The organism is Pseudarthrobacter humi (assembly GCF_024294965.1).
In the GTDB taxonomy this organism is placed as follows: domain Bacteria; phylum Actinomycetota; class Actinomycetes; order Actinomycetales; family Micrococcaceae; genus Arthrobacter; species Arthrobacter humi.
This window is the reverse complement of the sequence record NZ_JANCLV010000015.1, coordinates 57031-110935: the sequence shown is the minus strand read 5'-3', so window position 1 is coordinate 110935 and position 53905 is coordinate 57031. Positions and strand designations below refer to the sequence as shown.

At 65.6% G+C, this 53905-nt stretch carries 57 protein-coding genes and 1 pseudogene (1 of these 58 cut by a window edge); 36 read left to right on the top strand and 22 right to left on the bottom strand.

Annotated features, from left to right (window positions below; genetic code table 11):
• Positions 1-398: 398 nt before the first annotated feature.
• Together pucL and NFC73_RS17805 are read left to right on the top strand one after the other, a co-directional pair.
• On the top strand, positions 399-1313 hold the full coding sequence (pucL, locus tag NFC73_RS17810) for a factor-independent urate hydroxylase (protein WP_254752358.1): 915 nt from the start codon (positions 399-401) through the stop codon (positions 1311-1313).
• Positions 1314-1503: 190 nt separating this feature from the next.
• Positions 1504-2997 carry a nucleobase:cation symporter-2 family protein gene (locus tag NFC73_RS17805; RefSeq protein WP_254752356.1) on the top strand — a complete coding sequence of 498 codons (1494 nt, stop codon included), beginning with the start codon at positions 1504-1506 and terminating at the stop codon, positions 2995-2997.
• Positions 2998-3124: 127 nt separating this feature from the next.
• Here the strand turns inward: NFC73_RS17805 and NFC73_RS17800 are convergent, their stop codons facing one another.
• Complete coding sequence (locus tag NFC73_RS17800; protein ID WP_254752354.1) at positions 3125-3880, bottom strand: IclR family transcriptional regulator; 756 nt, start codon at positions 3878-3880, stop codon at positions 3125-3127.
• Positions 3881-4101: 221 nt separating this feature from the next.
• Here NFC73_RS17800 and NFC73_RS17795 point away from each other — a divergent pair, with 221 nt between their 5' ends.
• From NFC73_RS17795 to NFC73_RS17780, 4 genes are read left to right on the top strand one after another with little or no spacing between them, the layout of a single operon-like run.
• Positions 4102-5496, top strand: a complete 1395-nt coding sequence (locus tag NFC73_RS17795) for an NAD-dependent malic enzyme (protein WP_254752352.1) — start codon at positions 4102-4104, stop codon at positions 5494-5496.
• A 16-nt stretch (positions 5497-5512) separates the two neighbouring features.
• Complete coding sequence (gene aceB, locus NFC73_RS17790; RefSeq protein ID WP_254752350.1) at positions 5513-7111, top strand: malate synthase A; 1599 nt, start codon at positions 5513-5515, stop codon at positions 7109-7111.
• A 3-nt stretch (positions 7112-7114) separates the two neighbouring features.
• A complete protein-coding gene (locus NFC73_RS17785) occupies positions 7115-8407 on the top strand; it encodes a DUF6986 family protein (protein ID WP_254752348.1) in 1293 nt (430 codons plus the stop codon).
• Positions 8408-8417: 10 nt separating this feature from the next.
• The gene (locus tag NFC73_RS17780; protein WP_056341567.1) at positions 8418-9230 is read left to right on the top strand and encodes a bifunctional allantoicase/(S)-ureidoglycine aminohydrolase; all 813 of its coding nucleotides are present in this window, start codon (positions 8418-8420) and stop codon (positions 9228-9230) included.
• A gap of 87 nt (positions 9231-9317) precedes the next feature.
• On the opposite strand, the gene NFC73_RS17775 is transcribed toward NFC73_RS17780, so the two are convergent.
• A complete protein-coding gene (locus NFC73_RS17775) occupies positions 9318-9728 on the bottom strand; it encodes a winged helix-turn-helix transcriptional regulator (RefSeq protein WP_254752346.1) in 411 nt (136 codons plus the stop codon).
• Positions 9729-9934: 206 nt separating this feature from the next.
• Between NFC73_RS17775 and NFC73_RS17770 the strand changes: the two genes are divergently transcribed.
• From NFC73_RS17770 to NFC73_RS17750, 5 genes are all read left to right on the top strand, one after another.
• Positions 9935-10612, top strand: coding sequence for an FMN-dependent NADH-azoreductase (locus NFC73_RS17770; RefSeq protein ID WP_254752344.1), 678 nt, complete (start codon positions 9935-9937; stop codon positions 10610-10612).
• Between the two features lie 204 nt (positions 10613-10816).
• Positions 10817-11572, top strand: coding sequence for an IclR family transcriptional regulator (locus NFC73_RS17765; RefSeq protein WP_254752342.1), 756 nt, complete (start codon positions 10817-10819; stop codon positions 11570-11572).
• Positions 11569-12519 carry a formimidoylglutamase gene (gene hutG / locus NFC73_RS17760; RefSeq protein ID WP_254752340.1) on the top strand — a complete coding sequence of 317 codons (951 nt, stop codon included), beginning with the start codon at positions 11569-11571 and terminating at the stop codon, positions 12517-12519. Before NFC73_RS17765 ends, hutG begins: the two co-directional genes overlap by 4 nt.
• 36 nt (positions 12520-12555) lie before the next feature.
• A complete protein-coding gene (locus NFC73_RS17755) occupies positions 12556-14061 on the top strand; it encodes an ABC transporter substrate-binding protein/permease (RefSeq protein WP_254752338.1) in 1506 nt (501 codons plus the stop codon).
• Complete coding sequence (locus tag NFC73_RS17750; protein WP_254752336.1) at positions 14061-14792, top strand: amino acid ABC transporter ATP-binding protein; 732 nt, start codon at positions 14061-14063, stop codon at positions 14790-14792. Before NFC73_RS17755 ends, NFC73_RS17750 begins: the two co-directional genes overlap by 1 nt.
• Positions 14793-14910: 118 nt before the next feature.
• On the opposite strand, the gene NFC73_RS17745 is transcribed toward NFC73_RS17750, so the two are convergent.
• Positions 14911-15120, bottom strand: coding sequence for a hypothetical protein (locus NFC73_RS17745; RefSeq protein ID WP_254752334.1), 210 nt, complete (start codon positions 15118-15120; stop codon positions 14911-14913).
• A 99-nt stretch (positions 15121-15219) separates the two neighbouring features.
• Complete coding sequence (locus NFC73_RS17740; RefSeq protein WP_254752366.1) at positions 15220-16065, bottom strand: aldo/keto reductase; 846 nt, start codon at positions 16063-16065, stop codon at positions 15220-15222.
• Positions 16066-16247: 182 nt separating this feature from the next.
• Here NFC73_RS17740 and NFC73_RS17735 point away from each other — a divergent pair, with 182 nt between their 5' ends.
• The gene (locus tag NFC73_RS17735; RefSeq protein ID WP_254752332.1) at positions 16248-17153 is read left to right on the top strand and encodes a helix-turn-helix transcriptional regulator; all 906 of its coding nucleotides are present in this window, start codon (positions 16248-16250) and stop codon (positions 17151-17153) included.
• A 130-nt stretch (positions 17154-17283) separates the two neighbouring features.
• Complete coding sequence (locus NFC73_RS17730) at positions 17284-18093, top strand: carbonic anhydrase (protein ID WP_254752330.1); 810 nt, start codon at positions 17284-17286, stop codon at positions 18091-18093.
• Positions 18094-18097: 4 nt separating this feature from the next.
• On the opposite strand, the gene NFC73_RS17725 is transcribed toward NFC73_RS17730, so the two are convergent.
• Together NFC73_RS17725 and NFC73_RS17720 are read right to left on the bottom strand one after the other, a co-directional pair.
• The gene (locus NFC73_RS17725) at positions 18098-19030 is read right to left on the bottom strand and encodes a threonine/serine dehydratase (protein WP_254752327.1); all 933 of its coding nucleotides are present in this window, start codon (positions 19028-19030) and stop codon (positions 18098-18100) included.
• A gap of 199 nt (positions 19031-19229) precedes the next feature.
• Entirely contained in the window at positions 19230-19829 is a 600-nt protein-coding gene (locus NFC73_RS17720; protein WP_254752325.1) for a hypothetical protein, read from the bottom strand.
• Positions 19830-20167: 338 nt separating this feature from the next.
• Between NFC73_RS17720 and NFC73_RS17715 the strand changes: the two genes are divergently transcribed.
• The 10 genes from NFC73_RS17715 (at position 20168) to bcp (ending at position 30060) form a co-directional block, all read left to right on the top strand.
• Positions 20168-20809 carry an NADPH-dependent F420 reductase gene (locus NFC73_RS17715; protein ID WP_254752323.1) on the top strand — a complete coding sequence of 214 codons (642 nt, stop codon included), beginning with the start codon at positions 20168-20170 and terminating at the stop codon, positions 20807-20809.
• A gap of 152 nt (positions 20810-20961) precedes the next feature.
• Positions 20962-21906, top strand: coding sequence for a hypothetical protein (locus NFC73_RS17710; protein WP_254752321.1), 945 nt, complete (start codon positions 20962-20964; stop codon positions 21904-21906).
• Between the two features lie 167 nt (positions 21907-22073).
• Complete coding sequence (locus tag NFC73_RS17705) at positions 22074-22250, top strand: CsbD family protein (protein WP_104063490.1); 177 nt, start codon at positions 22074-22076, stop codon at positions 22248-22250.
• A 226-nt stretch (positions 22251-22476) separates the two neighbouring features.
• Positions 22477-23277 carry a hydroxypyruvate isomerase family protein gene (locus NFC73_RS17700; RefSeq protein ID WP_254752319.1) on the top strand — a complete coding sequence of 267 codons (801 nt, stop codon included), beginning with the start codon at positions 22477-22479 and terminating at the stop codon, positions 23275-23277.
• A gap of 122 nt (positions 23278-23399) precedes the next feature.
• On the top strand, positions 23400-24278 hold the full coding sequence (locus NFC73_RS17695) for a 2-hydroxy-3-oxopropionate reductase (RefSeq protein WP_254752317.1): 879 nt from the start codon (positions 23400-23402) through the stop codon (positions 24276-24278).
• 162 nt (positions 24279-24440) lie between these two features.
• Entirely contained in the window at positions 24441-26219 is a 1779-nt protein-coding gene (gcl, locus tag NFC73_RS17690) for a glyoxylate carboligase (RefSeq protein ID WP_254752315.1), read from the top strand.
• Between the two features lie 26 nt (positions 26220-26245).
• The gene (locus tag NFC73_RS17685; RefSeq protein WP_254752313.1) at positions 26246-27433 is read left to right on the top strand and encodes a glycerate kinase; all 1188 of its coding nucleotides are present in this window, start codon (positions 26246-26248) and stop codon (positions 27431-27433) included.
• The gene (allB, locus tag NFC73_RS17680; RefSeq protein WP_254752311.1) at positions 27426-28787 is read left to right on the top strand and encodes an allantoinase AllB; all 1362 of its coding nucleotides are present in this window, start codon (positions 27426-27428) and stop codon (positions 28785-28787) included. Before NFC73_RS17685 ends, allB begins: the two co-directional genes overlap by 8 nt.
• 12 nt (positions 28788-28799) lie before the next feature.
• Positions 28800-29510: a winged helix-turn-helix domain-containing protein gene (locus NFC73_RS17675; RefSeq protein ID WP_254752309.1), complete on the top strand. Its 711-nt coding sequence runs from the start codon at positions 28800-28802 to the stop codon at positions 29508-29510.
• 82 nt (positions 29511-29592) lie between these two features.
• Positions 29593-30060, top strand: coding sequence for a thioredoxin-dependent thiol peroxidase (gene bcp / locus NFC73_RS17670; RefSeq protein WP_254752307.1), 468 nt, complete (start codon positions 29593-29595; stop codon positions 30058-30060).
• Positions 30061-30148: 88 nt separating this feature from the next.
• Here the strand turns inward: bcp and NFC73_RS17665 are convergent, their stop codons facing one another.
• Complete coding sequence (locus NFC73_RS17665; protein WP_254752305.1) at positions 30149-31249, bottom strand: D-TA family PLP-dependent enzyme; 1101 nt, start codon at positions 31247-31249, stop codon at positions 30149-30151.
• A gap of 77 nt (positions 31250-31326) precedes the next feature.
• Between NFC73_RS17665 and NFC73_RS17660 the strand changes: the two genes are divergently transcribed.
• Positions 31327-31704: a cupin domain-containing protein gene (locus NFC73_RS17660; RefSeq protein ID WP_254752303.1), complete on the top strand. Its 378-nt coding sequence runs from the start codon at positions 31327-31329 to the stop codon at positions 31702-31704.
• 79 nt (positions 31705-31783) lie between these two features.
• Here the strand turns inward: NFC73_RS17660 and NFC73_RS17655 are convergent, their stop codons facing one another.
• The 5 genes from NFC73_RS17655 to NFC73_RS17635 are packed head-to-tail and all read right to left on the bottom strand — an operon-like array spanning position 31784 to position 36863.
• Positions 31784-32479, bottom strand: a complete 696-nt coding sequence (locus NFC73_RS17655; protein ID WP_254752301.1) for a PfkB family carbohydrate kinase — start codon at positions 32477-32479, stop codon at positions 31784-31786.
• Between the two features lie 2 nt (positions 32480-32481).
• Positions 32482-33543 (bottom strand): NAD(P)-dependent alcohol dehydrogenase, encoded by a 1062-nt coding sequence (locus tag NFC73_RS17650; RefSeq protein WP_254752299.1) that lies wholly within the window; start codon positions 33541-33543, stop codon positions 32482-32484.
• 52 nt (positions 33544-33595) lie between these two features.
• On the bottom strand, positions 33596-34525 hold the full coding sequence (locus NFC73_RS17645; protein WP_141141708.1) for a carbohydrate ABC transporter permease: 930 nt from the start codon (positions 34523-34525) through the stop codon (positions 33596-33598).
• Positions 34522-35490, bottom strand: coding sequence for a carbohydrate ABC transporter permease (locus tag NFC73_RS17640; RefSeq protein WP_141141709.1), 969 nt, complete (start codon positions 35488-35490; stop codon positions 34522-34524). Before NFC73_RS17640 ends, NFC73_RS17645 begins: the two co-directional genes overlap by 4 nt.
• 26 nt (positions 35491-35516) lie before the next feature.
• Positions 35517-36863 carry an ABC transporter substrate-binding protein gene (locus tag NFC73_RS17635; protein ID WP_254752297.1) on the bottom strand — a complete coding sequence of 449 codons (1347 nt, stop codon included), beginning with the start codon at positions 36861-36863 and terminating at the stop codon, positions 35517-35519.
• Between the two features lie 273 nt (positions 36864-37136).
• Here NFC73_RS17635 and NFC73_RS17630 point away from each other — a divergent pair, with 273 nt between their 5' ends.
• Both NFC73_RS17630 and NFC73_RS17625 read left to right on the top strand, forming a co-directional pair.
• Entirely contained in the window at positions 37137-38060 is a 924-nt protein-coding gene (locus NFC73_RS17630; RefSeq protein WP_254752295.1) for an AraC family transcriptional regulator, read from the top strand.
• 37 nt (positions 38061-38097) lie between these two features.
• Positions 38098-38247, top strand: a complete 150-nt coding sequence (locus NFC73_RS17625) for a hypothetical protein (protein WP_254752293.1) — start codon at positions 38098-38100, stop codon at positions 38245-38247.
• A gap of 126 nt (positions 38248-38373) precedes the next feature.
• Here NFC73_RS17625 and NFC73_RS17620 read toward each other — a convergent pair whose 3' ends face one another.
• Both NFC73_RS17620 and NFC73_RS17615 read right to left on the bottom strand, forming a co-directional pair.
• Entirely contained in the window at positions 38374-39150 is a 777-nt protein-coding gene (locus NFC73_RS17620) for an alpha/beta fold hydrolase (RefSeq protein ID WP_254752291.1), read from the bottom strand.
• A gap of 94 nt (positions 39151-39244) precedes the next feature.
• Complete coding sequence (locus NFC73_RS17615) at positions 39245-39913, bottom strand: metal-dependent transcriptional regulator (protein ID WP_254752289.1); 669 nt, start codon at positions 39911-39913, stop codon at positions 39245-39247.
• Between the two features lie 103 nt (positions 39914-40016).
• Here NFC73_RS17615 and NFC73_RS17610 point away from each other — a divergent pair, with 103 nt between their 5' ends.
• From NFC73_RS17610 to NFC73_RS17595, 4 genes are all read left to right on the top strand, one after another.
• Entirely contained in the window at positions 40017-41117 is a 1101-nt protein-coding gene (locus NFC73_RS17610) for a multicopper oxidase domain-containing protein (RefSeq protein ID WP_254752287.1), read from the top strand.
• On the top strand, positions 41114-42361 hold the full coding sequence (locus NFC73_RS17605) for a ZIP family metal transporter (RefSeq protein ID WP_254752285.1): 1248 nt from the start codon (positions 41114-41116) through the stop codon (positions 42359-42361). The genes NFC73_RS17610 and NFC73_RS17605 overlap by 4 nt, the downstream gene beginning before the upstream one ends.
• A gap of 316 nt (positions 42362-42677) precedes the next feature.
• Complete coding sequence (locus NFC73_RS17600) at positions 42678-42902, top strand: hypothetical protein (protein ID WP_141141716.1); 225 nt, start codon at positions 42678-42680, stop codon at positions 42900-42902.
• Between the two features lie 117 nt (positions 42903-43019).
• The gene (locus NFC73_RS17595) at positions 43020-43592 is read left to right on the top strand and encodes an MOSC domain-containing protein (RefSeq protein WP_254752283.1); all 573 of its coding nucleotides are present in this window, start codon (positions 43020-43022) and stop codon (positions 43590-43592) included.
• 34 nt (positions 43593-43626) lie between these two features.
• On the opposite strand, the gene NFC73_RS17590 is transcribed toward NFC73_RS17595, so the two are convergent.
• Both NFC73_RS17590 and NFC73_RS17585 read right to left on the bottom strand, forming a co-directional pair.
• A complete protein-coding gene (locus NFC73_RS17590) occupies positions 43627-43998 on the bottom strand; it encodes a VOC family protein (protein ID WP_254752281.1) in 372 nt (123 codons plus the stop codon).
• A gap of 14 nt (positions 43999-44012) precedes the next feature.
• The gene (locus tag NFC73_RS17585) at positions 44013-44735 is read right to left on the bottom strand and encodes a TetR/AcrR family transcriptional regulator (protein WP_254752280.1); all 723 of its coding nucleotides are present in this window, start codon (positions 44733-44735) and stop codon (positions 44013-44015) included.
• Between the two features lie 122 nt (positions 44736-44857).
• On the opposite strand from NFC73_RS17585, the gene NFC73_RS17580 reads away from it, so the two are divergent.
• Positions 44858-45883: an NAD(P)-dependent alcohol dehydrogenase gene (locus NFC73_RS17580; RefSeq protein ID WP_254752278.1), complete on the top strand. Its 1026-nt coding sequence runs from the start codon at positions 44858-44860 to the stop codon at positions 45881-45883.
• Between the two features lie 97 nt (positions 45884-45980).
• Positions 45981-46313 (top strand): hypothetical protein, encoded by a 333-nt coding sequence (locus NFC73_RS17575; protein WP_254752277.1) that lies wholly within the window; start codon positions 45981-45983, stop codon positions 46311-46313.
• Positions 46314-46367: 54 nt separating this feature from the next.
• On the opposite strand, the gene NFC73_RS17570 is transcribed toward NFC73_RS17575, so the two are convergent.
• From NFC73_RS17570 to NFC73_RS17555, 4 genes are all read right to left on the bottom strand, one after another.
• Positions 46368-47867 (bottom strand): HNH endonuclease signature motif containing protein, encoded by a 1500-nt coding sequence (locus NFC73_RS17570; RefSeq protein WP_254752275.1) that lies wholly within the window; start codon positions 47865-47867, stop codon positions 46368-46370.
• 366 nt (positions 47868-48233) lie between these two features.
• Positions 48234-48545: a thioredoxin family protein gene (locus NFC73_RS17565; protein ID WP_254752273.1), complete on the bottom strand. Its 312-nt coding sequence runs from the start codon at positions 48543-48545 to the stop codon at positions 48234-48236.
• A 185-nt stretch (positions 48546-48730) separates the two neighbouring features.
• Positions 48731-49207: a GNAT family N-acetyltransferase gene (locus tag NFC73_RS17560; RefSeq protein WP_254752271.1), complete on the bottom strand. Its 477-nt coding sequence runs from the start codon at positions 49205-49207 to the stop codon at positions 48731-48733.
• 32 nt (positions 49208-49239) lie between these two features.
• Entirely contained in the window at positions 49240-49680 is a 441-nt protein-coding gene (locus tag NFC73_RS17555) for a GNAT family N-acetyltransferase (protein ID WP_254752269.1), read from the bottom strand.
• A gap of 30 nt (positions 49681-49710) precedes the next feature.
• Here NFC73_RS17555 and NFC73_RS17550 point away from each other — a divergent pair, with 30 nt between their 5' ends.
• The 3 genes from NFC73_RS17550 to NFC73_RS17540 all read left to right on the top strand — a co-directional run bounded on the left by NFC73_RS17550 (position 49711) and on the right by NFC73_RS17540 (position 51896).
• Positions 49711-50109: a GNAT family N-acetyltransferase gene (locus NFC73_RS17550; RefSeq protein WP_254752267.1), complete on the top strand. Its 399-nt coding sequence runs from the start codon at positions 49711-49713 to the stop codon at positions 50107-50109.
• A gap of 57 nt (positions 50110-50166) precedes the next feature.
• Positions 50167-50649, top strand: a complete 483-nt coding sequence (locus NFC73_RS17545) for a hypothetical protein (RefSeq protein WP_254752265.1) — start codon at positions 50167-50169, stop codon at positions 50647-50649.
• Between the two features lie 140 nt (positions 50650-50789).
• The gene (locus tag NFC73_RS17540; protein WP_254752263.1) at positions 50790-51896 is read left to right on the top strand and encodes a type I restriction endonuclease; all 1107 of its coding nucleotides are present in this window, start codon (positions 50790-50792) and stop codon (positions 51894-51896) included.
• A 50-nt stretch (positions 51897-51946) separates the two neighbouring features.
• On the opposite strand, the pseudogene NFC73_RS17535 reads toward NFC73_RS17540, so the two are convergent.
• Positions 51947-52135: pseudogene (locus NFC73_RS17535) on the bottom strand (peptidase C56); the annotation flags it as partial.
• A gap of 27 nt (positions 52136-52162) precedes the next feature.
• On the bottom strand, positions 52163-53506 hold the full coding sequence (locus tag NFC73_RS17530; RefSeq protein ID WP_254752259.1) for a phosphoribosyltransferase family protein: 1344 nt from the start codon (positions 53504-53506) through the stop codon (positions 52163-52165).
• Between the two features lie 261 nt (positions 53507-53767).
• On the opposite strand from NFC73_RS17530, the gene NFC73_RS17525 reads away from it, so the two are divergent.
• Positions 53768-53905 carry the start of a CapA family protein gene (locus NFC73_RS17525; protein WP_254752257.1) on the top strand. It continues 858 nt past the right edge of the window, so only the first 138 of its 996 coding nucleotides appear in the window; its start codon is at positions 53768-53770; its stop codon lies beyond the right edge, outside the window.

The following is a 53905-nucleotide window of genomic DNA, read 5'->3' as shown; positions in this document are numbered from 1 at the left end:
TGCACCGACCTGCTCACCCTCACCACGGCCAAGCAAGGCCCCAAGAACCAACCATCAATCCGGGCAAAATCAAATGATTCCACGATGAAAGCTACGCGGGCATCTTGACATGATTCCTCGGGGACCTCGTCCGCAGGGACGCACGCCGGCCGGTCACAATCGGAAAGTACATAACAATTCCCGGGAGGTGATGTACACCACCGGCAGGTGTGGGCTACGCTTTTTTCACTTCGTGGCGCAGGTCACGTAACCTGGGAGCAGCAGGCAGGGTCGTAATGAGCTGGCATCAATGGATGCCGGCTCTTTTTTGTTGGGTCGGCTCCACCAGAAACGCGTTGGAAATACGCGCTTAATTTCGTTGGTGGACCGTAAAGGTTCCACCTCGTAGAAGTTGGGATATGACCATGAGCAACAAAATCGTCCTCGGCGACAACCAGTACGGCAAGGCGGAAGTCCGCGTCGTCAAAGTCACCCGCGACACCGACCGCCACCAGATCGAAGACCTGAACGTCACGTCGCAGCTGCGCGGCGATTTCGAGGCTGCGCACCTCAAAGGCGACAACGCCCACGTCGTCGCCACGGACACCCAGAAGAACACCATCTACGCCTTCGCCAGGGCGGGCGTTGGCTCCCCCGAAGCCTTCCTGCTTCGCCTCAGCGAGCACTTCACGTCAGGCTTCGACTGGGTTACGGGCGGCCGCTGGGAAGCCGAGTCCTACACCTGGGACCGCATCCAGTCGCACGGCTCCGAACACGACCACAGCTTTGTCCGGAACGGGCAGGACGTCCGTACCGCCGTTGTGGTCCGGGACGGCAACACCACGCACGTGATCTCCGGGCTCAAGGACCTGACCGTCCTGAAGACCACCCAGTCCGGCTTTGTCGGCTACCCGCGAGACAAGTACACCACCCTGCCCGAGACCACGGACCGCATCCTGGCCACGGATGTTTCCGCCCGCTGGCGCTACAGCACGGGCCTGGACCACACGGCCACCGATTTCAACAAGAGCTACGAGGACATCAAGGCCCTGCTGCTCGAGGGCTTCACGGAGAACTACTCCCACGCCCTGCAGCAGACCCTGTTCGACATGGGCAAGAAGGTCCTGGAAGCACACGGCGAAGTGGACGAGATCAAGTTCTCGATGCCCAACAAGCACCACTTCCTGGTTGACCTCAGCCCGTTCGGGCTCGACAACCCCAACGAAGTCTTCTTCGCCGCGGACCGCCCCTACGGCCTGATCGAGGCCACGGTCCAGCGCGAAAACTCAGGCACGGCCCCCGCCGCCTGGAACGGCATCGCCGGCTTCTGCTGATCTGCCACCGGGTTCGACGGGCTCGGCCACCGGACCACCCCCGGTGGTTGGGCCCGTCCCCGGTGGTTGGGCCGTCCCCGGTGATTGAGCTTGTCGAAATCCACCCGGTCACGCTCCCCAAAGCCCCAAATTGTTAGCCAGACATTGTTAGCCAGACGAAGGCGTCTGCCATGAACCAAGAAAGTCTGCCATGAACAGCAAGAAGAATTCCCGGCCCGCGTCGACTAATTCCGCGGCCCGCCCCGAGGACAAGCGCCTCTCCATCGGAAGCACGTTCGCGTACGGCTTCCAGCACGTTTTGACCATGTATGGCGGCATCATCGCCCCGCCGCTCATCATCGGAGCCGCAGCCGGCATGTCCGCCACGGACATCGGCCTGCTCATCGCGGCCTGCCTGTTTGTCGGCGGCCTCGCCACCATCCTGCAGACCGTGGGCATCCCGTTCTTCGGATCGCAGCTGCCGCTGGTCCAGGGCGTCTCCTTCGCCGGCGTCTCCACCATGGTGGCGATCGTCCAGGGCGGCGGCGGCATCCAGGCCGTCTTCGGTTCGGTCATTGTGGCGTCCCTGATCGGCCTGGCCATCACGCCGCTCTTCTCCAGAATCATCAAGTTCTTCCCGCCCGTGGTCACCGGCACCGTCATCACCACGATCGGCCTGACCCTCATGCCGGTCGCCGCCAACTGGGCCATGGGCGGCAACGCCAAGGCCGAGAACTACGGGAGCGTGGCCAACATCGGCCTCGCGGCCGCCACCATGGGCATCGTCCTGCTGCTGAGCAAGGTGGGCAACGCCGCCATCTCCCGGCTGTCCATCCTGCTTGCCATGGTGATCGGCACCGTGATTGCACTGTTCACGGGCATGGCGGACTTCTCCAAAGTGGGCCAGGGCGACGTTGTCGCCTTCCCCACGCCGTTCGCCTTTGGCCTGCCGACCTTTGAGATCGCGGCGATCATTTCGATGCTGATTGTCATCCTGGTGACGCTCACCGAGACCTCGGCGGACATCATCGCCGTCGGCGAGATCGTGGACACCAAGGTGGACTCACGCCGCATCGGCGACGGCCTGCGGGCCGACATGCTCTCAAGCGCCATCTCGCCCCTGTTCAACTCCTTCACCCAGAGCGCCTTCGCCCAGAACGTCGGCCTCGTGGCCATCACGGGCATCAAGAGCCGCTTCGTGGTGAGCGCCGGCGGACTCATCCTGGTGATCCTGGGCCTGCTGCCCATCCTCGGCCGTGTGGTCGCAGCGGTTCCGACACCCGTCCTGGGCGGCGCCGGCGTCGTACTCTTTGGAACGGTGGCCGCCAGCGGCATCCGCACGCTCGCCAAGGTGGAGTACAAAAACAACATGAACCTGGTCATCGTGGCAGCATCCATCGGCTTTGGCATGATCCCGATTGCGGCCCCGAAGTTCTACGACCAGTTCCCGTCCTGGTTCGCCACGATCTTCCACTCGGGCATCAGCTCGGCCGCCGTCATGGCAATCCTGCTGAACCTGCTCTTCAACCACCTCAAGGCCGGCAACTCGGAGAACCAGTCAGTGTTTGTGGCCGGCACCGCCCGCGTGGTCACAGAAGCCGACTTGAAGATCCTGGCCGACGGCGACCGCTACGAGGGCGGCAAGCTCATCGACGCCGAGGGCAAGGAAGTCCCGGTGGAGTCGTCGTCGAAGTCTGACCACTAGGGCAAGCCGACCACCAGCAAACCACAGCGCGAACTGGCAGCAAATGCCCTCAAATGTGGAATTTGAGGGCATTATCTGCCAGTTCGCGCTGGTCGTGGGGCGGGGGATGGACGACGGCGCCGCGCCGTCAGTTCTGGTTGAGCTCCGCCGAGATCGCCAGCGCGGCCTGGCGCAGCAGCGGCACGGCGCGGTCGGCGAAGCTCTGGTCCACGCGGCTGATCGGCCCGGAGACCGAGATGGCGGCAGGTGTGGGCGCGTTGGGCACGGCCATCGCGAAGCAGCGCACGCCAAGCTCCTGCTCTTCCTCGTCGATGGAGTAGCCGCGTTCACGGATCAGCTTGAGGTCGGCCAGGAGGGAGTCGATGTCGCCGATACTCTTGGCCGTGGGGGTGGGCATGCCGGTGCGGGCCACGATGCCGCGCACCACGTCGTCGTCCAGCTGGGCCAGGATCGCCTTGCCGACGCCGGTGTCGTGCGTGTGGGCGCGGCGGCCCACCTCGGTGAACATGCGCATGGAGTGCATGGAGGGCACCTGGGCCACGTAGATGACCATGTCCGAATCCAGCACGGCCATGTTGGAGGTTTCGCCGAGGCGCTCCACGAGGTTCTTCAGCTGCGGGCGGGCCACGGCTCCGAGCTGCTTGCTGGCGCCTTCGCCGAGCCGGATCAGCCGGGGGCCCAGTGCGTAGCGGCGGTTGGGCAGCTGGCGGATATAGCCAAGCGAGACCAGTGTGCGCAGCAGGCGGTGGATGGTGGGCAGGGGCAGGTCCGTGGAGGAGGAGAGCTCGCTGAGCGTCACGTCTCCGCCGGCGTCCGTGATGAGTTCCAGCAGTTCGAAGACGCGCTCGACGGACTGCACGCCTCCGGAGGCTTTTTCAGCCATTCCGTTGCCTCCTTGGGGCTCAGATTCTGACAACTCTTATCCACATCGTGAAAAGAGTTGCTTAGAACACTCAACATACAGCACCACAGGGCCGGACGCGATGCCCCCAAACATGACCGTCAGGGGGTTGCATTTCCACTTTGCAGATAATAATATCCATAATACGAAAACATTTGGTTGCACAAGCGGTCCTGAAACGGACCCCACGAGGAGGAAATTCAATGGCGAACCCGAGCCCCGGAAATTCGATCACCCTGCGCGTCGCGGCGCCGTCCAGCTTCACCGCCACGAGTGAACTCGCTGCCGCCGTCGGCGCAGCCGGTGCGGCCATCACGGCGCTTGACGTCACGGAATCCCACCACGACACCCTGGTTGTGGACGTCACCTGCAACACCACCGACGACGACCACGCCGCCCGCGTCAAGGACGCCCTGAACGCGCTCGACGGCGTCACGGTCCAGCACGTCTCGGACCGCACCTTCCTCATGCACCTCGGCGGCAAGCTCGAGGTGGTCCCCAAGGTAGCCCTGCGCAACCGCGACGACCTCTCCCGTGCCTACACCCCCGGCGTCGCCCGCGTCTGCCTCGCAATCGCCGAAGACCCGGCAGCGGCCCGCAACCTGACCGTCAAGCGCAACACCATCGCCGTCCTCACCGACGGTTCGGCCGTCCTGGGCCTGGGCAACATCGGCCCGGCCGCGGCGCTGCCCGTTATGGAAGGCAAAGCCGCCCTGTTCAAACAGTTCGCCAACGTCGACGCCTGGCCGGTCTGCCTGGACACCCAGGACACCGAGGAAATCATCATGATCGCCAAGGCCATGGCGCCTGTCTACGGCGGCATCAACCTCGAGGACATCGCGGCGCCGCGCTGCTTTGAAATTGAGAAGCGCCTGCGCGACGAACTCGACATCCCCGTCTTCCACGACGACCAGCACGGCACCGCCATCGTCACCCTGGCAGCCCTCCACAACGCCCTTCGCGTGGTGGACAAGAAGCTCCCCGAGGTCCGCATTGTTGTCTCGGGCGTCGGCGCCGCCGGTTCGGCCATCATCCAGCTCCTCAAGGCCCAGGGCGCGCAGCACATCGTTGCCGCCGGCCGCTCCGGAGCCATCCACTCGGGCGAGCAGTACGACGACGAGCACCGCGCCTGGATTGCCGCGAACACCAACGAGGAAGGCTTCTCCGGGACCCTGCACGAGGCCATGGCCGGTGCCGATGTCTTCATCGGCGTCAGCGCCCCGCACGTGATCGGCGAGGAGCAGGTCGCCGCCATGGCCGAGAATGCGATCGTCTTCGCGATGGCCAACCCGACCCCGGAGATCGACCCTGTCATCGCGTCCAAGCACGCGGCCGTGGTAGCCACGGGCCGCAGCGATTTCCCCAACCAGATCAACAACGTGCTGGCCTTCCCGGGCTTCTTCCGGGGGCTGCTCGACGCCGGCGCGAGCGACATCACGCCGGAGATGCTGGTGGCCGCCGCAGACGCCATTGCCAACCGGGTGGCTGACGACGAGCTCAACGCGAGCTACATTATCCCCAGCGTCTTCGATCCTCATGTAGCCGCCGATGTGGCTGCCGCAGTGGCAGGCGCCGCTCACGCCGCCCGCGCTCTCTAGAAAAGGACTTACGAATATGGCTATCACTGTTACTGACCGCCAGCCGGTCGCCCGCGCCGAGGAGATCCTCACCCCCAAGGCCCTGGCCTTCATCGAGGAGCTGCACCGCCGCTTCGCCGGCACGCGCAACGAGCTGCTCGAGGCCCGCCAGGCCAAGCGCGACGGCGTCGCCCGCACCAGCCGCCTGGACTTCCTCCCGGAGACGCAGGAAATCCGCGACGGCGACTGGAAGGTCGCCGAGGCGCCCGCCGCGCTGCAGGACCGTCGCGTCGAAATGACCGGCCCGGCCACCCCGGCCAAGATGGCCATCAACGCCCTGAACTCCGGCGCCAAGGTATGGCTGGCGGACCTGGAGGACGCCAGCACGCCCACATGGCCCAACGTCATCGACGCCATCCTGAACCTTCGCGACGCCGCAACCGGCACCCTGGCCTACACCTCGCCCGAAGGCAAGGAATACACACTCCGCACCGACGCGCCGCTGGCTGTTGTGGTGGCCCGCCCCCGCGGCTGGCACATGCCGGAAAGGCACCTGCTGATCGACGGCGAACCCGCCGTGGGTGCGCTGGTGGACTTCGGCCTGCACTTCTTCCACACCGCCAAGCAGCTGCTGCTCAACGGCCACGGCCCGTACTACTACCTGCCCAAGATGGAATCGCACCTCGAGGCCCGCCTCTGGAACGAGGTGTTCGTCTTCGCCCAGGACTTCCTCGGCATCCCGCAGGGCAGCGTCCGCGCCACCATGCTGATCGAAACCATCCCGGCCGCCTTCGAGATGGACGAGTTCCTTTACGAACTCCGGGACCACGCCTCGGGCCTGAACGCCGGCCGCTGGGACTACCTTTTCAGCATCATCAAGTACTTCCGCGATGCTGGCGAGGAGTTTGTGCTCCCGGACCGCGCCTCGGTGGTCATGACTGCTCCGTTCATGCGGGCCTACACCGAGCTGCTGGTGCAGACCTGCCACAAGCGCGGCGCCTTCGCCATGGGCGGCATGGCCGCCGTCATCCCCAACCGCAGGCACCCCGAAGTCACCGAAGCAGCCTTCGCCAAGGTCCGCGCGGACAAGACCCGCGAGGCCAACGACGGGTTCGACGGCTCCTGGGTGGCCCACCCGGACCTGGTCCCCACCTGCCGCGAGGTGTTCGACGCCGTCCTCGGCGAGCGCCCCAACCAGCTGGACAAGCAGCGCCCCGAGGTTTCGGTTACCGCTGACCAGCTGATCGACATCGCCTCGGCCGACGGCCGGGTCACCGAAGGCGGGCTGCGCCTGAACCTGTATGTCGCCGTCGCCTATACCGCCGTCTGGCTCTCCGGCAACGGCGCCGTGGCCATCCACAACCTGATGGAGGACGCCGCCACCGCCGAGATCTCCCGCTCGCAGGTATGGCAGCAGATCCGCAACAAGTCAGTCCTCGCCGACACCGGAAACACCGTCACCCGCGAACTGGTCGAAAAGATCCTGGGCGAAGAAACGGAACGGCTCCGCACCGAGTTCGGGGACGAGGCCTTCCGCCTGTACTACCAGCCGGCCAGCAAGCTGATCGCCGAGATCTGCCTGTCCGAGGACTACACGGACTTCCTCACCACTCCGGCCTACGAACTGGTGGGCTGAGTCATGGCGGTCTCCCCCACGCCGTCGCTCTCCGCGGCGGACCTTGCCGCCATCGACGCACAGCTGGCCGCCACCGACCAGCTGCTGGAGCACAACTACCCGGGTGACGACGGCACCCGCCAGCCCGTGCACACCGTGTACGTGCCGGCGGACCGTTTCACGCCGTCGTTCGCTGCCGACTGGGGTGCCCATGCGCTTACGACGGCGGAGGCTCACGGCGGGCTCGAGAAGCTCGGCGCGCTGCTGGGCCAGGAGCCGGAGCTGGCTGCCGCCGTCGCCGGACGTGTCGCCGCCAAGCTGCGCACGGAACCGATCGAGGACCTGCGCCTGGACTTCGAGGATGGCTACGGCGACCGCGGCGACGAGGCGGAAGACGCCGACGCCGTTGCTGCCGCCAACGTGGTGGCCGCGGCAGTTGCCGCCGGCACCGCACCGCCATTCATCGGCATCCGCTTCAAGTGCTTCGAGGCGCCCACCCGGGTCCGCGGCCTGCGCACCCTGGACCTCTTCGTCTCCACCCTGGCCAAAGCCGGAGACCTTCCAGCCGGGCTCATCCTCACCCTGCCCAAGGTCACCACCGTGGCGCAGGTCCAGGCCATGGACTTCGCGGTGTCCCGGCTGGAGGAAGTCCACGGGCTTCCCGCCGGCCGGCTCCGCTTCGAGGTCCAGGTGGAAACGCCGCAGCTCATCCTCGGACCGGACGGCACCTCCCCGGTGGCGCAGTTGCCGCACGTGGTTCCGGGTCGCATCAGCGCCCTGCACTACGGCACCTACGACTACTCCGCGTCGCTGCAGATCTCGGCCGAGTACCAGTCCATGGAGCACCCGGTGGCGGACTTCGCCAAGGAAGTCATGCAGCTGGCCGTCGCCGGCACGGGCATCCGGCTCTCCGACGGTTCCACCAACATCATCCCGGTGGGCGACGCCGTCGAGGATGCCTGGAAGCTGCACGGACGGCTCGTCCGCCGCTCGCTGGAACGCGGCTACTATCAGGGCTGGGACCTGCACGCCGCCCAGCTGCCCAGCCGTTTCGCCGCCACGTATGCGTTCTACCGCGAAGGGCTTCCGGCCGCCGCGGGACGCCTGCGCACCTACGTGGAACGAGACAACGCAGACGGTACGGAAGGCGGGGTCATGGACGAACCCGCCACCGCCCGGGCCCTGGCCGCCTTCGTCCTGCGCGGCGTCCAGTGCGGCGCGGTGGGGACCGAAGAGGTCCAGGCGCTCGCCGGCGTCGAACTTTCCCAGCTGACCGCACTGGCGCACCCGCGGCTGGCACACTCCACTTCAAAGTAAGGATCCAATGATGGGCAAGTACTACTACCCCCAGGGCGGACTGCCGCCGCAGACGCACCTCACCACGGAGCGGGCCATCGTCACGGAGGCCTACACGGTCATCCCCAAGGGCGTTATGACCGACATCGTGACCAGCACGCTGCCGGGTTTCTCCAACACCCGCTCGTGGATCCTGGCCCGCCCGATCTCCGGGTTTGCCACCACGTTCTCGCAGCTGATCGTGGAGATCGGCCCCGGCGGCGGCGCTCCGAAGGCCGAGTTTGAGCCCGGCGTTGAGGGCGTTGTCTTTGTCACCAAGGGCAAGGTCAACCTGACCCTCGACGGCGAACTGCACCAGCTGGAGGAAGGCGGCTACGCCTACCTGGCCGCCGGATCCACCTGGGGCCTGGAAAACGTCTCGGATGACATTGTCTCCTTCCAATGGATCCGCAAGGCCTATGAGCGGCTCGAAGGTTACGAGGCCAAGTCCTTCGTCACCAGTGATGCCGAGGTGGAACCCACGGCGATGCCGGATACCAACGGCGCCTGGAAGACCACCCGCTTCACGGATTCGTCCGACCTGGCCCACGACATGCAGGTGAACATCGTGACGTTCCAGCCGGGCGGGGTCATCCCCTTCCCGGAGACCCACGTCATGGAGCACGGCCTGTACGTCCTGGAGGGCAAGGCCATGTACCTGCTCAACAACGACTGGGTTGAGGTGGAGGCAGGCGACTTCATGTGGCTGCGCGCCTTCTGCCCGCAGGCCTGCTACGCCGGTGGCCCCGGCGAGTTCCGCTACCTGCTCTACAAGGACATGAACCGCCAGATCAAGCTGACCTAGGCCGTCTTACACCGGCCGCCGCTGACCCGGCTGGCTCGTACCGGCTGGCCGCCGAAATCGCCGGAACACTGTTCCGGCGATTTCGCGTTAAGCTCCGGCGGTGAAGCGGCCGTGGTGGTGCTCCAGGCGGGAGTGGGCTACTTCGTCCATGTTGGCCTCGGCCCAGTCCTTCATCTCATGGATCACGCAGAGCAGGGAGTGGCCCAGGGTGGTGAGCTCGTAGTCCGTCCGGGCCGGCACGGTGGGTGTCACGGTCCGCGAGACCAGGCCGTCCCGTTCCAGGGAACGCAGCGTGGAAGTCAGCATCTTCTGGCTAGCGCCCGGGATCTGCCGCCGGAGCTCACTGTGCCGTTGTTGCCCCTCGGATAACGCGAGCATCACCAGGCTCACCCATTTGCTGCTTATGGCCTCCAGCAGCTGCCGTGCCGGGCATCCGGGCAGTGCGGCGTTGTACTCGAGCCGAGTTTCGTGCCGCTTCTGGCTGGCTGTCAGGGTCATGTCCACCCACGCTTTCCATCAGGATCTGAAGTGCGCCGCCAAGCCTACGGAGGCAAGGTTTCCGGGAGGGAAACTCCCGCAACATTCGGTCATACGGGCACCCCGGCGTGCCCGGGGCACTTTGAGGTGCCTCCTGTTGCGGTCCCCTGATGCGGGCAAGGATCGTGAGGGCGGCCGGACCGGCCGCCTCCAAGGAAAGGACCTTCATGCCCACGCTCCTGCACATCAACGCCTCTCCCCGCGACGCCCACAGCGGCTCGCTCCAGTTGGCCCGCCACTTCATCGACGCCGTGCAGGATGCGGGCGGGGAGCCCGTCACGGTTGAGGTCTTGAACCTGTTCGACGCCGGCGCCCTCCCCGATTTCGGCCGCCACGCTGCCGCCGCCAAGATGGCCGTCTTCTCTGGCCAGGAGCAGAGCCCGGAGCAGGTGCACGCCTGGCAGGCCGCCCGGGCCGTGTTCGAGCAGTTCGCGGCCGCCGACGCCTACGTCTTCAACATCCCCATGTGGAACGCCGGAGTCCCGTACGTGCTCAAGCAGTGGATCGACATCGTGACCCAGCCGGGCTGGACCTTCGGTTTCGACCCCGCCACTGGCTACCGAGGCCTCCTGGAAGGCAAGCACGCCCTGGCCATCCACAGCAGCGGCGTCTACGCGCCGGGGGTTCCCGCGGCCTTCGGACAGGACTTCAGCAGCACCTTCTTCGCGGACTGGCTGGATTTCGTCGGCATCGAAGACGCCGTGCACGTGCGGTTCGCACCCACCGTGCTGAACGGCGACGTCGGCAGCACCCGAAGCAAGGTGGAGGCGGAACTGCTCGACGCCGTCGCCGCCTTTGCCGGCAAGCTCCGCGGCGCCGGTGTTCTTGAGCCCGCCAGCGTCTGAAAAGGCGGCCCGACGACGGCACACGGGTGCCGCCGTTGGGCCCCTCTGGGTGGTGAGTCGCCCCCTACGGCGCGCAGGAGACAACCGCGAGCAGCCGCTGAGCGACTCCTGAAGCGCGATCATTCCCACCCGGCGGAAAATAAATTCCCACGTCGTGGGAACTTTTTAATGCCGTCTGTGATTCCAGCCACTAACGTCGCTCTTATGCATACCGATCCGAGCCAGTCCGTGATAGCGGAAGGCAACGCCTCGCGGTTCGTCGACATCCTGCTCGAATTCGCGCGGCACCGGACCCTGACTGCAGCCCAGATCAGCAAAACAACGGGCATCCCCGCGAGCGCCGTGTACCGGCATTTGGCACTGCTGGTACAGTCCGGGCTGGTGGCGCAGACCAGGCGCCGCGGACAGTACAGCGCCGGCCCGGAAACGCTGCGCCTCGCCGCCAACTTCCACCAGGAAGCCATGGTCAAGGGCCGGATCTCGGAGCAGCTACAGCTGCTCTCCGATGAAACCCAGGAACTCGCCGCCTACCTGGTGGTCCGGGGCGCGGAAGCATTGTGCGTGGATGCCATTGAAGGCCCCCAGATGCTGCGCTGCAGCTACTCGCCGGGCCGCTCGCTCCCCCTGCTGAAAGGCGCCAGCGCAATGGCCCTGCTGGCGCACCTGGACCCCCAGGAGCAAAGCAGGATCGTTGCCGGGCTCGGACTGAGCGCGGAAGACGCTGACAACCTGAACCACGAGCTCCAGCTCGTCCAGGGCCGCGGCTTCGGCCTCAGCTACGGGGCGGTGGATGCGGGCGTCTGGGGCGTCAGTTTCCCCGTCTTCGACGACGGCGGCCGGCTTTTGGGTGCCGTCAGCACCATGGCTCCGGCGGACCGGGCGGTCCGGCGCGAAAAGCAACTCATAGCAAGCACCCGTGACGCCGCCTTGGCGCTCGGACACGGAGAAGGATCCCGATGACCAACCCCACTATCCAGCACACGTGGACGGGCCGCGACGACGGCCCCGGGCACGAACACCGGCGCTGGCACCACGCAGTAAACACGGCCCAGGCCGGCACCCCGGGAATCGCCATCCTTGGATTCCGCAGCGATGAAGGCGTCCGCCGGAACAAAGGCCGGGTCGGCGCCGTCGACGGTCCCGCAAGCATCCGCTCCGCCCTGGCACCCATGGCGGCGCCGGCGGAACTCCTGGTCCACGACCTTGGCGACACCACCGTAGTGGACGGAAACCTTGAGGACGGCCAGGAGCGCCTCGGTGCGGTCGTCCGCCAGGCCCTGGACGCAGGCCACCTGCCCGTCATCCTGGGCGGCGGCCACGAAACCGCCTTTGGCACCTACACGGGCCTCCGCGCCAGCCAGGTCACCGATGAACGCCGGATCGGCATCATCAACCTGGACGCGCATTTCGACCTCCGCGCCGAGGAAATCCCGTCCTCAGGAACACCGTTCCGGCAGGTGGCCGAGACCGAGCGCGCCCTGGGCCACGGGTTCAACTACACAGTGGTGGGCATCAGCCAGCCCGGTAACACCGAGGCCCTGTTCCAGACGGCGCGGGACCTTGGCGTCAAGTACCTCCTGGACGAGGAATGCACCGAGTCCAAGACTGAGCAGGTCCGGCAATTCACGCAGGACTTCATCGACTCCGTGGACGTCGTCTACCTGACCATCGACCTCGACGTCCTCCCCGCGTACGTCGCCCCCGGTGTCAGCGCACCGGCGTCGTACGGGGTTCCGCTCTCCGTGGTGCTGGAAGTCTGCCGCCAGCTCGCCCGCTCCCCCAAGCTCGCCGTCGTCGACGTGGTCGAACTGAACCCAAGGTTCGACGTCGACTCCCGCACGGCACGCACGGCCTCACGCCTCATCCACACGATCGCCACAGAGCGATCCGGGCACCGGCATGCGTAGCCGGAAGCCCGCCTCCCCCCCCAGAAACGAGCACACATGAAGAACCGATTCTCGCGATTCGGGTGGGCTGCCACGACGGCCGCCCTCCTGGCCGCGCTGGTGGGGCTGGCCGCACCGGCAGCCCAGGCCGAGACCACGCCCGCAACCCCGTCGGCCGGCAAGATGGCGGACCTCCGCTCCGGCAAGACCACCCTCAAAGTGGGCACGGACGCCTCCTTCCCGCCGTTCGAATTCACCGATGCCAACGGCACCAAGATCGGTTTCGACATCGATGTTGTGCGGGATCTCGCCGCCAAGGCGGGCATCAAGAACGTCGAGTTCGTGCAGATGCCGTTCGGCAACATCGTCCCGGCACTGCAGGCGAACCAGATCGACGTCGGCGCTTCCGCCATCTACATCAGCCCCGAGCGCGCCAAGGTGGTGGACTTCTCCGAGATCTACTACCCCGGCGGCCTGGGCATGTTCGTCTCCACGTCCAACGACACCGTCAAGTCGCTGGCCGACCTCGCCGGCAAGAAGGTCGCCGTGCAGGTGGGCACCAAGTCCGTTGAGTGGCTGCGCCAGAACCAGCCCCAGGCCGAGCTGGTGCAGGTCCAGACCAACGACCAGATGTTCTCCTCGGTCAAGCTCGGCCAGGCGGACGCCGTGGTCACCGGGCAGCCCGGCGGCCGGTACTTCATCCACGAGCAGGGCGGCCTGAAGCAGGTGGGCGACCGCCTGACGAACGAGAACTACGGTTTCGCGTTCCAGAAGACCGACTCGGACATCCGCGAGGCGTTCAACACGGCGCTGAAGGGCATGCAGGATTCGGGCGACTTCACCAAGGCATCCACCAAGTGGTTCGGCGACGAAACCAGCACCGCCACCGGTCCCGCCAAGGAACGCAGCATCTTCAACGTCGCCTCGATCACCAATTCCTGGGGCCCGCTGATGCAGGGCCTGGGGACCACGCTGCAGATCATCGCCCTGTCACTTGCCCTGAGCCTGCTGTTCGGCATGCTGGGCGGCTTCGCCAAGCTCTCGCATATCCGGCCCATCCGCTGGATCGGCAAGGTGTACGTGTCCGTGGTCCGCGGTACGCCGTTCATCGTGCAGCTGTTCTTCATCTACTTCGGCCTGCCGCAGCTGGGCATCCAGCTCTCGCCGATGGTGGCCGGCATCCTTGCCCTGGGCCTGTACAGCGGCTCGTACGTCACGGAAATCGTCCGTGGCGCCATCCAGTCCGTGGACAAGGGCCAGATGGAAGCCGCCCGGTCCTGCGGCATGAGCTCCGCCTCCGCGCTGCGCCACGTGATCATCCCGCAGGCCTTCCTGCGCATGCTCCCGCCGCTCGGCAACGAGTTTGTGTCCCTGACCAAGAACTCCGCCCTGGTGTCCTTCGTGACCATCAGCGAACTGTTCCTGGTGGGCCAGACCATCATTTCCCGCACCTTCGATGCACTGACCGTGTACGTCTTCATCGGCCTGGTGTACTACGTCCTCACCAACATCATCGGCCTGGCCGCAAACGCAATCGAGAAGAAGATGGCGGTTTACATCTAATGGCACTCCTGGAAACGAAAGAGATCACCAAGTCCTACGGTGACCACCACGTCCTTAAGGGCATCGACTTCACCATCGAGCCCGGCGAAGTTGTCGCCGTCATCGGCCCCAGCGGCGGCGGCAAGTCCACCTTCCTGCGCTGCCTGAACCTCCTCGAGACACCCACGTCCGGCCACGTGGTGTTCGACGGCGAGGACCTCCTGGCGCCAAAGGTGGACCTGGACCGCCTGCGCTCCCGCATGGGCATGGTGTTCCAGCAGTTCAACCTGTTCCCCAACATGACGGCCCTGAAAAACGTCATGCTGCCGCAGATGGATGTGCTGAAGGTCAGCAAGAAGGACGCGGAAGCACGCGCCATGGAACTGCTCGAAAAGGTCAACATGACCCATCGGGCCCACGTCTACCCGAACCGGCTCTCGGGTGGCCAGAAACAGCGCATCGCCATCGCCCGCGCCGTGGCCATGAACCCCAAGGTGATGCTCTTCGACGAGCCCACCAGCGCCCTGGACCCCGAAGTGGTCCATGACGTCCTGGACGTCATGGCCGGCCTCGCCGCCGACGGTATGACCATGGTGGTGGTCACCCACGAAATGGGCTTTGCCCGCAAGGTGGCCGACCGCGTGGTGTTCATCGACGGCGGCAAGATCGCCGCCGACCTGCCGCCGGAAGAGTTCTTCTCCGAAAGCAACACCAACCCGCGCATCCGGTCGTTCCTGGAGAAGGTTCTGTAACGCCCAGACCGTCCACTGAACACTCCCCAAAAGATAAGGGCGGTGGCACCGACTTCCGGTGCCACCGCCCTTCGGGTTTGTCGTCGAAGTGTGCGCCAGTGCGAGGCGTGCCTCACGGTCAGGGCTCGGTAACCGTCCGCGGTGCAGGTTCAATTGCCCACGCGGCTTCGTGCAGGAAACTGGCCAGCCGCCGCTGGAAGCCGGCCAGCCTCCTGCGTGTGCGCCCGGCCTGTCGTGGCGCCACAACGGGTGCATCCGGCAAGGCGCTGCGGCTGTCGTTGTTTATAAGGTGGACGACTACCCAAGCCATCATCATCGAATTATCCATGGTTCTCTTCTTGTCATTGGTGGCGGGCACGGAACTTGTGCGCGCGGTTGTTCGGTGGTGCGCAGGCTTTCGGGTTTGCACTTTCCCGGTGCGGATTGGCTACATCTGGCTGTGCGCGGCGACGGCGGGATCTCCGCCGGTGCGGGCGCCCGACTCCAGTTCCGTGATTTCGGCTACCTCCGCGGCCGTCAGCGACACGGCGGCAGCGCCCAGGTTCTCCCGCATGCGTGCGGCCTGGACCGACTTCGGGATGACGATGGTGCCCTGGCTGAGATGCCACGCGAGCACAACCTGGGCAGGTGTGGCACCGCACTTCGCGGCCACGGACTTCACGGTGGCCGCTGCCAGATCGGCGCCCTGCCCCAACGGGCTGTACGCCTCCACCGCAATGCCCAGGGAGCGGCTCTTGGCCGCCAGTTCCTGTTGCTGGAAGGCGGGGTGGATTTCGATCTGGTTGACGGCCGGGTCAACGTCCGCCACCGCCAGGAGTGTGTCCAGGTGGTCAGCCAGGAAGTTCGAAACTCCGATGGCGCGGATCTGGTTGTTGGCGTACAGCTTTTCCATGTCCTTCCAGGCCTCCGTGAAAAGTCCCTGTGCGGGCACGGGCCAATGGATCAGGTAGAGGTCCAGGTAATCCAGGCCCAGGGCTTGGAGGCTGTCCTGGAAGGCGTGGTGGGCCATTCCTTGTTCACCGTTGCGCAGCTTGGTGGTGATGAAGAGTTCCCCGCGGGGTATGCCCGAAGCGGCAATGGCTGCCCCGACGCCGGCCTCGTTCCGGTACGCCGCGGCGGTGTCGATGTGACGGTAGCCGGCTTCGAGGGCATCCTCGACGATGCGCTGCGTTTCTTCCGGCGGGACCTGGAATACGCCGAAGCCGAGTTGCGGGATCTGGACGCCGTTGTTGAGGGTCACGGTGGGGATGGTAATTTCCTGTGGCTGGGACATCATCAGTTCTTCCGGTGGTTGTGTTGTTTGCTCGAACAGCCCTACACGGGCAGGTTATGCACTCAACGCTAGGCACCCCGGCAGTCCGTGTCAGCAGATATGCCATTCCCTCCTTTTCCTAGGACTGGCAGTCCTACCTTGGTCACTGGAAAGCGGGGACGCCGGCTTGGACAATGGAACACATGGGTCAGAGCGCGGAGTTTGGAAAGTTCCTGAAGGCAATGCGGTCACGGCTGACGCCGGAGCAGGCCGGGATAGCCGCGACCACAGGCGGCAGGCGTGTCCCCGGGCTGCGACGCGAGGAAATCGCGCGCCTTGCGGATGTGAGCACCGACTACTACACCCGGCTCGAACAAGGCCGGAACATCCACCCGTCCCGGGCGGTGATGGATTCAGTGGCGAGGGCCCTGCGCCTGGATCCTGGCGAGCAGGCGCACATGTTCGACCTTCTGGAGAACTGCGCGAAGTCCCAGCATTCACCCATTCCGGAACAGGTTGTTCGGCCGGCTCTCCGCCAACTCCTGGACGCCGTGGGCAACGTTCCCGCCCTGATCCTGGGCCGCCGCACAGATGTTCTGGCCGGCAACCGCCTGGCGTTCCTTCTGCTTGCGGAATTCCCGGCCATGCCGGCGGCGGAGCGGAACCTCACCCGCTGGATCTTCCTCGATCCGCGTTCCCACGATCTCTTCCGGGACTGGGAGACCGTGGCGGCCGAAGCCGTCGGGACCCTGCGCGCGGACATCGGCCGGCACCCCAACGACCCCCAGGCCAATCAACTCGTCGGCGAACTCGCAGTGCACAGCGAACGCTTCCGCCAATGGTGGGCCGGACACCGGCTGGCCACAGGGTCCGCAGGCAGTGTCCGGCTGCACCATCCCGTCGTCGGGGACCTGGAACTGAACTTCGAAGACCTGACGATTCCCGACGATCCAGACCAGGTGCTGCGGGTGTATTCAGCGAAGCCGGGCTCGCCGTCGGCCGATTCCCTGACCCTGCTCGGCAGCTTCGGCGCCGAAGTGCTGGCCGCCGCGGCAGCCCCTCGGGCCACAGAAGACACGGACGCGTCCGGCGCCGGCAAGGCGCCCTGACTTCCTGAAGGACAGCGGGTCACATCCTGCGCGTAGCCTCTGTGACAAGACCTGCCACCGGCCCCCGTGGTAATCGTCGTAGGTCCGCCCGGGCCCTCCGGTGCGGATCTACACGACCCGAAGGATGGAAATGCGCAGCGCCACACTAATGACCAGGAAGTCTTTGCTAGTTGGATCCGGCCTGGGGCTGCTGGCACTAATCACCGGCTGCAGCAGGTCCGCTGCCGGGGCCGCGGCACCCTCGCCGGCCGCCTCCGCAGCGCCCCACGCCTGGTCCTACGACGGCGCCGAGGGTCCCGAACACTGGGGCGCCCTGAGTTCCGATTTCGGCTCCTGCTCGTCCGGCACCGCCCAGTCCCCCATCGACGTCGGGGGTGGGTCGGACCTTTCCCCTGCGCCGCTCGCCGTCGACTATTCCGCCTCGGAAGGCGAGATCACCGATAACGGCCATACCACCGAGCTGCGTGCACTGACGGCCCAGGGCATCACGGTTGGCGGCAAGGAGTACGCGTTCAAGCAGATGCACTTCCATGCCCCGTCCGAGCACACGCTGGGTGGAGTCCGCTACGATGCCGAGTTCCACTTCGTCCACCAGGCCGACGACGGCGGGCTGGCCGTCGTCGGGATCCTCGCCACGGTGGGGGCTGACAATGCGGCGTGGGCACCGTACACGGACGGCGTGCCAGCCGCCGCCGATGGGCAGAAGGTGGCGGCCGGCGTCGTGGACTTCCCGGGACTGTTCCCGGCGTCGCTGGACCATTTTGCGTATGACGGCAGCCTGACCACTCCGCCCTGCTCGGAAGGCGTACGCTGGCTTCTTCTCGAGACCCCCGTCGAGCTGGGAGCCGGACAGCTCGCCGCACTGCGCGCGGCGCACGCGGGCAACAGCCGGCCGGTCCAGCCGCTCAACGGGAGGGACGTCGTCGCGGCGGACCAGTAGAACCTCAGACCGTGGCGGGGTCCGTGTTGGCGCCGCAGAGGATCACGGCCACGCGTTCGCCGTCCACCGGGATGTAGGCGCCGGAGAGCAGGGCGGCGAAAGCAGTGGCCGCGCCGTGCTCCACGATGATGCGGTACTGCTCCCACAGCAGGGAGCGGGCGGCCACGATGTCGTCGTCGGAGACCAGCACGGCGCGGACGCCGGTCCGGACGGCCACGTCGAAGCCGATCCGGCCGATCTGCCGGGCCCCCAGGGAGTCCGCGGCGACCCCGGAGACGGCCACGTCCACGGGGATCCCGGCCGCGAGCGCGGCGTGCAGGGTGGGCGTTGAGTGGGACTCAACGCCCACCACTTTGGCCCGGCCTTCCACGGCGGCTGCGACGCCCGCCATGAGCCCGCCGCCACCCACGGCCACCACCACGGTGTCCACGTCGCCCAGCTGCTCCAGCAGCTCGGTTCCGATGGTACCGGCGCCGGCTGCGATCTCAGGCTGGTCGTAGGCGTGGCAGTAGACCGCGCCCGTTTCGGCGGCGTAGGCCATCGCGGCGTCGTAGGCCTGGGAGTATTCGGTCCCGCGCTGGACCACGTTGGCGCCGATATCCCAGAGCTTCTTGACCTTCACGGCCGGGGCGGTTTCGGGCACGAACACCGTGGCCGGGACCCCCACTTCCGTGGCCGCGTAGGCGTTGGCGAGCCCGGCGTTGCCGCCGGAGGCCACCACAATGCCGACGTCGTCCTTGAGTTCGCCGCGCTCCCGGCAGGCCAGGACCCGGTTGAACGCACCCCGCGCCTTGAAGGTGCCGGTGTGCTGCATGAACTCGCATTTGAGCCACACCTCGCCGGGGAATTGGCCTCGGTCAGCCGCCAGCACGGGCGTGACGCGGATCCTCCCCGCAATCCGGGCAGCGGCTTCGTCGACGTCGGTGCGTGTGATCATGGGGAAATCCTCGTTCCGGGGTGGGGCTGGGTACAACGTTCAGGCTATCGCCCGCGTGGTGCCGCCGTCGTTCCGTCCCAGTGTCTCGGCGCAAAAGCGTCCCAAAGAGGGAAATGGGCCGCTTGCGCGCGCCGGGTTCGCGGCATGCCGGATTACCCGGCCCTGCTGCCGGGCGTTTTCCCAGGGCCGCTTGAATTTGTTAACCGATGAAGATGACGAGGTCTTCGCAGAAGTCGCGTCCTGCCGTGTCCGCTTGCCCGTGACTGGCCGTCTCGCCGAGGTCCCTGATGAACTCGTCGTCGGAGGGGTCAGCAGGCGTGCCGCCGTGATCCATGAGGATCTCGAACCTGAAGGTACCCGTGTCCATGAACAGACGCGTACCGTCCGGGCCATAGACCTTCTGGACCCCGGAGACAGCGATCTCGACGGTCAGGGTGCCATCGCCGTTGTCGGTGATTTTGTGGTCCCGCGCCTGGCCTGACTCCGTGAGCGTGTACGTCTGCTGGTTCAGGGTGTTTGTCCACACATCGGTTGAGCGGATCGGACCCCCTCCGTATGCGAGGCCGTCGCCGTGATGAACGAAGAGGAACATCCCCTCGGCATGCCTGTCGTGTCGCACCGGGAAGTCTACGATCCCGGCGCAGAATCCGGGGAATTCTTCCTGGGCAATGGCGCTGCTGGACTCCGTAAAGTGGTCGTGCTCGAACGGCCGCGCCGCCAACGCAGGGGCAGCCGATGCGACCGAGATTCCGATCGCGGAGATCACCGCTCCCATGGTGGCGAGTACCTTGTGCTTCATTTCATCCCCCTCGATTAGTAGCCCGCAGCAGCGAGCCAGAGATCATCTGTTCGTTGCTTGGGTGGCGATCGACGGAGAGCAGGCAACCACGGCCAGGGAATTCAGAAGCATCACGCACAAGACAATGAGTTTGAGATTCGGCTGTGATGCCGCTCCGCCACTTTTCACAAGGGGCACCTCCACACCAAGAATGTGTCCGGAGCCCAGATCAGCGGAGTTTTCTGATGGGGAAAACGCTACTCCCGGGGCGCCGGTGGCACCAGAGTTCACTACAAGAGACGCATTCCGGTTACGTCCTCGAACGAAATATCCCTGCGGGCGCCGGTGTTGCCCCGGATATGACAACCATCGGAATCATCGGCGCAGGACACCTTGGCAGCCAGGTTGCCCGCAAAGCGGTGGAACTCGGCTACGACGTGGTGATCAGCAATTCCCGCGGCCCCGAAACGCTGGCCGCGCTCGTGGCGGAACTGGGACCCCGCGCCCGGGCCGCGACGCCGGCCGAAGCGGCAGCGGCGGGCGATTTCGCCGTCGTGACCATTCCCTTCAGGAGCCTCGGCAGCATCCCCGTGGAGCCGCTCGCGGGGAAGATCGTGATCGACACCGGCAACTACTACTGGAAGCGCGACGGCCATGTTCCGGCCCTCGACGCCGGCGAAACCACGTCCTCCGCGCTGGTGCAGCAACACCTGCCCACGTCCAAGGTGGCGAAGGGCTTCAACCACATCCGGTACAGCGAGATCACCACGGACGGCACGCCTCCCGGCACCCCGAACCGCCGTGCCCTGGCCACCGCGAGCGACTACGCCGAGGCCAGCGAGCTTGTGACGAAGCTGTATGACGGGTTCGGCTTCGACACCGTGGATCTCGGCCCGCTCTCCGAGAGCTGGCGCGCGGAGCCGGGCCGTCCGGCGAATGTGGTGCGGCAGAACGCTGCTGAACTCAGCGAGACCCTGGCCAAGGCGCCGCGGACCGTCTGACGGTTGGCGAACGCGGTGGCGGGCGGTTGGCGAACCGTGCCGGCCGGCACCGGCCTGCGATAATTAATCCATTCGGTGTATTATTCACGGTGATCCACGTTCTGCTGGCCCCGACGCGGCCCAAACCTGATCCCTGACACCGAAGGATTTCCGTGAGCCACCTCAACCACAACCAGGCCGCGCGGCCTGCCCCTGGCGCCGAAATGCCACCCCACGCCATCGGCAAGGACGTAGCCCTCGCCTTGTTGGTCGGGCTTCTGGCGGGTTTGCTTGGGCTGGCCCCGTGGCTGGTCACCGGCGCGCAGCTTCCCCCGCAGAACCTTTGGGGCGCGGAAGTGCTGCCGCAGCAGATGCCCCTGTCGCTCCTGCCGTTGAGCCAGTACGAACTCACCACGCTCGTTGCGCTGATGACCGCAGGAGGGGCGGCCGCCGGCCTGGCGGTGCGGCTCTGGTCACCCGCCCGACGGCGGCTGGTTGTCTGGTGCACGGCCGGGGGCGTTCTCGCGGTGCAGGCCACGGCGACGGTTCAGGCGTTTTCAGTGCTCGCTGGCGGCTTGGCCGGCGGAACGGCGTCGGGGGTCTATTTCGCCGGCCTGCTCGCAGGGGTCATCGCAGCCATCGCTGCGAGCATCGTGGCACTCCTTCTCGGCTCGGCGAAATCCAGGGCCCTGGCGGCCCTGGCTATCGGACTTGTCGCCGTGCCGATTGGCTCGTGGGTCGGCGAGTGGGCGGGGAACCTGGCCGGAGCAGGCAATGTGTCGCCGGCGGTATTGACACTGCTGCGCTGGCTGCCCGCGATACTCGTCGGCGTGGCGCTGGCGTGGTGCGGCCTCCGTCCCGCCCGCCGCGCATTCGTGTGGCTGGTGAACCTGGCCGCTCTGTGGGTGGTTCCGGCGTTGTTCATCTCCGTCAACTACGTCCTGGGCACACGGCTGCCGGAGCGGGACCCGCAGGAGATGGCACTGATGATCCGGCAGATCCTGGCAGCCACGCTCGGACCCGACGGCGGGGCCGGCCCGACCGTCCTCCTGGCACTGACCATCGGCCTGGCAGGCTCAGCCGCCCAGGAGTTCGTCCGCCGGCGTCGGCGTCGCTGAAGGCCAGGACCCAGCCGCGGGACCGATACCAGAACTACCTCGATCCCCCGCATTCCCGCGATTCTTTTGGGCTGCCGACCGGTCCATGGGGGTCATTCCTTTCTACAATTTAAGTGGCGGCATAGGCGGCAATCAGCCGAACCAGCCGCACCACAAGGAGGACCGCAATGGGTTTGGGTGACAGGATCCACAACGCCGCGGAGAGGCTTCACGGCAAGGGTAAGAAGGCCGCCGGTGAGGTCAGCGGAAGCGACCGCATGAGGGCGGAAGGCAAGGCCCGCGCAGTCCGGGCCGACCTCAAGCAAGCCGGCGAAAAGATCAGGCACGCCTTCAAGCGGCACTGAATACGAACAAACGAACGGGCGGCTCCGCCAGGAGCCGCCCGTTCTTTATGCCCGGTCGGGAAGAGTTTGCTGTCCCCACCCCCTCCCAACCCACACACCCCCTTGACTCGCGCCTCCACCTTCCCTAAACTTTTCATAAAGCAGAATCTAAATTCCACAAAGCGGAAACTCGAGAAGAGCCAGGCAAGCGGAAGATAGATCAAAGCCCTCCTCGGAAGGACCTACGATGACGTACACAGTGAACTGCTCCATCCTCTTGACGGAGCTTCCCCTGCTCGAGCGCCCCGCAGCCGCAAAGGCTGCCGGCTTTGACGCCGTCGAGTTCTGGTGGCCCTTCGACACCTCCGTCCCCACGGACGCCCAGGTCACCGGGTTTGAGAACGCCATCAAGGATGCCGGCGTACAGCTCACGGGCCTGAACTTCAACGCCGGCAACATGCCCGGCGGCGACCGCGGCCTGGTCTCCTGGCCCGCGCGTTCCACCGAATTCCTGGACAACATCGACGTCGTCGCCGGCATTGGCGAGCACCTCGGCTGCAAGGCCTTCAACGCCCTCTACGGCAACCGCGTCGACGGCGAGTCGGCCGAGAAGCAGGACGCCATCGGCGCCGAGAACCTCGCCGCGGCAGCTGCCGGCGTCGCAGGCATCGGCGGCACAGTCCTCCTCGAACCCGTCAGCGGCGCTCCCAAGTACCCGCTCCTCACGGCCGAAGACGCTCTCAAGGTCATCGCCCGCGTCAAGGCGGAATCCGGCGCGGGGAACATCAAGCTCCTCGCGGACTTCTACCACCTGGCAGTCAACGGGGACGACGTCGCAGCCGTCATCGAACACCACGCCAAGGACTTCGGCCACATCCAGATTGCCGACAACCCCGGCCGCGGGGCTCCCGGAACCGGCGAGCTTCCCCTCGGCGAATGGATCGCCCGCAGCCGCGAACTCGGCTACGACGGCTACATCGGCCTCGAATACAAGGAACCGCAGGAAACGGCCTTCAGCTGGGCCATCCGCCAGCGCGCCAGCCGCTAATCCCCACCAGCCCAACTGAGTAGCAGCAGATGCTGTTTAGAGCCCTCAAAACGACATCTACTGCGACCTAGTTGGGTCCGGCTTCCGCATTCACCACACAGACTTTCAGTAAAGGAACCACAATGAGCAACGTTGCAGTCATCGGACTCGGAATCATGGGCCTCCCCATGGCCATCAACCTCGTCAAGGCCGGCCACACCGTCACCGGCTTCAACCGCAGCCAGGACAAGATCGACAAGCTCGTCTCCGAAGGCGGCCAGGGTGCCACGAGCATCGCGGACGCCGTCAAGGACGCCGACGTCGTCATCACCATGGTGCCGGACTCCCCCGACGTCGAAGGCGTAGTCAGCGGCAAGGACGGCGTCTTCGCCAACGCGAAGAAGGGCACCCTCTGGATCGACGCGTCCAGCATCCGCCCGGACGTTGCCAAGCGCCTCGCCGACGATGCCAAGGAAGCCGGCATCCGCCCCCTCGACGCCCCGGTCTCCGGCGGCGAACAGGGCGCCATCAACGCCGCTCTCTCCATCATGGTGGGCGGTGAGGCAGCCGACTTCGAGGCAGCACAGGATGTCCTGAACGCCGTTGGCAAGACCATCGTCCACGTGGGCCCCTCCGGCTCCGGCCAGACCGTCAAGGCAGCCAACCAGCTGATCGTAGCCGTCAACATCCAGGTCCTGGGCGAAGCAATCGCCTTCCTTGAGGCCTACGGCGTGGACACCGACGCCGCCCTCAAGGTCCTCGGCGGCGGCCTTGCCGGCTCCAAGGTCCTCGACCAGAAGGGCCAGAAGATGCTCGACCGCAACTTCGACCCCGGCTTCCGCCTGGCCCTCCACCACAAGGACCTCGGCATCATCACCTCGGCAGCCCGCGAAGCCAACGTCGCCTTCCCGCTCGGCGCCGTCGTCGCACAGCTCGTCGCCGCCACCGTCAACCAGGGCGACGGCGGCCTCGACCACTCAGGACTCTTCAAGCAGGTCCTGCAGCTCAGCGGCCGCAAGTAGAAGCAGCCCCGTAATGGGGCACTTCGACACGGACACGCCGGCCGCCGTCGTAATTTACGACGCCGACTCCCCCAAAGTGCCCCGCGACGGTTCGCCGGGCCTCCCCTCAGCACACCCTGTTTCGACAGGCTCAACAACCACAGACGTTTCAAGGAGTACACAATGACTAAGATGCGCACCGTTGACGCTGCCGTCGCGATCCTGGTTAAGGAAGGCGCCATTGAGGCGTTCGGCCTGCCAGGGGCGGCAATCAACCCGTTCTACTCGGCAATGCGGAAGAACGGCGGGGTCCGGCACACGCTGGCCCGCCACGTTGAAGGCGCCAGCCACATGGCGGACGGCTATTCCCGGGCCAAGGATGGCAACATCGGCATCTGTATCGGCACCTCGGGCCCTGCCGGCACGGACATGATCACCGGCCTGTACGCGGCCTGGGCGGATTCCATCCCCATGCTCTGCATCACCGGCCAGGCCCCCGTGGCCAAGCTGCACAAGGAAGACTTCCAGGCCGTGGACATCCAGACCATTGCCGCCCCGGTCACCAAGATGGCCATGACCATCATGGAGCCCGGCCAGGTTCCGGGCGCCTTCCAGAAGGCCTTCCAGCTGATGCGTTCCGGCCGTCCGGGCCCGGTCCTGCTGGACCTGCCGTTCGACGTGCAGATGGCCGAGATCGAATTCGACATCGACGCCTACGAGCCCATCGTGGTCCAGAAGCCCACGGCCAGCCGCAAGCAGCTGGAAAAGGCCCTGGACATGCTGACCGCAGCCGAGCGCCCGCTGATCGTGGCCGGTGGCGGCATCATCAACGCCGGCGCCTCCGCGCAGCTGGTGGAACTGGCCGAACTGCTGAACGTTCCGGTCATCCCCACCCTGATGGGCTGGGGCACCATCCCGGACGACCACGTGCTGATGGCCGGCATGGTGGGGCTGCAGACCAGCCACCGCTACGGCAACGAGACCATGCTGGCCTCCGACTTCGTGATCGGCATCGGCAACCGCTGGGCCAACCGCCACACCGGCGGTCTGGACACCTACACGGCCGGCCGCAAGTTCGTGCACATCGACATCGAGCCCACCCAGATCGGCCGCGTGTTCTCACCGGACCTGGGCATCGCGTCCGACGCCGGTGCGGCGCTGGACGGGCTGATTGAGCTGGCACGCGAGCGCCAGGCAGCGAAGTCCCTGCCGGACTACGCCGGCTGGGTTGCCGAGTGCACCGCACGCAAGGGCTCCCTGCAGCGCAAGACGCACTTCGAGAACGTGCCGATCAAGCCGCAGCGTGTGTACGAGGAAATGAACAAGGCGTTCGGCAAGGACACCACGTACGTGTCCACCATCGGCCTGTCGCAGATCGCCGGCGCGCAGCTGCTGCACGTGTTCGGCCCGCGCCAGTGGATCAACGCCGGCCAGGCGGGCCCTCTGGGCTGGACCGCCCCGGCCGCCCTGGGCGTGGTCCGCGGCAAGCCGGACGAGACCGTGGTTGCCCTGTCCGGTGACTACGACTTCCAGTTCATGATCGAGGAGCTGGCCGTGGGCGCGCAGTTCAACCTGCCGTACATCCACGTGGTGGTGAACAACTCCTACCTGGGCCTGATCCGCCAGTCGCAGCGCGGCTTCGAGATGGAACAGAACGTGTCCCTGGCGTTCGAGAACATCAACAGCCCCGAGACCAACGGCTACGGCGTGGACCACGTCAAGGTGGCCGAGGGCCTGGGCTGCAAGGCCATCCGCGTGGAAAACCCCTCCGATCTGCCGGCGGCCTTCGACAAAGCCAAGGCACTGATGGGCGAGTTCAAGGTTCCCGTGGTGGTTGAAGTGATCCTGGAGAAGATCACCAACATCTCCATGGGCGTGGAAATCAACGCCGTGAACGAGTTCGAGGAGCTGGCGGCCCGCGGCGCGGACGCCCCGACTTCGATCATCGCCCTGCTGGACTAAGTAAGAAACTGAGAGGAGGTACCGGAATGCGTGTGGTCATCGCCCCGGACAAGTTCAAGGGCTCGCTGTCCGCCCCCGACGTCGCCGCCCGCCTGAGCGCGGGACTGCAGTCAGCTGTGGCGGACCTCGAGACCACACTCATCCCGGTGGCCGACGGCGGCGAGGGCACCCTCGACGCCGCCGTCGGCTCCGGCTTCACCCGCCGGACCGCCACGGTCACCGGCCCCACGGGCCAGCCGGTCCGCGCCGACTTCGCGGTCCGCGGCCGGGAGGCCGTGATCGAAATGGCCGCCGCATCCGGGCTCGCGCTGCTGCCCTCCGTCATCCACGGCGGCGGCCCGGACTCCGGAACGGCCACCACCGCCACCAGCCTGGGCACCGGCGAACTCATCCGTGCCGCCCTGGACCTGGGCTGCCGGCAGATCATCCTGGGCGTTGGCGGCAGCGCCAACACCGACGGCGGCGCCGGCGTCCTGCAGGGCCTCGGCGCGGTCTTCCTCGACAAAGAGGGCAACGAGCTCCCCGGCGGCGGGGCCGCCCTGGCCCGCCTGGACCGGATCGATTTCTCCGGCCTGGACGTCCGGCTGGAGGACGCCCGCTTCACCCTGGCGTCCGACGTCGACAATCCCCTGCTGGGATCCAGCGGCGCCGCCGCGATCTTCGGACCGCAGAAAGGCGCGACCCCGAGTGACGTCGTCGCCCTCGACGCCGCCCTGGCGAACTTCGTCTCGGTCCTCGCCGGCGAGATCGGCACCCGCGCCGAGAGGGCCGCTGTCGCACCCGGTGCGGGAGCGGCCGGCGGCGTCGGCTACATTGCCATCGCGGCGCTGGCCGCGGCACGCAGGCCGGGCATCGACGTCGTCCTCGGATTCACTGAACTGGAGCAGCGGCTTGCCGGCGCGGACCTGGTGATCACCGGCGAAGGGAGCCTGGACGAGCAGAGCCTGCTCGGCAAAACGCCCATGGGGGTGGCGCGCGCCGCGGCACGTGCCGGAATCCCTGTGATTGCCGTCTGCGGCCGCAGTACGCTGAGCCAGGAACAGCTCGCGGAAGCCGGGTTCAGTGCGGTTCATGCCCTGACCGATTTTGAGTCCAATGTAGAGAAATGTATGGCCGAAGCAGGCCCGCTGCTTGAAGAATTGGGTAAGCACATCGGCGTGCACCTGCCTGCGATCACAGCGCGTACCGACACCAAGGAGATCATCCATGTCTGAAGAAACCACCCCGGCGGCCGGCTCGTTTGACCTGGTCATCCGCGGCCAGCGCATCCTCACCACTGCAGGCATCACCGCCCGCGAAGTGGGCATCCGCGGCGGCGTGATCGTCGCCATCGAACCGTTCGGCAACGGCCTCACCGGCACTCAGGTCATCGACCTGGCCGACGACGAAACCCTCATCCCCGGCCTCGTGGACACACACGTCCACGTCAACGAACCCGGCCGTACCGAGTGGGAGGGCTTCGCGTCCGCCACCCGAGCGGCCGCCGCCGGCGGTGTCACTACCATCATCGACATGCCGCTGAACTCCATCCCGCCCACCACTACGGTGGAGAACCTCAAGCTCAAGCGCGAAGTGGCCGAGGACCAGGCGTTTGTGGACGTCGGGTTCTGGGGCGGCGCCGTGCCGGGCAACAAGAAGGACCTCCGCGGCCTCCATGACGAGGGCGTGTTCGGCTTCAAGTGCTTCCTGCTGCACTCCGGCGTGGACGAGTTCCCGCACCTCGAAGCGGACGAGATGGAGGAGGACATGGCCGAGCTCAAGTCCTTCGACTCCCTCATGATCGTCCACGCCGAGGACTCCCACGCGATCGACCGCGCCCCGCACCCGGGCGGCGACCACTACGAAACGTTCCTGGCCTCCCGCCCGCGCGGCGCCGAGAACAAGGCCATCGCCGAGGTCATCGAGCGCGCCCGCTGGACCGGCGCCCGCGCCCACATCCTGCACCTCTCGTCCTCCGATGCGCTGCCCATGATCGCGAGTGCAAAGCGCGACGGCGTCCACCTCACCGTGGAGACGTGCCCGCACTACCTCACCCTGATGGCCGAGGAAATCCCGGACGGCGCCACCGCCTACAAGTGTTGCCCGCCGATCCGTGAGGCCTCCAACCGCGAGCTGCTCTGGAAGGGCCTGCAGGACGGCACCATCGACTGCATCGTCTCGGACCACTCCCCCTCCACCCTGGACCTGAAGGACCTGGAAAACGGCGACTTCGCCGTGGCCTGGGGCGGCGTCTCCTCGCTGCAGCTGGGGCTGTCCCTGATCTGGACCGAGGCCCGGCACCGCGGCATTACCCTGGAACAGGTGGTGTCCTGGATGGCCGAAAAGCCCGCCGCTTTGGCCCGCCTGCACAACAAGGGCCAGCTTGCCCTCGGCTACGACGCGGACTTCTCCATCTTCGCGCCCGACGACGCCTACGTGGTCGACGTCACGAAGCTCAAGCACAAGAACCCCATCACGCCCTACGACGGCAAGGCGCTCTCCGGCGTCGTCCGCAAAACGTTCCTTCGCGGCAACGAGATCGACGGCCGCACGCCCAGCGGCAAGCTGATCCGCCGCGGCGGCGTCTGAGGGCGCAGCGCGATGGCCGTCAATGTCCATGCCCCATACCCGGGGCGCGCCGGCTCCCGTGTTGGCTCCGGACCGGGCGCCCGTCCCGGCCTCCAGCCAGGGCTTCAGCCGCGCGGCCTGGCAGTGTGGCTCCAGCCCTGTGAAGGCCAGGACATCGACCCGGCGGTCTGGGCCCAGGCCGCCCAAGCTGTCCTGGCGCGTGCCCGCCAGCTCGCTCCGGATGCCGGATTCCACCTGTGGACCGCGGCCGGAACCAGGACGTCCGGCGTCGAGGGTTCAGGCGGTCCCGACGTTTCCGCCGGCGGCGCTGGAGTTCCGGAAACGGCGTCCGACGCCGGAAACGGCACCGCCGCCGTCGTCGCCCCGCCAGTCGCCCCGCCGGTCTCCCTGGCCGGGCGGCGGAGCATCGTGGCAGTGGATCTGGCCGCGGACACGGTCCTCCTGGACGGTGTCCCGGTCAGCTTCACCCACATGGAATTCAGCCTCCTGAGGTACCTTGTGGAAAACCAGTCGCGGACGATTCAACGTGAAGAACTGCAACGCGTCCTGGAATCCCTGGACTGCCCCGGCGCGGCATTCCGCTCCATCGACGTGTATGTTGGCCGTGTCCGGCGCAAGCTGGGCTCGGCCCGCCACGCCATCGCCACGGTTCGCGGGGGCGGCTACCAGTTTGTCCCCGGACCGGGCAGCACTGTCCGCGGTCCTGCGGAATACTGCATCTAGGCAGCCCGTTGCACCCATAGATTGATCGCCGGCCACGGCGGTTGCCCCACAAGTCGTTGCCCCACAAGTCAAGGATCCTTACATGACCCAGAAACTCCTCGCCGGAACCCAGGCCCCCGATTTTGCCCTGCTCAACGCCGATGGCCAGAAGGTCTCCCTCTCCGATTACCGCGGACACAACGTCATTGTGTACTTCTACCCGGAGGCCGCCACCCCCGGCTGCACCACCGAGGCCTGCGACTTCCGCGACAACCTCGCCAGCCTGCAGTCCTCCGGCTACGAGGTCCTGGGCATCTCCCCGGACGCGCCTGAGAAGCTGGCGGCCTTCACCGGCGACTTCGCCCTGACGTTCCCGCTGCTCTCCGACGAGGACCACGCCGTGGCGCTGGCCTACGGCGCCTGGGGCGAAAAGCTCGTGAACGGCGAAGTGGTTGACGGCCTGGTCCGTTCCACCGTGGTGCTCGACGCCGAAGGCAAGGTCACGCTCACCCAGTACCAGGTCAAGGCCCAGGGCCACGTCGCGGCGCTCAAGGCTGAGCTCGGCGTCTAGGGAAACCTGCGCGAACGGACAGTTGCGGCCCTAGCCGGGCGTCCGCACGACGGCGGGACCTCCCGCCGTCGTTGCTCCATCTTGGGGACTATTTGTTTCGTCCGCGCGCGGCCACGTGCCAGCGGTCCACGATGCTGCCGCCGCTGACCACGGTGACGTCGTCGACGAGGTTCATGGCGATGCAGACGTGATTGGGGACCACACGCAGACGATCTCCGAGAGCCGGCAGCATTGCTTCCTCAGGCCATACAACGGTGGCGTGGTGCTCTGACAGCGCGGTGATTCGGGCGTCCGGGAAGTCAAGGAGCCGCCCGAAGCCGGTGGCCCAGCCGGGCCGGTCCCCGCCGAGGATCTTGCTGCCGGAGTCCAGGATGACCCTCCGCGGGATGAGGTCGGTGCCTTCATGGCGGCTGACGACTGTTGCCGCGATGGTCAGTGCGATGTCTTCGGCTGCACAGCGTCCCAGTTCCAGCTGTTGGGCATCTCCGAAGACGTACACGCCGGGCCGGACTTCCGTGGCTCCGGAGTTTCCGGCAGTGAGGGTGGCAGTGGGTGTGGACCCGCCGCTGCGGTGGGTGATCGGGAAACCTGCCGCAGTGAGCATGCCGGCTGCTTCGCCGAGGGCCAGCCGTTCCTCGTCCATGGCCTTCAACGGCATGCCCGGGGCATAGCTGTGGCCTGGAAACGTGAAAATGCCCGTTACCCGCAGCCCTGCGCGCGCCGCGGCGTGGGCGACGTCGACAGCGACGTCGGGTGCGATCCCGCTGCGGTGATGGCCGCTGTCGATCTCCAGCACTACTTCAATCTCCCCGACGGCATCGCCCAGCGACGCGGCCATGGTTTCGGCTGCTTCCCGCGAGTCCAGGCCTACTGCGATCCTGGCTTTTGCTGCAAGGCGCCGGAGCCGTTCAGCCTGCCGGGGGCCGACCCAGAGCGGATACGCGATGAAGATGTCCTTGGCCCCATGCTCTGCAAAGACTTCGGCCTCTCCGAGGGTGGCCACAGTCAGTCCGACGGCTCCGGCTGCCAGCTGCATTTCGGCGATTTCGGGCACTTTGTGCGTCTTGACATGTGGCCGGAGGTGCAGGCCCTTGGCCTCTACGGCCGTTGCCATGCGGTCGATATTTCGCTGGAGCACGTCCCGGTCGATGATGATCTCAGGTGTGTCGATTTCCGCTGGGATGGTCATCCTTACACTTTAGGCGGAACCCCTCGCATACTCTATGTATACAACACCGACCCTCGGTGGGGACTGAAGGAGATTCAATGCGCAAACCAGAGCTGGAGTTCGACGAACCGCTCGCTGGCTGGCAGAAGACAAACGGCGACGCCGAACACGGAATCTGGGAGCAGATCCTCGCTGCGGATCCTCTGAGCGGAGATTCGACCCTGCTCCAACGCTATGAGCCCGGTGCCGACACCATCGCCGGCGGGGTGATCGTCCACGACTACTGGGAAGAGGTCATGCTTCTCTCGGGCGAACTCACCGATGTGACGCTCGGGAAGACGTTTAGCGCCGGCATGTACGCGTGCCGCCCACCCGGCATGCGTCACGGACCTTACGTCAGCGGCGCCGGCTGCAGCATGCTCGTTGTTGTTCGACCCTCCCCGGAACCCGGCGCGAACGGACATTTGGGGCCCTAGCTGAGCGGACGCACGAGGCTCTGCCCGGCGGACGCACGACGGCGGGACCTCCCGCCGTCGTCCGCTCTCGTTAATGCCCTCACTGAGTCCGCGACGGAACAGACAGCAGGCCGAGTTCGGCCGAGTGGGGCGGGTTTGCCCCCGGCCGGGAGCAGGTGATCGCCGCGGCTCCGTTGGCGTAGGCGGCGAGCGTATGCAGTTCATCGTGGGACAGGCTTTGGAGCCGTTGCCGGCCGCCGGCTCCGAGCGCCGCGAGCTGGTTCAGGCCGGAGATGAGCGCGGCCATGAAGGAGTCGCCGGCGCCCACGGTGTCTGCCAGGGTGGGGTCGAAACTGATCGTCGCCCGCTCACGGGCGGCCTCCAACAGTCCATACGTGGCTTGGTCACCCGGCCCCAGCACGGCCGCGATCGATCCCGTGTGGACGTGTTTGGAGTCCTGCACCGCTTCAAGTGCAGGAAGGGCCGCCCCGTTGATGTCCCAACTGATGTCGAACGCGTAGGTGGCGCCGCCGTCGGGACCCAGCGTGGCGATCGCCGTCGACGTCCGTGCGCTGCCGCCCCTAATCGCGGTGACGCCGTTCGCGCTCATGTGCTCCTCGACCATGTGCCCATGCGGATCATCGGCGTAGTGCGTCACAAGGTTGGTCGCCAGACCCAGCCACGCCACGCCCACAGCCACGTTGAGGGGACTGCCTCCCGGATGGGCCTGGATTCCGCCAGGCCTGCGGGGGTCGCTGATGATGTCCACGAGCGACTCGCCGATGACGGTGATCATGGTCAACGGCCCGGGTACACGACGGCTTTGAGCTGTCCGGCCTGCTTGCCGGCTTTCAGGGCTTCCTCGGACTCGGCAAGCGTGAACTTTCCGGTCACGAGGATGTCCAGGTCCACCTTTCCGTCGGCGATCAGCTGGATCGCCAGCGGCCAGGTGTTGGTGTAGCGGAACACGCCGGAGAGCCAGATTTCCCGGTTCTGGATGTACGAGACCGGAAGCTCGACGTCGTCCGCCCCCAAACCGACGAGGATGACCCTCCCGGCAGGTCCCACGGCTTTTATCCCTGAACGGACCGCCTGAGGTGCGCCGGAAGCGTCAATGAACGCATCGACGTCGAGCCCTTCAACACTGTCGGTCCTGGCGTTGAGCGCGTGCGTTGCGCCGTGTTCCAAAGCGAAGGCGAGCCGGTCCTCGGCAATGTCCGTGATGTAGATTTCGGTGGCCCCGAAGGCGCGGGCGGCTTGGGCGGCGATGATGCCGATCGGGCCGGCGCCGGCGATCAGGACCCGGCTGCCGGGCTTGATTTCCGCTCGCTCGCAGGCCCACAGCCCGACAGAGAGCGGTTCGATGAGTGCTGCCGCTTCGTCGCTGACGCTGTCCGGGATGTCGTAGGCGAAGTCGGACTGGATGGTGACGTACTCGGCGAAGGCGCCGTCGATCGGCGGGGTGGCGTAGAACTCGATGTCCGGGCACAGGTTGTAGCGTCCGGCCTTGCACTGCTTGCAGGTGCGGCAGGGGCGCTGGGGTTCGACGGCGACGCGGTTGCCGATGCGGGCCGGGTCAACGGCGCTTCCGACGGCGGCGATCCGGCCGGAGAGTTCGTGGCCCAGGATCAACGGGTGGTCCACCACGTAGTCGCCGATCCGGCCGTGCTCGTAGTAGTGGACGTCGCTGCCGCAGACGCCGACGGCGGCCACCTGCACCAGGACCTGGTCGGCGTCGAGCTGCGGAAGGGGCAGGGTTTCCATCACCATGTCACCCTGACGCTTCAGGACGGAGGCGCGCATCGTTGCCGGCAGTTCAGCGGGGGCCAGGGTGGTGGACTGGGCGGTGGGTGTTGTCATCGGAGCGGTCCTTTCGGGAATTCGGAAGTGGAGGGCCGGGTGCCTGAACCCGTTATTTCACGGCGCCGAGGGACAGGCCCTGGACGAGCTTGTCCTGGGCGGCGAACCCGGCGAACAGCACCGGGAGGGAGATCACGACGGCGGCCGCGCAGACCTTCGCCAGGAAGAGGCCCTGGCCTGAAACGAAGCCGGTCAGGAAGACGGGCGCCGTTCCCGCCACCACGCCGGTGAGGACCCGGGCCAGGAGCAGTTCGTTCCAGCTGAAGATGAAGCAGATCAGGGCGGTCGCGGCGATGCCGGGCATTGCGACGGGTGCCACCACCTTGCGAAGCGTGAGGAGCAGCCCGGCGCCGTCGATCTGGGCGGCTTCGAGCATTTCGACCGGAACTTCAGCGAGGAATGACCGCATCATCCAGACCGCGATCGGGAGGTTCATGGACGTGTACATCAGGATCAGGAACCAGATGTTATCCAGGGCCCCGACCGTCCTGGCGAAGAGGTAGAGCGGCAGGATCGCAGCCACCACCGGCATCATTTTCGTGGAGAGGAAGAAGAACATCACGTCTGTCCACTTCTTCACCGGCCGGATGGACAGGGCATAGGCCGCAGGGATGGCCAGGACCAGCACGAGGACTGTGGACAGGATGGAGGCTGTGGCGGAGTTGATCAGCGCCGGCCAAGGGCTGACGCCGGACGTTTCTCCGAAGAACTCCCGGTACGCGTCCAGGGTGAGGTTCGCAGCTATGGACGGCGGGTTCGTGGCGGCGTCCGTTTCTGAGTGGAAGGACGTGAGGATCATCCACATCACAGGGGCGGCGAAGAGCAGGGCGAGCAGCCAGGCCGCCAGGCCCGCGGCGGTGTTGTTGCGGGTGGGGTCCATGCGCGACTTGCCTCGCCGGAGTGGTCCGGTGGCGCGTGCGGCGAGTGATGTGAAACGGGCCTGGCCCGACTCACGGGGTGCGGCAGGAGTAAGTGTGCTCATCGTGCTGCCTCCTTCTTGAAGAGCGAAAAGACGGTGCGGAGGGCAAAAGTGGCCACGATGATGGTGCCGATGACCACTACGACGCCGGCGGCGGACGCCAGGCCGTATTCGTTGGCGAAGTAGAACGTCTGGTAGATGGCGTACGGCAGGTTGGCGGTGCCCAGCCCGCCTGCGGTGAGGGTGAAGACGGCGTCGAAGTTCTGCACGATGTAGATCGCGCCGAGCAGACCGCCCAGCTCCAGATATTGGCGCAGGTGCGGCAGGGTGAGGTGGCGGAAGATCGCCCACGGTGTGGCGCCGTCCATCTGGGCCGCCTCCACAGTGTCCATGGGACGTGACTGCAGGCCCGCGAGCAGGATGAGCATCATAAAGGGCGTCCACTGCCAGACCAGGGACACGATGACGGCCATCATCGGGGCCTGGGACAGCAGGTCCAGCTGGGGCGCTGTGGTGCTGCCGAAGAGGGACCAGAGCCAGGTCAGGATGCCGTTGATCAGCCCGTAGGTGGGGTTGAGCAAGGCGTGCTTCCAGATGAGGGCCGCGGCGACGGGCACCACCAGGAACGGTGCGATCAGCAGCGTCCGTGCCAGTCCGCGGCCGATGAACTTCTTGTCCAGCAGCAGGGCCAGGCCCAGCCCGACGACCAGGCTGGCCAGGACCACCGAGACGGTGAGGAGGATGGTGGTGAAGATGGCCTGGCGCAGGTCCGGATCGGTGAGGACCGTGACGTAGTTTTCCACGCCGGCGAAGGCCGTCTTGTCAGGGCTCAGGCTGTTCCAGTTCAGGAACGAGATGATCAGCGTCACCACGAACGGAAGCTGGGTGACAAGAATGAGGAAGATCAGGGCCGGAAGCAGCGGTGCACGCCGGGCCCAGGCCAGGGCGCGTTCCCGCGACCGGGTGTCTCTTTGAGGTTTGGCTGCGTGGTGTCCCGGGCGGGAGATGCGCGCCGTTGCGGTAGTCATGAGGTTCTCCTGCTGTTCGGTCATTGCTACTTGTACTTATTGCCGACTTTTTGGGCGGCTTCCTGGCCCTTGGCCAGTGCGTCGGCCACAGTGCCCTGGCCCGCGATGGCGGAGCTGATGCCCTGGGAGACGTTGGTGCCCAAGGCAGCGAACTCCGGGATACCGAAGAACTGAATGCCGACGGCGGGACGTTCCTGCGTGCCAGGGTTCTTCGGGTCGGCGTTCTCAATGGCGAAGCGTTCGGCCTCGAAGAACGGCGCCGCCTTTTGGAATTCTTTGTTCTCGTAGGTGGAGATGCGCTTGCCGGAGGGAACCTTTGCCCAGCCGAGCTTGGACGCCACGAGTGCTTCGTAGTCCTTCGAGCTGGCCCAGGCGATGAACTTCCCCGCCGCGTCCTGCTTCTTTGAGGCCGCCTGCACAGCCCATGACCAGGTCCAGAGCCAGCCGGAGGATTTGGTTTCCTTGACCGGGGCCTGGGCGTAGCCGATCTTCCCCTTCACGGGTGACGTATCGGCTTCCAGGGCGCCTGCGGCCGACGTGGCGTCGTACCACATGGCCACTTTGCTCTGGCTCATGTTGTTCAGGCACTCGGTGAAGCCCGCCTGCGCGGCTCCTGCCTCACCGTGTTCGCGGACCAGCTTGGTGTAGAACTCCACCGCTGCCGTGAACTCCGGACTGTTGACCTGTGCATTCCAATCCTTGTCGAACCAGGTGCCGCCGTACGTGTTCACCACGGTGGTCAGCGGTGCGAAGACCTGGCCCCAGCCCGGCTGGCCGCGCAGGCAGATCCCCTTCATACCCGGGGCTGCGCCGTCGGCCTGCGCCGCAATTGCCGCAACCTCGTCCCAGGTGGGTTTCTCCGGCATGGTCAGGCCCTTGGACTCCAGGATGTCCTTCCGGTACATCAGGAAGGAGGACTCGCCGTAGAACGGTTCGCCGTAGAGCTTGCCGTCCGCCCCGGTGAGGGACGCCGTGTAGGCAGGCAGGATGTCGTCCTGGTCAAAGCCGGCGTCGTCGGCTACGTTGTCCAGCGGTGCGAGCCAGCCATTGGCGGAGTAGAACGGGATCTCGTAGTTGGACAGCGAGGCTACATCGTACTGGCCGGCCTGGCTGGAGAACTCCTGGCTGATCTTGGCGCGGACGTCGTTCTCCGGCAGGATCGTGTAGTTGACCTTGATGCCGGTTTCCTTGGTGAAATTATCGGCGGTGAGCCGCTGCAGGTCCTCCATCTGGGGGTTGTTCACCATCAGGACGTTGATGCTGTTCGGGTCTCCGGCAGAATTGCCTCCGCCGGCACCGGCACAGGCCGAGGCACTAAGGGCCACGCACAGGGCGCCGGCGGCAATCGCGGCAGCGCGCATTTTTGGGCGCATTGAGGACTCCTTTGTTCTTCAGGGGGTACACAACCAGCTCGCGTCGACTGCGGTATCGACGTACTCGGCTGGGGCGGTCCGGTCATCGGGATTTCGATGTGCCGGGCTGGTATTCCTCAACTTTAGGCGTGTGGGGTAGGGCACAACTAGCGCCCTGGATGCCAGTTTCTGATACTAATTTTCCCTACCGGCTTTCCGTGCGCAGGAGCTACTGTGGAAAGGCGCCTACGGCGCTGTCCACATTTCATGAACCCGGATCCCTGGAGAACCACTATGAGCGCTGCAGATCCCAGCGACGGGGCATCGGCCAGGCTCGCCGAAAGACTACTGGGTATGCGTGCCAGCCGCGAGGTCGTACCGCCGGATCCGAACCACTCTGTCCGGTGGCATGAGCATGACTATCCCACCGCGGCGGCCCGCTGGAACTACCATCCCGAGTACGAGATCCACCTGATCAGGAAGGGCACTGGCAAGTTCATCGTCGGGGACCATATCGGCACATTCGAGGCAGGGCACATGTCCTTGGTGGGATCAGGACTGCCCCACGACTGGGTCAGCGACCTCGAGCCCGGCGAGGTCATTGAAGGCAGGGACGCCCTGATCCAGTTCGATGGAAAGTGGGTGGAGCAGACCGCGGCGTTGGTTCCCGAGCTGGCCGAGATCGAGCCCCTGCTGGAACAGTCCGCCCGCGGGATCGAGTTCCTCGGACGCACGGCACGGGATGCGGCCGCCTCCATCGAAGCGATGGGCACGTCCACCGGGTTAGGACGGCTGCATCACCTGGTGGAACTGTTCGCCATTCTTGCGAATTCACCGCTGCAGGACCGGCGCTACCTGGCTGACGAATGGTTCAGGCCGCAGCTGGACGGACAGGCCGCGGCCGTGGTGGACATCGTCCTGGAGTATGTGTTCGGCAATCACGCCGGCAGCGTCAAGATGTCCGAGGCGGCGGCCCTGGTGGGAATGTCCGAACCAACCTTCTCGAAATACTTCAAGCGCGCCACCGGCCAGAACTTCAGCGATCTGGTCCGCAAACTCCGGTTGGCCCATGCACGGCGGCTGCTGGAGCGCAGCGACAAACCCATCTCGGACATTTGCTACGAAGTCGGGTTTTCGAACCTGTCCAACTTCAACCGGCATTTCCTCAACGACGCCGGCGAGACACCCCGGAGCTACCGCCAACGGGTGCAGGGCTGAGCACTTCCGACGAGTCCAAAGCCATCGGCGAGCTAGAGTGAACCCCAGCCCTGCGCAGGCGCAGAGAGCTCCGGCCGGGCAGACCCGCCGGATCGGCGAGGGACTGGCAGTGCAGGGCGAGGGGGTCCAGGATGCCGGACCGGACATCAAATCCTGGCTACAGCGCACCGGGCTGCTCAAAAGCTAGCCCAACGCAGACTCCTCCGCCCAGCTTGCTCCATCGCGGTAGCCAAAGAAATCTTTAGCTCCTGAATCCGCGCACCGCCGAGGAGCGGACGACGGCGCGACCTCCCGCCGTCGTCCGCTCTCTGTTTCAGAGGGGTGCTTTGGCGGCGATGAACTGCCGGATCCACTGGATCGTTTCCGGGCGGTCCAGGTGGAGGCCGTGGCCGGCGCCCGGGACCTTGACCAGCGTGGAGCGGCGGATGTGCCGGTGCAGCTGGAGGGCGTTTGGCATGGGCGTCAGAGCGTCATCGGTGCCGTGGAGGATGAGGGTGGGAGATTCGATGGAGCCGAGCTGGCTCCATGCGTCGTGGTCCCGGCTGGCGCGGAAGTGGCGTGCTTTGGCCCAGGCCGTGGCCCGCGAATTGAAGAAGGTGTGTGTTGCCTCCGGGCGGTCCGCAGCCCATTCCGGTGCGAAGAAGAGGGGCTCGAGGCGCACCATGTCGCCGCTGACCAGGGCTTCCATGGCGTCCTTGGTGGGCTCGGCTCCGGCCAGTTTGCCCCCGCTGGTCGCGGCAAGGATCAGCGTGCAAACACTCTGCGGATGGTCGATCGCGAGCCATTGGGCCACCCGCCCGCCCATGGAGTGGCCGTACACGTGTGCCGACTCGACGTTCGCCGCTTTGAGGACTGCAACAGCGTCGGCGGCAAGGAGCCTCGTGGTGTAGCGGCCGGCGTCGCCATTGCTGCTCCCGCCGATCCCCCGGTGGTCGAAGCGGATAACGCGGAAATGCTCAGCGAGGGCCTTGGCTGTTGGTCCCCAGCCGTCCATGGCCGTTGCCTGGCCGGCGACCAGAAGGAGGGGCTCGCCCTGCCCTTCTTCGACCCACGCCAGTTCGGCGCCGTCGGGAGCCAGGGCAATCTTCACCGTGACACTCTATCTTTACGCGCAGCCAGGGCGCTGTGGTGCAGGGCACGGCGGGCATAGACGGGCCAACCCGGAACGCCGTCCGGAGGGCCCTTTAATTTGCCACTACCCAGATGGATTCTGCTGCGGAGGGGCCCAGATCAACGTCGCGGTCCCCGACCCGAATCGTGGTCACGTCCGCATACGGGCGGTGTGCCAAGACTTGGAGCCTGGTGTCCGGTCCCAGCCCGAGCTGGGTGAAGTACCGGAGCATGTCCGGATCCGCGTCCGAGATTCTTGTGATGGTGACCGTCCGTTCCGGTTCCACGGATGTCAGGGGATCCCCTTGCGGGGGGTGCGGTAGCCCATTCCCCGAGGGGATGGGGTCTCCGTGTGGATCCCTCGTGGGGTGGCCAAGCTTCTCGTCGATGCGCCGGATCATGGTGTCGGAAACGGCGTGTTCGAGGATCTCGGCCTCGTCGTGCACCTCATCCCAGCCGTATCCGAGAATCTGCACGAGGAATGTCTCCAGGAGGCGGTGCCTGCGCACCATTTCGACGGCGTGTGCCCGGCCGGCGGGCGTCAGCTCGATGCTGCCATAGGGGGCATGGGTGACCAGGCCCTGCTTTGCCAGCCGACGGATGCCGTCCGAAACGGTTGACGGTTTCACCGCCATCCGCTCGGCCATGGCGCCAACAGTGATGGGAGCCTCTGCCCATTCCGTTGAGGACCAGATCATCTTCAGGTAGTCCTGCGCGGAAGCTGTCAGCTCGGAGACGGTCATATCCCCATATTACCAGTCGAACATGAATGTTAGACTGGCCTAACAAAAGTGTTTGATCAATGGAGATAAAATGGACGGCGCGCCGAAAACCGAAGGAAAGACGATGCCGACGCGCCGTGCCATGCTCGCAGGAGCGGCGGCTTTCGCCGCGGCGCCTGCGCTGGTCGGATGGGTGCCGTTGAACTCCAAGGATCCCGGGCACCATGCCGGGCACGGCACGGTCTCAGGTCAGGCGGCGAAGACTTCCACGGACGGTTCCTCAGCGGCGAGCACTGGCTCGCCCCGCACTGACTCCGGCCACCCGGCGAACCATGCCGGTCACGCAGGCTTCGCCGGCGGGTCCGTCCCGCCGGACCGCGCCGGGATCGACCCGACCGCGATCCTGCACGATTTCGATCGAGGCAAAACCAGCACTCTTCCGGACGGCCGCACCCTCCGGGAGTGGGACATCGTCGCGGTGGACAAAGATTTCGAGATCGCCCCGGGCGTGACGTTCCCGGGCTGGAGCTACAACGGCCGGATCCCCGGTCCGACCCTCTGGGCGCAGGAAGACGACGCCCTCAGGATCCACTTCACCAACGCTGGCGCACACCTCCACACCATCCACTTCCACGGGATCCACCGGGCAGAGATGGACGGCACCCCGGGGATCGGCGCCGGGTCCATCGCCCCGGGCCAAAGCTTCACCTACGAATTCGATGCCACCCCGTTCGGCACCCACCTCTATCACTGCCACCAGTCACCGCTGGCCCCGCACATCGCCAAGGGCCTCTACGGCGGCTTCATCATCGAGCCCAAGGAAGGCCGGCCGAAAGCCGACAACGAGATGGTCATGGTGATGAACGGCTACAACACCGACGGCGGCGACGACAACGAGTTCTACTCCGTCAACGGGCTGCCCTTCCACTTCATGGACTTCCCTGTCCAGGTCAAGCAGCACGAGCTGGTCCGGATCCACCTGATCAACGTCCTGGAATATGACCCCGTCAATTCATTCCACATCCACGGAAACTTCTTCCACTACTACCCCACCGGCACCATGCTGACTCCCAGTGAATACACCGACACCATCTCCCAGGTACAGGGCCAGCGGGGCATTGTGGAGATCCGCTTCCCGTACCCGGGCAAGTACATGTTCCACGCCCACAAGACCGAGTTCGCTGAACTGGGCTGGATGGGCTTCTTCGAGGTGAGCCCATCATGAGCCTTGACGAAAAGTCGGCTGACGCCCTGGCCGCAGCACCCCACAGGCGGCCGCCGGTCCCTCGGTGGCTGCTCGGCATTGGGCCGCTGGTCCTGATCGCCATCCTGCTGGGGCTGTTCACCCTGCTCAACGCACCCGGTCTCAACAAACTCTCCGAGGGTGTTCCGCCGAAGGAGGTGGTTGCCGTCGAAGACGTCCGCCTGACGGCCGGACAGATCACCATCACCGTCCGGAACGAGGGACCGGATCCGGTGTCCATCGCGCAGGTCAATGTCTCGGACTACTACGCCGTGTTCACGCAGACCCGGGAAACCATGGCGCCGCTGGAGTCCACCACCCTCACCATCATCTACAACTGGGTGGAAGGTGACCCCTACGAGGTGGCCCTGGTGACCTCGAACGGCGGCAAGATCCCGGCGGTTATTGACGCGGCCGCCCTGAGTCCGGAGCGCGGCAGCTCCTTCTTCGGACTCATGTTGCTCATGGGGATCTATGTTGGCGTGATACCCGTGGCCCTGGGAATGCTGTGGATGCCGTTCGTGCGCCGTTCGTCCGCGTCCTGGGTCCGCGTCCTCTTGGGAGTCACCGTCGGGCTGCTGGCCTTCCTGGCCATCGACGCGACCCTCGAAGCCGTGGGACTCGTGGCCGGCAGCGGCGCGTTCGGCGGCCCCATGGTCGTCTTCCTCGGCGCCGTGACCGCCTACCTCATCCTCGAGGGAACGGATGCGTGGATGCGCCGGCACCAGAACTCGACTACCGCCCGCCAACCTTCAGCCCTGCCGCCCCAGCGTCTGGCGCCCCAGCGCCTGGCACTGCTGATCGCCATCGGCATCGGCCTGCACAACTTCGGCGAAGGCCTCGCTATCGGATCCGCGTACGCGGTGGGCTCGCTCGCCCTGGGCGCGTCCCTGATCGTCGGCTTCGCCATCCACAACACCACCGAGGGCCTGGCGATCGTCACCCCGCTCGCCAAGCAGCCCCCTGGCCTGGGCCGCCTGGCAATCCTGGGACTCATCGCAGGAGCGCCCGCGGCCGCCGGCGCCCTACTCGGAGCGACCGTGTACCAGCCGGCCCTTGCGGCCTTCCTGCTTGGCATCGGAGCCGGGGCTGTCGCCCAGGTGGCCGTCAAACTCCTGCCAATGCTCAAGGACCCCGCAGGCAAGACCTTCACCCCGCTCACCGGCGCAGGCGTCGTCCTGGGAATGGGCCTGATGTTCGCCACCGGCCTGCTCGTCCAGGCTTAGCCCAGAACAGGCCTGGGCCAGGCGCGGACGACGGCGGTACCACCCGCCGTCGTACTCTGACGTTTCGCTGGGTTCCCCCGATTTTTTCGGCGTGCCTATTGCCCCGGAGCCACCGCCTCAGGCACACTGGCTACAGATCCGCAGGAACAAATGCTTCCGCCGATCCAGCCCGCCGGACAATTCGGCCGGCCACCGCCCCATCAGAGATGCCGGGCAACCCCTCTGGAACCACCGCTTTCCGCCTCCCCGGGTACGCCCGGCCCCGGAAGCCTGTGCCTCCCCAGAGTCCCGGGATCCCGCCGAGAAAGAGACCACCATGATCAAGCGCCACTCTGACCTTGTCCTGGCAATCACAGCCCATGATCCTGACACGGTCGAAAACGACCTCAACACCGCCGTGGAAATGGCCCGCGAACACGCCATGAGGGAAAGCCGCCACGGCATCCTGGTCACCCAGCACAGCTACACCGACTACACGGTCGCCGTCAGCCGCGATGTCCCCTACGGGCAGACACACGAAAGGCGCGATCTCCCCGCATAGCAGTAAGGCGAGCGGACGACGGCGGGGACATCCCGCCGTCGTCCGCTGGCGTTTGGAGCCGTTCCCCACTGCGCGAACGGACACTTAAGCCCCCGCGCGGCGGAGTAGTTTTGTGGCATGACTGAAACCTATCGGTACGGCGTGGAGGTCCTGCATCTCCTGGTGTCGCCGGTGCACGCCTACTTCGGCCGGGCCCGCGAGGGTGCCGCGGATGTCCCCACGACGGATGCCGGGCGGGTGGAGTTCGTGGCGGGCAAGGGCATCATTGGGGATCGGTTTTTCGGCAAGGCCGCGCATATGGACGCCGCTGTCACCGTGTTTGCCATCGAGTCACTTGAGGCCATCGCTGCGGAGCTGGGGACCGCACAGCTGGACCCGCTCCTGACCCGGCGCAACGTTGTGCTCCGAGGCGCCCACCTGGCTCCGCTCCTGGGGCACGACTTTGCCCTGGAATCCCAAGGAGACCTGGTGCGCCTCACGGCCGGGCGGCCCGCCCACCCCTGCGTCTGGATGGATGAGATGCTCACCCCGGGGGCGCACAAAGCGATGCGTGGGCGCGGCGGCGTGCGCTGCCGGGTAATCTCCGACGGCGTCCTGCACCGAGGACAGGCCGTGCTGGTCAGCCCCGTGCCGCTGGAGCCGGAGCGAGCCGGCGAGGCAACACTGCTGCGGGCTTCGCGGCTGCCCTAGCACGCCGCCCTACAGAGAGTCGGCCGCCGGCCGGTCAGACGTGCTGATCCACCAGCACCGGGTTGCCGTCCGGATCCACGACGATAAAGCTCCCCGGGCCGGTGGTCGCCTCATCAGCTTCGGAAACGAACTCCATGCCCGCGGCTTTGAGTTCCCGCTGGAGGTCGCGCACGTCGGTGAAAGAGTCCAGCGCTTCCGCGTCCTGGCTCCAGCCCGGGTTGAATGTCAGCATGTTCTTCTCAAACATCCCCTGGAAGAGGCCGATGACCGTCTCGCCGTTCTTGAGGATCAGCCAGTTCTGGGTGATGTCGCCGCCGAACCTGGTGAAGCCCAGTTTCTCGTAGAACGCCGCTGAGGCCGCGATGTCCTTGACGGTGAGACTGATCGAAAAAGCACCGAGCTGCATGGGTAACTCCACTCTCAAAGGGACGGGTGTTCCGATGATACCCACTGAAGCTGGTGCAGCCGTTCGATGCCGTCGAGGAGGAGGTCCAGGGCGAACTCGAACTCGAACTGGTCGTCGCAGCCGCTGCCGACTACCGAGCCGTCATCGTGGCTGGCAGCAGTGGCCACTTGCAGGACGTTCGGGTAGTTGGCGGACATTTCCTGGTACATGGCGGCCTGAACTTCCGGTGCCACCGGCGCGGGAGCGTCGCCATCGGAAGTGGCCGTGGCGTCGAACAGCTCCTGCGTGAAGCCCCACATCCGACTTCCGATGGCATGCATCACGTGGTGCGTGAGGTCCACGGAAAAGCCCCCGGCGAAGAACATGCCGATGAACGAGTCCATGTAGCCCAGGACGGCGGGGGTCGGGTTGGTGCGGGTTTCCAGGACGCGCCTGGCCCACTGGTGACGCTGGAGCACCCGCCTCGCGGAGAGCACTCGCAGCCGCACCATGCTCTTCCAGTCAGCGCCGGCAACGGGAGGGTCAATCTCGCCGATGACCACGTCCACCATGCCGTCGAGGAGCTCCTCCTTGTTGGCCACGTGTTTGTATAGCGCCATAGGCACCACGTCCAGTTCCTGAGCGAGGCGGCGCATGCTGAGCGGGCCGATCCCCACCTCGTCGGCGAGTGCAACGGCCGCCTGCAGCACACGGTCCCGGTTCAACCGCGGCCGGCGTTCGGCAATCTGCTGAGTCACTGTTCCCTGCTTCCGTCGCTGCAAAACATCTTCCATTGACAAGTGTACTAAGTACACCTAATGTCAGTCCCATCAGATAGGTGTACGTCGTACACCTCAAAGGAAAATCGAGGAGCTAAACCATGAACCCAAGCCAGCCGGCGCCCGCTACAGCCGCGGGAGCCCGGACCATGAAAGCCGCGACCTACCGCCGGTTCGGCGGGCCGGACGTGGTCCGCGTCGAGGAGATCGCACAGCCCGCTCCGCGCGCCGGTGAGGTGCTCATCAAAGTCATGGCCAGCACGGTCAGCGTCGCCGACCACCGCGTCCGCAGCCGCAATGTCCCCAAGGGACTCGTGGCACTTACGGCCCTGACCCTTGGCGTCTTCCGCCCGCGGACCCGGGTCCTCGGCATGGACGTGGCCGGCGTGATCGAGTCTGTCGGCCAGGGCGTGACCACGTTCCGGCCCGGCGATGAGGTAATTGCGATGCTCGGCGCCAGGTTTGGCGGGCATGCCGAGTACGTGTCGGTTCCGGCGAAGGGGCCCATCTCCGCCAAGCCGCGGAACATGGGCTTCGAGAAGGCTGTGACGCTGATTTTCGGCGGACTCACGGCGAAAACGTTCCTGGGAATGGCGGCCATCAAGACCGGCGACACTGTTCTTATCAACGGCGCCTCCGGAGCCGTGGGAACGGCCGCCATCCAGCTGGCCAAGCACCTCGGCGCCCACGTCACCGCCGTGAGCAGCGGGGCCAACAGGGAACTGGTGGAATCACTCGGCGCGGACGGCTTCATCGACTACACCGCAGCGGATTTCACCGCAGACGGCACAACGTACGACGTCGTTATGGACTGCGTGGGAAACGCCCCGTTCGCGAGGGTGCAAGGGAGCATCGCGCCGGAAGGTGCCCTTCTCCTGGTCATCGCCGACCTCAAAGGTATGCTCAGCGCGCGAGGACAGAGCCGCCGAAGCAGCAAGCTGATCACTTTTGGCGGCCTCAAGCTCACGTACACCGCCGACGACGTCGCCTACCTTGTGGGCCTCGCGGAGGAAGGCAAATACCGGGCAGTCATCGACAGGACCTACAACCTGGCCGACGTCGTCGAGGCCCACCGCTTCGTGGACACCGGACGCAAGCGAGGCAACGTGGTCCTCCGCTTCCCCTAAGCAGCGTGCCCCCTGATCACTTCTCCTCTGGGGACCCTTCTGGGGGTCTTTCGCCCTCGTTGTCCCCCGGCCCCTCCCCTTCGGACGCAGGCACCGCATGGTAGTGCGCAGCGTCTTTGTGGCGGGCTTCCTGGAGGTGGTGCTCCAATTTCTCCTCCGCCTCCCGGCGGCGTTGACCTACGGTCCGCATTTGTTGCGTCGTCGGAGCGGCGTGGGCGTGCTGGTGTGGGCCGTGATCCTGCAGGCCGTCAGAGATCTTCTCGCTCATACTGAAATAATCCCACCGTGCGTCAGTGTCGGGAAGGCGCCGCGTCATGTGGAAACGAACGACGGCGGGAGGTCCCGCCGTCGCCCGACTGTCGCCGGTGCGCAGCCGATTTCCGGGCTCCGGGACAGCGATCACCGCGGCGGAAACCCGGCGGCAGGCTGAAGCCAGCACTGCGCGGCGTGCAGGGAGCAGGCGAACGCTGCTCTCGGGCACCCGTCAGGCGGTGGAATGGAGGAACCGTTCCACCCCATCCTCTCCCAGAGACAGCCCAATGTGGACAAAATCTGCATCACCGCGACCTTCACGCCACACTGGGAGCCTGGGCCCGTTCCTGCTCGCTTCCGGCATTGCTTCCGGGTTTGGTTCCGTAGGCCAGTGTGGTGGTTCCCAGTCCTGGTGTTCGCTCTTGTAGTGCCGGCCAGTGGGCGATATCCAGCCGGGTGGTTCGTTCTTGCTCGCCGCTGTGGGTCTCCAAGTGCTGGTGTGCCTCAGGCGGTGATGTTTGGGGCAGGGCTGTCCCAAATTCGATATGCCGGTGGTTCCGCCCTTGTGCCAGGCGAGGATGTGGTCGGCTTCGTTGTCCAGGGAATGGTTGGAACAGCCCGGGAAGGGGCATTTGCCGTCGCGCATCCGGAGCCAGTTCCGCATGGCCGTGGTGAGACGGTAGCTGGCGCGGCCGATCTCCAGGGGCGCCCCGTCCCGCGGGTCAACCAGGACCCGGTAGAACGAATCGGCCCCGTTCGCCACGAGGTCCCTGGCCATCGACGCCGGGATCGGACCGAAGCCGTCAAGCATCGCCGGTTCCTCGGTAGCGCCGAACAGGGAAAACACCGGGACCGTCACCAAAACGTGGGCCCGGGGCGGCGGAACCTGCCCGGGATCATGTTCTGCCGGGATACCGCTGCTCAGGAGGGCTGTGGCGAGTACGTCAGCGCGGAGCTGTGTGAGGGTCAGGGGCTCGTCCGGGCCCTGCAGACCGCGGGCGACCGCGGTGGTCCGGTTCCAGATTGCTGCCGCCTGGTCCGCGGGGAGGTAGGCCGAGAGCCAGGCCATCCCGTCCTGGTCCGGGGAGTACTCGACCCGGCGGTCCAGGACACCCTTTGCGTGCCGCTTCTCGATGCTCTCCGTGTGGTGGCGTTCGCGCCACGTTCGTGCCTGGTGACGGAACCGGGACGCCGGCATTTCCCCTGCGGGACAGCCGCGGGCCGGGTTCGGGGCATCCGGGTCCAGAAAGTGGGCCTCCAGAGCCGCGGCCCCGGCCGAGTCAAGGGTTGCGGCTTCTTCCACCATGGCCCGCGCGTGCTGCCACGAGATGGTGCCCGCTTGCAGGGCGGACAGCGTCAGCGGCAAAGCAATCGTGAGCATTTGCGACTGGTTCAGCAACGCCCCTGCAGCCCGTTCACCGATCGCCAGGACGCAGGCGACCTCCGCAGTCACCGCCATTTCCTGTGCCTGGAGCGGTGCGTCCGGTGAAGCGACGGCTTGGGCGATGTCCGCATATTTCACTGCGGCGCGGGCCTTAAGTCCCGCCACCCGCGCCTCCACTCCCGCGGCGCCGGAGAGGATGTCCAGGCACGTATCCTCCAGGCCACGCAAAGGATCAGCCTCCGATGACACTTCAGAACTGGATCCTTCAGCCCCGTTTAGTACGGAATTCAGCACGGCAATGGCGGCAATGATGTCCTCATATGCCTTCGCCACCGCTGCGCTTCCCATAACTCCATCATCTAGTGGGGGTCTGACATTCAAGCGAGAACGGATTTCGGCCGGACGCCGCCACCACGAGTGGATTCCGCCAGCACCTCGATTCGGGGAAGCTCTCGGAAGTCATCGACTGGCCATCGCCCGGCCGCCTTGCCCAGGTGGAGGACATCACGCAAGTGTTCGAGCGTGAAGGCATCGAAACTGTAGAGGAACTCCGCGGCACGCTCGAGGACCACACCCGGGGTGCCGCTCTCCGGGCAGCCCTTGCACAGCTACGGCACGTCAGTCCCAAGGCAAATGTAGGCGGGTTCGGTGCCGAGCGCATGAAGCATCCTGCGGCTCATCACCCTGCCGCAGCAGGAGCATCAGCACGTGGCTTCAGAGCCCATTGTTCTTGAGCGCTTCGGCTATTTGGCTGATCGTCGGAACGCCCGCCAGCCCGCTGGGAGTCGCGTATATCCGGCAGGCCAGGTCGTCTGCACGTGCACCGGCCGGAAAAATATCAGACCCATTGAGAGTGATCGTGGGGGAACCCGCAAATCCCGTCCCGGCGGTATCGGCCGCGGACTCCAGGAGTCGCATTGTCACCGGAATGTCGCTGTGCCCCAAGGCGGCCAGGGCTGATTCCAGTCGCTCCTGCACCATAGCAAGGTTGGGGCACTCGTCGATGTAGAGCAGTTCGATCCTCATGGAATCATTCTCCGCCCCCAACGTCAGCCTCCGGGACTCACCGGCGGTGACTGATGTGGAGAAGCGGACGACGCCGGGACCTCCCGCCGTCGTCCGCTTGTCGCCGGTGCCCGCTGGTTGAGCCTGTCAAAACGCCGGTGGTTGAGCGTTGTCCCGATGGGCGGGGGACAGTACCGGCTGCCGGTCTAGCCTCCTGGGAGGCGCCTTTTCATGACGATTCGTGGCCAGGCATCCAAACCATGAGCACGTTCTGATTGCACGATCCGATATAGACCGCCCGGCCACTCTCGTTCGGGCACCGGCCGGAATCCCAGGCGGGCGTAGTACGGAGCATTCCAAGGGACTTCTTCGAAAGCGGTCAGAGTCATTCCATCAAGGCCGAAGATCGCCGCCCAGCGGGCCGCTTCGTCGATGAGCTGTCCGCCAAGACCCTGGCGCGCATGAAGCGGGTGGACAGTCACCTGCTCGATATGAGCAAACCGGTCGACCAGGTCAACCAATATGTAAGCCACCGCCACGTCACCGGAATCGGTGGCAACCCATGCCCTGCCATCGCGCTGATAGTTGGCCAGGGCTTCCAGACTGGGCGGCGCGTCATCGGCGACGGCTCCCATCCCAAGGGTTCGGAACGCTTCTCCGGCTGCGACTTCGATGGCGCGCATCTCCGGGAGGTCTTCTGCTCTTGCTTCCCTGATCACCTGGTCAGTGGCTTCTTATAGAAGGTGGCAGCGTCCTCATACGCGAGGGCACGATAGAAATCGCCGGCCTGCCGACTTGCCAACGAAACATAGGCAGCGCCCTTGGATTCCGCCCAAGTCTCGGCTCCATTCATCAGCGCCTGTCCCACACCATGCCGGCGTGCTCGCTCGGCGACCATGACCTCCTCGACCCCGGCGACAGGGCCGTTCGCAAGAAACGTGGCGCGGCAATGGGCCAAGAGATAACCGACGACAGATCCGGAACCCTGTTCGGCCACGAGAACGAGCGTGTGGGACGCCTCCACCAGCGCGCGGAACGTTAGCTCAAAAGCTTCCCGCTCAGGCCGGACGGTTGGCGCGAAATCCTGAACCAGACGCCAAACGTCGTCCGCGTCGCTGACGGCGGCGAGTCTGATGGTCATGCTGGGGTTGAGCATTTGGCCACACTACCTGCAAGGCTGTTCAGCATGACGATCACCTTTGAATGGCGCGGAGCGGCTACAAACGAAGAAATCAACCAGCTGCACGCGGAAGGCTTCGAGCATGCCTACGTTGACGACGATTGGACTGGCCGACTCTCGCGCTTCAGCTTGGGGTGGGTCACAGCGCGCAACGAACAGGGTCTCGTAGGCTTCGTCAACGTGATCTGGGACGGCCAAGCGCACGCGTTCATCGAAGACACGTTGGTTGCACATCGTGCCCGCCGGCAGGGAATCGGGAAAAGACTGCTCGCCGTTGCCACCGGGAAGTCAAAGGAAGCAGGCTGCGAGTGGCTTCATGTTGACTTCGACGATCATCTGAAGAGTTTCTACTTCGATGCATGCGGTTTCCGCCCCACCACTGCTGGACTAATCCAGCTGCGCTAACTGCTGATCTACGGCCCCGACCAGCCACCGTGGCGCTCCACATGGAAGTATTCAGGTATGACTACCGATAATGATGCAGCCAACACCCCGGCGCCAACGGACTCACCCGGCACAGACGCCCCGGCCGATATCAGCCGCGGCTGGGACCACATCGGGGCCATCATTGTGGATGCCACGCTCCAGCGCCGGCAGAACTACAACGAAACCGTCAAGCCGCGCGTCGAAGCCCTCGTCGCGGAATGGCCGGACGCCGCCACCACGAGTGGATTCCGCCAGCACCTCGATTCGGGGAAGCTCTCGGAAGTCATCGACTGGCCATCGCCCGGCCGCCTTGCCCAGGTGGAGGACATCACGCAAGTGTTCGAGCGTGAAGGCATCGAAACGGTCGTGGATCTGCGCGATGCGCTCGGTGACCCTGCGAAGGGCTCTCTTCGGGAAGCGCTAGCGGAGGTGCGGCATGTCAGTCCCAAAACGCTGGATTACATTGGCACGCTGAGCGGAATCTCAACCGGTTCAGCCGACGTACCCCAACCCGAGTAGAAGCCGCCTGCCCACCCCGGCGAACTGACGCCTGCAAACGCGAGGAACACCTTGGTTGGCAAGCGGTTGACTTGATTCCATCGAGTTCCGACATTCCTGCGCTACGGTAAGCATCACCATCAGTTTTTCAAGGGGGAAAAATGGAGTTTGCAGAAAAGCTCTCGGCTTTGGCAGCAAAGGTGCGCCAGCAGCGAGAGGTAATCCAGACCGAAGAGGCAACAAAGAATGCGTTTGTGATGCCCTTCATTTCAACAATCCTTGGCTACGACGTCTTTAATCCAATGGAGGTCGTGCCGGAATTCATCGCGGATGTCGGCCTGAAAAAGGGCGAGAAGATCGACTACGCGATTGTTAAGGACGGCGAAGTCCAGATCCTCATCGAGTGCAAGAAGTCCTCGGAGCCGGTGAAAATCGAGCACGCGTCGCAGCTATTCCGCTATTTCGCCGTGACGAACGCGCGCATAGCGATCCTCACCAATGGCGAGTTGTACCAGTTCTTCACGGACCTCGATGCTCCGAACCGGATGGACGCGAAGCCGTTCCTGGTCCTGGACCTCACGGACATCGATGAGTCCTTGATCCCTGAGCTGCAGAAGCTGTCCAAGGACGTTTTTGACCTCGATTCGATCATCAGCGCCGCCGGTGAACTGAAGTACATCGGCGAGTTGAAGCGGACCCTGGCAGCGCAGTTCAAGGAACCGGAGGATGAATGGATCAAGTTCCTCACTGGCCGCGTCTATCCCGGCGCGTACACACAGAAAGTGCGTGAGCAGTTCACGGCGCTGGTGACAAAAGCGTCCAAGCAATTCCTTAACGACCAGGTCAACGAGCGTCTGAAAAAAGCCCTCGGTGCCCCTGGCTTCCCTCAGACTGAGGTCGCGGCCGCAAGTGTCACCAGCGCGCCGGTGGCCGAAGCCGACCTGGCCGACGCCGAAGCCCTCGAGACCACCCTTGAGGAGATCGAGGGCTACCAGATCGTCCGCGCCATCGTCTGCAGCGAGGTCAAGCCGGCCCGCGTTGTCCAGCGCGATGCCAAGTCCTACTTCGCGGTGCTGCTGGACGACAACAACCGCAAACCGATCGCGCGCCTGCACTTCAACCGGACGCAGAAGTATATCGGGATCTTCGATGACAACAGGGAAGAAACCCGTGTCCCGATTTCCTCCCTCGAGGAGATCTACGAGCACACCGAGGCCCTGCGCGCGAGCGTGAAAAGCTACTTGAGTGCCTCGCCCGCAATCAACTAAGGGAAAACGCGCAGCTTCGGACGACGGCGGGACGTCCTTGAGTTCCAGCGGTCGTTGTGAAAGGTCTCGCCGTTCTCGGTTCCCGTGTAACTCTTAAGCGTTCCGCTTCTGGGGGCCGCGAGGGTAGGTTCTCCGCCGGCATCCTTGACGGCGTTCCATGTGCTGGTCAGCTCCACTTGTTCCACGCCGTCAGTCAGCAGGAAAGCAACCTTCTTGCCTGCAATATTGTGCCCAGACATGTGTCCTCCTCTTGCTTGAGCGAGCGATCAGGCGGGGACACTGCCCTCGGCTGCCCGCCCACCGTCACCTGGCAGCAGGTACTGTACAAACCAATCCCTGGCCAGAATCGCCGCCTCCTCCAGTGTCCCAGGTTCATCGAACAGGTGGGAGGCTCCCTGGACAAGATCCAGCCGGTTGGGGCAGCGCATCAGGGCTTTCGCCCGGCGGTTGAGTTCGAGGACCCTGTGATCCGCACTGCCGACAATCAGGAGCGTCGGGGCGCGGACAAGGGCCAACCTCTCGCCGGCCAGGTCCGGACGGCCTCCCCTTGAGACGACTGCACCGATCCGTGCGCCCTGTTCGGCCGCAGCCCACAAGGCTGCCCCGGCTCCGGTACTCGCGCCGATGAATCCCACGCTGCATGACGCCGTGTCCGGCCTGCTGGCAAGCCAGTTCGTTGCCGAGGTCAGCCGGAGCGCAAGCAGTTCGATGTTGAACACGTTCGCGCGGTCGAGCTCTTCCCCGGGGCCGAGCAGGTCAAGCAGCAAGGTGCCCAGCCCTGCTCGCTGGAGCGTCGAGGCTACGAATCGGTTACGCGGACTGTGGCGGCCGCTGCCGCTGCCGTGGGCGAACACCACCACTCCGGCAGCCGGCACGGGAAGGTGCATGTGTCCTTGGAGCCGCACCCCATCCGCTAGGATCTGCACGTCTTCATCGAGGCCAGGGTTTCCCGCCGCCGAACGCGCACGTTCCAGACGCTCGGCAGCAGCGTCGAGCAGCCACACCACTTCGTCGTCGCTCGTCGGCGAGAAGCTGCGGTAGTAGTAGCCGACAGCTGTGAGTTGCCGGGGCGTGGCAAGGCACACCACCTCGTCCGGCTCCGTCAGGGTGGCGAGGGCGTCGGCAGGGGCAACAGGAACGGCCAGGATCACTCTCGCAGCCCCCAGCTTTCGCGCGATGCTGCATGCCACCCGGGCAGTTAACCCGGTAGCGATCCCATCATCGACGACGACGGCGACGCGGCCGTGCAGATCCATGCGGGTCCGGCCTGCCCGGAATCGTGCCACCCGGGCATCGAGCAGAGCCCGTTCCTGTCTTTCGACGGCCCGCAGTTCTTCCTGCTTGACCTTCATGAATGAGACGGCGTGCTTGTCGAGCGCGTAGGTGCCGTCTTCCCCGATGGCTCCCATCGCGAGTTCGGGCTGAACCGGTACTCCAAGCTTGCGCACGATGATCACATCCAGCGGCGCGTCAAGGGCCGCCGCAACCTCGAACGCTACCGGAACGCCGCCCCGAGGCAGTCCCAGGACAACTGCGTCCTGGGCACGCAGATACGCCAGACGCAGCCCCAGCTGCCGCCCTGCATCAGCCCTGTCCGCAAAAATGCCCATCGCCGCGACTATCCCATCAGGACAGCGGCCGCAGGCCCCGTCCAAACCAGCGAACAGCACGGAATGAACGACGACGGCCGCCTGGTCCAACTATCTCTCAAGAATCGGGACCATGCGAGAGTTTTTTTCGGTACAAAGAACGTCCGACGACGAGCGTCCTGCCATCGACCGCAGCACCCTTGGGATTGACCACCGAACTGGCACCAGACCACGAAGCGGTCCATCCTGATAGAAAAGGCCCTGCCAACGTGGAGGTGGAGCATGCGGATCGCAATGCTGGGGGACGTCATGCTCGGACGGCTGGTGAACGAGCAGCTGAAAGTGGCCGATCCCGCCTATCCCTGGGGCGATGCCCTCCCAGTCCTCCGGCAGGCGGACATCAGGTTCGCCAACCTCGAA

Bases quoted from the DNA above. Each gene is read 5' to 3' on its own strand.
- pucL (WP_254752358.1), top strand. From the start codon at position 399: ATGACCATGAGCAACAAAATCGTCCTCGGCGACAACCAGTACGGCAAG.
- NFC73_RS17805 (WP_254752356.1), top strand. From the start codon at position 1,504: ATGAACAGCAAGAAGAATTCCCGGCCCGCGTCGACTAATTCCGCGGCC.
- NFC73_RS17800 (WP_254752354.1), bottom strand. From the start codon at position 3,880: ATGGCTGAAAAAGCCTCCGGAGGCGTGCAGTCCGTCGAGCGCGTCTTC.
- NFC73_RS17795 (WP_254752352.1), top strand. From the start codon at position 4,102: ATGGCGAACCCGAGCCCCGGAAATTCGATCACCCTGCGCGTCGCGGCG.
- aceB (WP_254752350.1), top strand. From the start codon at position 5,513: ATGGCTATCACTGTTACTGACCGCCAGCCGGTCGCCCGCGCCGAGGAG.
- NFC73_RS17785 (WP_254752348.1), top strand. From the start codon at position 7,115: ATGGCGGTCTCCCCCACGCCGTCGCTCTCCGCGGCGGACCTTGCCGCC.
- NFC73_RS17780 (WP_056341567.1), top strand. From the start codon at position 8,418: ATGGGCAAGTACTACTACCCCCAGGGCGGACTGCCGCCGCAGACGCAC.
- NFC73_RS17775 (WP_254752346.1), bottom strand. From the start codon at position 9,728: ATGACCCTGACAGCCAGCCAGAAGCGGCACGAAACTCGGCTCGAGTAC.
- NFC73_RS17770 (WP_254752344.1), top strand. From the start codon at position 9,935: ATGCCCACGCTCCTGCACATCAACGCCTCTCCCCGCGACGCCCACAGC.
- NFC73_RS17765 (WP_254752342.1), top strand. From the start codon at position 10,817: ATGCATACCGATCCGAGCCAGTCCGTGATAGCGGAAGGCAACGCCTCG.
- hutG (WP_254752340.1), top strand. From the start codon at position 11,569: ATGACCAACCCCACTATCCAGCACACGTGGACGGGCCGCGACGACGGC.
- NFC73_RS17755 (WP_254752338.1), top strand. From the start codon at position 12,556: ATGAAGAACCGATTCTCGCGATTCGGGTGGGCTGCCACGACGGCCGCC.
- NFC73_RS17750 (WP_254752336.1), top strand. From the start codon at position 14,061: ATGGCACTCCTGGAAACGAAAGAGATCACCAAGTCCTACGGTGACCAC.
- NFC73_RS17745 (WP_254752334.1), bottom strand. From the start codon at position 15,120: ATGGATAATTCGATGATGATGGCTTGGGTAGTCGTCCACCTTATAAAC.
- NFC73_RS17740 (WP_254752366.1), bottom strand. From the start codon at position 16,065: ATGTCCCAGCCACAGGAAATTACCATCCCCACCGTGACCCTCAACAAC.
- NFC73_RS17735 (WP_254752332.1), top strand. From the start codon at position 16,248: ATGGGTCAGAGCGCGGAGTTTGGAAAGTTCCTGAAGGCAATGCGGTCA.
- NFC73_RS17730 (WP_254752330.1), top strand. From the start codon at position 17,284: ATGCGCAGCGCCACACTAATGACCAGGAAGTCTTTGCTAGTTGGATCC.
- NFC73_RS17725 (WP_254752327.1), bottom strand. From the start codon at position 19,030: ATGATCACACGCACCGACGTCGACGAAGCCGCTGCCCGGATTGCGGGG.
- NFC73_RS17720 (WP_254752325.1), bottom strand. From the start codon at position 19,829: ATGAAGCACAAGGTACTCGCCACCATGGGAGCGGTGATCTCCGCGATC.
- NFC73_RS17715 (WP_254752323.1), top strand. From the start codon at position 20,168: ATGACAACCATCGGAATCATCGGCGCAGGACACCTTGGCAGCCAGGTT.
- NFC73_RS17705 (WP_104063490.1), top strand. From the start codon at position 22,074: ATGGGTTTGGGTGACAGGATCCACAACGCCGCGGAGAGGCTTCACGGC.
- NFC73_RS17700 (WP_254752319.1), top strand. From the start codon at position 22,477: ATGACGTACACAGTGAACTGCTCCATCCTCTTGACGGAGCTTCCCCTG.
- NFC73_RS17695 (WP_254752317.1), top strand. From the start codon at position 23,400: ATGAGCAACGTTGCAGTCATCGGACTCGGAATCATGGGCCTCCCCATG.
- gcl (WP_254752315.1), top strand. From the start codon at position 24,441: ATGACTAAGATGCGCACCGTTGACGCTGCCGTCGCGATCCTGGTTAAG.
- NFC73_RS17685 (WP_254752313.1), top strand. From the start codon at position 26,246: ATGCGTGTGGTCATCGCCCCGGACAAGTTCAAGGGCTCGCTGTCCGCC.
- allB (WP_254752311.1), top strand. From the start codon at position 27,426: ATGTCTGAAGAAACCACCCCGGCGGCCGGCTCGTTTGACCTGGTCATC.
- NFC73_RS17675 (WP_254752309.1), top strand. From the start codon at position 28,800: ATGGCCGTCAATGTCCATGCCCCATACCCGGGGCGCGCCGGCTCCCGT.
- bcp (WP_254752307.1), top strand. From the start codon at position 29,593: ATGACCCAGAAACTCCTCGCCGGAACCCAGGCCCCCGATTTTGCCCTG.
- NFC73_RS17665 (WP_254752305.1), bottom strand. From the start codon at position 31,249: ATGACCATCCCAGCGGAAATCGACACACCTGAGATCATCATCGACCGG.
- NFC73_RS17660 (WP_254752303.1), top strand. From the start codon at position 31,327: ATGCGCAAACCAGAGCTGGAGTTCGACGAACCGCTCGCTGGCTGGCAG.
- NFC73_RS17655 (WP_254752301.1), bottom strand. From the start codon at position 32,479: ATGATCACCGTCATCGGCGAGTCGCTCGTGGACATCATCAGCGACCCC.
- NFC73_RS17650 (WP_254752299.1), bottom strand. From the start codon at position 33,543: ATGACAACACCCACCGCCCAGTCCACCACCCTGGCCCCCGCTGAACTG.
- NFC73_RS17645 (WP_141141708.1), bottom strand. From the start codon at position 34,525: ATGAGCACACTTACTCCTGCCGCACCCCGTGAGTCGGGCCAGGCCCGT.
- NFC73_RS17640 (WP_141141709.1), bottom strand. From the start codon at position 35,490: ATGACTACCGCAACGGCGCGCATCTCCCGCCCGGGACACCACGCAGCC.
- NFC73_RS17635 (WP_254752297.1), bottom strand. From the start codon at position 36,863: ATGCGCCCAAAAATGCGCGCTGCCGCGATTGCCGCCGGCGCCCTGTGC.
- NFC73_RS17630 (WP_254752295.1), top strand. From the start codon at position 37,137: ATGAGCGCTGCAGATCCCAGCGACGGGGCATCGGCCAGGCTCGCCGAA.
- NFC73_RS17615 (WP_254752289.1), bottom strand. From the start codon at position 39,913: ATGACCGTCTCCGAGCTGACAGCTTCCGCGCAGGACTACCTGAAGATG.
- NFC73_RS17610 (WP_254752287.1), top strand. From the start codon at position 40,017: ATGCCGACGCGCCGTGCCATGCTCGCAGGAGCGGCGGCTTTCGCCGCG.
- NFC73_RS17605 (WP_254752285.1), top strand. From the start codon at position 41,114: ATGAGCCTTGACGAAAAGTCGGCTGACGCCCTGGCCGCAGCACCCCAC.
- NFC73_RS17600 (WP_141141716.1), top strand. From the start codon at position 42,678: ATGATCAAGCGCCACTCTGACCTTGTCCTGGCAATCACAGCCCATGAT.
- NFC73_RS17595 (WP_254752283.1), top strand. From the start codon at position 43,020: ATGACTGAAACCTATCGGTACGGCGTGGAGGTCCTGCATCTCCTGGTG.
- NFC73_RS17590 (WP_254752281.1), bottom strand. From the start codon at position 43,998: ATGCAGCTCGGTGCTTTTTCGATCAGTCTCACCGTCAAGGACATCGCG.
- NFC73_RS17580 (WP_254752278.1), top strand. From the start codon at position 44,858: ATGAACCCAAGCCAGCCGGCGCCCGCTACAGCCGCGGGAGCCCGGACC.
- NFC73_RS17575 (WP_254752277.1), top strand. From the start codon at position 45,981: ATGGTAGTGCGCAGCGTCTTTGTGGCGGGCTTCCTGGAGGTGGTGCTC.
- NFC73_RS17570 (WP_254752275.1), bottom strand. From the start codon at position 47,867: ATGGGAAGCGCAGCGGTGGCGAAGGCATATGAGGACATCATTGCCGCC.
- NFC73_RS17565 (WP_254752273.1), bottom strand. From the start codon at position 48,545: ATGAGGATCGAACTGCTCTACATCGACGAGTGCCCCAACCTTGCTATG.
- NFC73_RS17560 (WP_254752271.1), bottom strand. From the start codon at position 49,207: ATGCGCGCCATCGAAGTCGCAGCCGGAGAAGCGTTCCGAACCCTTGGG.
- NFC73_RS17555 (WP_254752269.1), bottom strand. From the start codon at position 49,680: ATGCTCAACCCCAGCATGACCATCAGACTCGCCGCCGTCAGCGACGCG.
- NFC73_RS17550 (WP_254752267.1), top strand. From the start codon at position 49,711: ATGACGATCACCTTTGAATGGCGCGGAGCGGCTACAAACGAAGAAATC.
- NFC73_RS17545 (WP_254752265.1), top strand. From the start codon at position 50,167: ATGACTACCGATAATGATGCAGCCAACACCCCGGCGCCAACGGACTCA.
- NFC73_RS17540 (WP_254752263.1), top strand. From the start codon at position 50,790: ATGGAGTTTGCAGAAAAGCTCTCGGCTTTGGCAGCAAAGGTGCGCCAG.
- NFC73_RS17530 (WP_254752259.1), bottom strand. From the start codon at position 53,506: ATGGGCATTTTTGCGGACAGGGCTGATGCAGGGCGGCAGCTGGGGCTG.